At 62.9% G+C, this 48699-nt stretch carries 36 protein-coding genes (1 of these 36 cut by a window edge); 27 read left to right on the top strand and 9 right to left on the bottom strand.

Annotated elements, in window-relative coordinates; translation table 11 throughout:
* Positions 1-484 precede the first annotated feature (484 nt).
* From Q0G75_RS01425 to Q0G75_RS01410, 4 genes are all read left to right on the top strand, one after another.
* Positions 485-928 carry a helix-turn-helix domain-containing protein gene (locus Q0G75_RS01425; protein ID WP_294415857.1) on the top strand — a complete coding sequence of 148 codons (444 nt, stop codon included), beginning with the start codon at positions 485-487 and terminating at the stop codon, positions 926-928.
* A gap of 1 nt (position 929) precedes the next feature.
* Complete coding sequence (locus Q0G75_RS01420; protein ID WP_294415855.1) at positions 930-1118, top strand: DUF4177 domain-containing protein; 189 nt, start codon at positions 930-932, stop codon at positions 1116-1118.
* A 650-nt stretch (positions 1119-1768) separates the two neighbouring features.
* Complete coding sequence (locus Q0G75_RS01415; RefSeq protein WP_294415853.1) at positions 1769-3286, top strand: MFS transporter; 1518 nt, start codon at positions 1769-1771, stop codon at positions 3284-3286.
* Between the two features lie 714 nt (positions 3287-4000).
* Positions 4001-6628 carry a hypothetical protein gene (locus tag Q0G75_RS01410; RefSeq protein WP_294415851.1) on the top strand — a complete coding sequence of 876 codons (2628 nt, stop codon included), beginning with the start codon at positions 4001-4003 and terminating at the stop codon, positions 6626-6628.
* Between the two features lie 176 nt (positions 6629-6804).
* Here the strand turns inward: Q0G75_RS01410 and Q0G75_RS01405 are convergent, their stop codons facing one another.
* From Q0G75_RS01405 to Q0G75_RS01395, 3 genes are all read right to left on the bottom strand, one after another.
* Complete coding sequence (locus tag Q0G75_RS01405) at positions 6805-9519, bottom strand: ABC transporter permease (RefSeq protein ID WP_294415849.1); 2715 nt, start codon at positions 9517-9519, stop codon at positions 6805-6807.
* Positions 9520-9529: 10 nt separating this feature from the next.
* Positions 9530-10414, bottom strand: a complete 885-nt coding sequence (locus tag Q0G75_RS01400; protein ID WP_294415847.1) for an ABC transporter ATP-binding protein — start codon at positions 10412-10414, stop codon at positions 9530-9532.
* Between the two features lie 396 nt (positions 10415-10810).
* Complete coding sequence (locus tag Q0G75_RS01395; RefSeq protein ID WP_294415846.1) at positions 10811-13054, bottom strand: hypothetical protein; 2244 nt, start codon at positions 13052-13054, stop codon at positions 10811-10813.
* Positions 13055-13543: 489 nt separating this feature from the next.
* On the opposite strand from Q0G75_RS01395, the gene Q0G75_RS01390 reads away from it, so the two are divergent.
* From Q0G75_RS01390 to Q0G75_RS01365, 6 genes are all read left to right on the top strand, one after another.
* On the top strand, positions 13544-14269 hold the full coding sequence (locus Q0G75_RS01390; RefSeq protein WP_294415844.1) for a LytTR family DNA-binding domain-containing protein: 726 nt from the start codon (positions 13544-13546) through the stop codon (positions 14267-14269).
* Between the two features lie 12 nt (positions 14270-14281).
* Positions 14282-15301 (top strand): GHKL domain-containing protein, encoded by a 1020-nt coding sequence (locus Q0G75_RS01385; RefSeq protein WP_294415842.1) that lies wholly within the window; start codon positions 14282-14284, stop codon positions 15299-15301.
* Positions 15289-16206 (top strand): hypothetical protein, encoded by a 918-nt coding sequence (locus Q0G75_RS01380; RefSeq protein WP_294415840.1) that lies wholly within the window; start codon positions 15289-15291, stop codon positions 16204-16206. Before Q0G75_RS01385 ends, Q0G75_RS01380 begins: the two co-directional genes overlap by 13 nt.
* A gap of 254 nt (positions 16207-16460) precedes the next feature.
* The gene (locus tag Q0G75_RS01375; RefSeq protein WP_294415837.1) at positions 16461-17735 is read left to right on the top strand and encodes an amidohydrolase; all 1275 of its coding nucleotides are present in this window, start codon (positions 16461-16463) and stop codon (positions 17733-17735) included.
* A 121-nt stretch (positions 17736-17856) separates the two neighbouring features.
* The gene (glp, locus tag Q0G75_RS01370) at positions 17857-19113 is read left to right on the top strand and encodes a gephyrin-like molybdotransferase Glp (RefSeq protein ID WP_294415835.1); all 1257 of its coding nucleotides are present in this window, start codon (positions 17857-17859) and stop codon (positions 19111-19113) included.
* 109 nt (positions 19114-19222) lie between these two features.
* The gene (locus Q0G75_RS01365; protein WP_294415833.1) at positions 19223-19720 is read left to right on the top strand and encodes a MogA/MoaB family molybdenum cofactor biosynthesis protein; all 498 of its coding nucleotides are present in this window, start codon (positions 19223-19225) and stop codon (positions 19718-19720) included.
* 376 nt (positions 19721-20096) lie between these two features.
* On the opposite strand, the gene Q0G75_RS01360 is transcribed toward Q0G75_RS01365, so the two are convergent.
* Positions 20097-20723 carry a zinc-ribbon domain-containing protein gene (locus Q0G75_RS01360; protein ID WP_294415831.1) on the bottom strand — a complete coding sequence of 209 codons (627 nt, stop codon included), beginning with the start codon at positions 20721-20723 and terminating at the stop codon, positions 20097-20099.
* Positions 20724-21105: 382 nt separating this feature from the next.
* Here Q0G75_RS01360 and alr point away from each other — a divergent pair, with 382 nt between their 5' ends.
* Positions 21106-22572: an alanine racemase gene (gene alr / locus Q0G75_RS01355; protein WP_294415830.1), complete on the top strand. Its 1467-nt coding sequence runs from the start codon at positions 21106-21108 to the stop codon at positions 22570-22572.
* Between the two features lie 303 nt (positions 22573-22875).
* Here the strand turns inward: alr and proC are convergent, their stop codons facing one another.
* Entirely contained in the window at positions 22876-23667 is a 792-nt protein-coding gene (gene proC, locus Q0G75_RS01350; protein ID WP_294415828.1) for a pyrroline-5-carboxylate reductase, read from the bottom strand.
* A gap of 538 nt (positions 23668-24205) precedes the next feature.
* Here proC and Q0G75_RS01345 point away from each other — a divergent pair.
* From Q0G75_RS01345 to Q0G75_RS01330, 4 genes are all read left to right on the top strand, one after another.
* The gene (locus Q0G75_RS01345) at positions 24206-24427 is read left to right on the top strand and encodes a hypothetical protein (protein WP_294415827.1); all 222 of its coding nucleotides are present in this window, start codon (positions 24206-24208) and stop codon (positions 24425-24427) included.
* A gap of 202 nt (positions 24428-24629) precedes the next feature.
* Positions 24630-27845, top strand: coding sequence for a molybdopterin-dependent oxidoreductase (locus tag Q0G75_RS01340; RefSeq protein ID WP_294415825.1), 3216 nt, complete (start codon positions 24630-24632; stop codon positions 27843-27845).
* A gap of 15 nt (positions 27846-27860) precedes the next feature.
* A complete protein-coding gene (locus tag Q0G75_RS01335; RefSeq protein WP_294415823.1) occupies positions 27861-28811 on the top strand; it encodes a 4Fe-4S dicluster domain-containing protein in 951 nt (316 codons plus the stop codon).
* Positions 28811-29563, top strand: a complete 753-nt coding sequence (locus Q0G75_RS01330) for a cytochrome b/b6 domain-containing protein (protein ID WP_294415821.1) — start codon at positions 28811-28813, stop codon at positions 29561-29563. The genes Q0G75_RS01335 and Q0G75_RS01330 overlap by 1 nt, the downstream gene beginning before the upstream one ends.
* Positions 29564-29834: 271 nt before the next feature.
* Here the strand turns inward: Q0G75_RS01330 and Q0G75_RS01325 are convergent, their stop codons facing one another.
* Positions 29835-30593 (bottom strand): alpha/beta hydrolase-fold protein, encoded by a 759-nt coding sequence (locus Q0G75_RS01325; protein ID WP_294415819.1) that lies wholly within the window; start codon positions 30591-30593, stop codon positions 29835-29837.
* Between the two features lie 205 nt (positions 30594-30798).
* Positions 30799-31659: a TIGR02452 family protein gene (locus Q0G75_RS01320; RefSeq protein ID WP_294415818.1), complete on the bottom strand. Its 861-nt coding sequence runs from the start codon at positions 31657-31659 to the stop codon at positions 30799-30801.
* 393 nt (positions 31660-32052) lie between these two features.
* On the opposite strand from Q0G75_RS01320, the gene Q0G75_RS01315 reads away from it, so the two are divergent.
* From Q0G75_RS01315 to Q0G75_RS01305, 3 genes are all read left to right on the top strand, one after another.
* Entirely contained in the window at positions 32053-32667 is a 615-nt protein-coding gene (locus Q0G75_RS01315) for a uracil-DNA glycosylase (RefSeq protein ID WP_294415816.1), read from the top strand.
* Between the two features lie 421 nt (positions 32668-33088).
* On the top strand, positions 33089-34471 hold the full coding sequence (locus tag Q0G75_RS01310; protein WP_294417687.1) for a folylpolyglutamate synthase/dihydrofolate synthase family protein: 1383 nt from the start codon (positions 33089-33091) through the stop codon (positions 34469-34471).
* A gap of 244 nt (positions 34472-34715) precedes the next feature.
* On the top strand, positions 34716-34934 hold the full coding sequence (locus tag Q0G75_RS01305; RefSeq protein ID WP_294415812.1) for an acyl carrier protein: 219 nt from the start codon (positions 34716-34718) through the stop codon (positions 34932-34934).
* Between the two features lie 441 nt (positions 34935-35375).
* On the opposite strand, the gene raiA is transcribed toward Q0G75_RS01305, so the two are convergent.
* Positions 35376-35933, bottom strand: a complete 558-nt coding sequence (gene raiA / locus Q0G75_RS01300; RefSeq protein ID WP_042435669.1) for a ribosome-associated translation inhibitor RaiA — start codon at positions 35931-35933, stop codon at positions 35376-35378.
* A gap of 403 nt (positions 35934-36336) precedes the next feature.
* Between raiA and nhaA the strand changes: the two genes are divergently transcribed.
* The 9 genes from nhaA to Q0G75_RS01255 all read left to right on the top strand — a co-directional run bounded on the left by nhaA (position 36337) and on the right by Q0G75_RS01255 (position 46609).
* Positions 36337-37836 (top strand): Na+/H+ antiporter NhaA, encoded by a 1500-nt coding sequence (gene nhaA / locus Q0G75_RS01295; protein WP_294415810.1) that lies wholly within the window; start codon positions 36337-36339, stop codon positions 37834-37836.
* A gap of 397 nt (positions 37837-38233) precedes the next feature.
* Positions 38234-39619, top strand: coding sequence for a bifunctional UDP-N-acetylglucosamine diphosphorylase/glucosamine-1-phosphate N-acetyltransferase GlmU (gene glmU / locus Q0G75_RS01290; protein WP_294415808.1), 1386 nt, complete (start codon positions 38234-38236; stop codon positions 39617-39619).
* Between the two features lie 152 nt (positions 39620-39771).
* Positions 39772-40749 carry a ribose-phosphate pyrophosphokinase gene (locus tag Q0G75_RS01285; RefSeq protein ID WP_181859389.1) on the top strand — a complete coding sequence of 326 codons (978 nt, stop codon included), beginning with the start codon at positions 39772-39774 and terminating at the stop codon, positions 40747-40749.
* A gap of 170 nt (positions 40750-40919) precedes the next feature.
* The gene (gene pth, locus Q0G75_RS01280) at positions 40920-41477 is read left to right on the top strand and encodes an aminoacyl-tRNA hydrolase (RefSeq protein ID WP_294162596.1); all 558 of its coding nucleotides are present in this window, start codon (positions 40920-40922) and stop codon (positions 41475-41477) included.
* A gap of 260 nt (positions 41478-41737) precedes the next feature.
* Positions 41738-43141 carry a DHA2 family efflux MFS transporter permease subunit gene (locus Q0G75_RS01275; RefSeq protein WP_294415806.1) on the top strand — a complete coding sequence of 468 codons (1404 nt, stop codon included), beginning with the start codon at positions 41738-41740 and terminating at the stop codon, positions 43139-43141.
* A gap of 151 nt (positions 43142-43292) precedes the next feature.
* The gene (locus Q0G75_RS01270) at positions 43293-44126 is read left to right on the top strand and encodes a transporter substrate-binding domain-containing protein (protein WP_294415804.1); all 834 of its coding nucleotides are present in this window, start codon (positions 43293-43295) and stop codon (positions 44124-44126) included.
* A gap of 221 nt (positions 44127-44347) precedes the next feature.
* Positions 44348-45001, top strand: a complete 654-nt coding sequence (locus tag Q0G75_RS01265; protein WP_042435683.1) for an amino acid ABC transporter permease — start codon at positions 44348-44350, stop codon at positions 44999-45001.
* The gene (locus Q0G75_RS01260) at positions 44994-45758 is read left to right on the top strand and encodes an amino acid ABC transporter ATP-binding protein (protein ID WP_294415802.1); all 765 of its coding nucleotides are present in this window, start codon (positions 44994-44996) and stop codon (positions 45756-45758) included. Before Q0G75_RS01265 ends, Q0G75_RS01260 begins: the two co-directional genes overlap by 8 nt.
* An 83-nt stretch (positions 45759-45841) precedes the next feature.
* Positions 45842-46609, top strand: coding sequence for a histidine phosphatase family protein (locus Q0G75_RS01255; RefSeq protein WP_294415799.1), 768 nt, complete (start codon positions 45842-45844; stop codon positions 46607-46609).
* Between the two features lie 243 nt (positions 46610-46852).
* Here Q0G75_RS01255 and Q0G75_RS01250 read toward each other — a convergent pair whose 3' ends face one another.
* A protein-coding gene (locus tag Q0G75_RS01250) for a DUF4012 domain-containing protein (RefSeq protein ID WP_294415797.1) crosses the window boundary here: on the bottom strand, positions 46853-48699 show its 3' portion. Its footprint extends 238 nt past the window's final position; the window shows 1847 of its 2085 coding nt (coding positions 239-2085); its start codon lies beyond the right edge, outside the window; it ends in the stop codon at positions 46853-46855.

Below are 48699 nucleotides of genomic sequence, written 5' to 3'. Positions count from 1 at the left end.
TGGCCGCGCTGCCGGTGACCATGACGGTCGCCTGGACGCTCTAGCCGCCCGCGGGGCGGGGCGCCCGGCCCCGCGCCGATCGCGGGGGGGCGGGCCGTCCCTCCCGCCCGGGTCCCTTCCCCTTCGGGGGCGGGCTCCCGGGGCGGGCCCCTTCCCTTGGAGCGGCGGCGTGAAGCCGCCGCCCTCCCTTCCCCAGGCCGCCGCCCGCATCCCCGGGCGGCGGCCCTTTTGCATTTGGGAGGGATTTGCGCGCTGACGCGCCGCCGGCAGCCTCGCGCGATTCGCTCGCCATGGACTTGCCTCGAGCCGCCTGCACGCAATGCGCGTACGGAGACGATCCGGGCTGTTCTTTTTCTCCCTTCCTTGCGCTATATGTCTTGCGCAACATGCCAACCGTTCTTAACATGCGCACCTATCGGATTCCGCGCTTAGTTGGTGGAAAACGTTGCATTTACCTGCGACAATCCAAATCAGGAGGTGTCGCATGATCAGTTCGAATATTCAGATGCTTCGCCGGGCGAAAGGGCTGACGCAAGAGGCTTTGGCGCATCGCGTGGGCGTGTCGCGGCAGACGGTGGCGAAGTGGGAGGCGGGCGAAAGCGTGCCTGATCTGGCAAACGGCAGCGCGCTTGCCGAGGTGGTCGGCGTCACGCTCGATGTCCTGGCGAACTACAAGCCGACCGAGCTCGGGGAGACCCCGCCGCCGCGCGGCAAGCACATCTTCGGCTCGGTGCGCGTTGGCGAGCGCGGACAGATGGTCATCCCAAAGCGCGCCCGTGAGGTGTTCGGCATCGAGCCGGGCGATGAGCTGCTGTTGCTGGGCGACGAGGAACGCGGTCTGGCCTTGGTGAAGTCCAGCGCGTTTTTGGCGAGCATTGAGCACTTCAAGCGCGAAATGAGGGCAGCCGATTTCGAAAGGGGCGAATGACATGGAGTATCGATTCGAGCAGGTAAGCGTGGAACCGTTCACCACGCCGAAATCGTCGAAGCTCAACGGCCATCGCGAGATCATCGCACGATATGCGGAGCAAGGCTTCGAATATGCAGGATGGATTCCCGTCCAACAAGGCCCCAGCGGGAAAATCCTCAAGCTCGACCTGGTGTTTGTACAGAAGTAGGCGCTGGTGGCTCTGCTGTTTAGGTCTGACTTCGCGTTGGGCTTTCGCCCCTTGGACAGCTAGTGCTACGTCCCTAAAACGCCTGACCCAAAGTGCGGGAGCTTCGTAAACCCAAAACCCCACCTGCGTAGTCGGAAATGTTAAGACTCTGTGACGATGGGTGCAGCTTGGGTTGACGTCTTTCGGTGGAGTGCGAATATAAGCCCATCGAATGCAACGGGCGTTCGGGGGAGCGCGTATGCGCTTCGCAAACCGCGTCGTTTCGGCGCACGAGGCAGGGTTTTGCGGTTTCGCCGCAGCCTGCAAACGTTAGGAAATATGATGACCTGCACCAATCTGGATATCCGAATTATCAGCTCCATTATCTAGGGTCCGGGTTGCATTTCAGCTGCCCGAACCCTAAACGGGCAGCTGATGGTTCTTCAAGCCGGAGGCTGTTTGAGAAAAACGGCCTCCGGCTTTTTTGCGTCGCCTTATGCGGCGCCGGCATTTTGCCTGATGTGTTTCGCCTCCCGTCTTATGGGTTCCCACCTGGCCTTTTGCCCAAGCTTTCCGTTTTTCCCAAGCAACGTTCGCTTGCGGGACCGGTCATCGACCACACGTGCCGCGCCGCTAACCGGCAATGCGGCAGGAAAGGAAAGGCAAGGCAAATGAACGATCAGCAACAGCGAAATCCCCTGTTCGGCAAGGGGAAGGCGCAGGGGGCGAACATGCAGATGCGCGGCGCAAAACCCCTGGCAAGCATGCCGCAGTTGGGCATGAAGCCGGCATTGGCCGGCGCTTCGGCGGCCCCCGCGCCCGCATCCGTCAAGCTGGCCGTCGGCCAGGCCCCTGCGACCGCTACCGCCGGCGTGGCGGCCCCGGTAGCAGCAGTTGCCGCAAAGCCGCAGGTTAAACGCGATTCCACTCTTGAGGTTATGGTCGCATCCATGGTCGGCACGGCCATCGAGTTCTACGACAACTACTGCTATTCCATCGCTGCTGCAAGCTACTTCGGCCTCATCTTCTTCACCGACGTCGCCAAGTCCGACTCGGTGCTGGCAACGCTGCTCGCCTTCGTCACCTTTGCGGTGAGCTTTTTGGCCCGCCCGTTCGGCAGCCTGTTGTTCGGCCACTTCGGTGACCGCCTCGGTCGTAAGAAAACCCTGGTCGCAGCCCTGATGCTCATGGGCACCGCAACGTTTTGCGTCGGCCTGCTGCCCGGATACGACGTGCTCGGCCCCGCGGCCGTCGTGCTGCTGTGCGTCTGCCGCGCCTGCCAGGGTCTGGGCCTTGCCGGCGAGTGGTCCGGCGCCGCGCTGGTGGCCACCGAGAACGCACCGGCCGACAAGCGCGCGTTGTTCGGCAGCTTTCCCAACCTCGGCGCGCCCATCGGGTTCTTCTGCGCGTACGGCGTGAACTTGCTGCTCGATACGCTGCTACCCGCTGATGCGATGGTCGCCTGGGGCTGGCGCATCCCGTTCCTGCTGTCGTGCCTGCTCGTGATCGTCGGCCTGGTGGTGCGCATGCGCATGAGCGAGACTCCCGTCTTCCAAAAGGCCGCCGCTGAGAACCGCACCACGAAGACCCCGCTGCGCGACCTGGTCCGTCATTGGCGCCGCCTTGTGCTCGGCACCTGCACGATGAGCATCACCTACACGCTGTTCTATGTGCTGGGCACCTGGTCGCTGTCCTACGGCGTGTCCACGCTGGGCTTCACGCAGCAGCAGTATCTGGGGATGCAGATGGTCTCGGTGTTCTTCTTCGCCGGGTTCATCTTGGTCGGCTGCCTGACCGCCGACAAGCGCGGCCGCAAGCCCGTCTTGGTGGTCGGCAACGTTTGCACCGTGCTGTTCGCTCTGGTGGCGCCCATGCTGCTGGCCGCTCATAGCGTGCTGTCCGTGATGGTGTTCCTGTGCGTCGGCTTCGCCTGCATGGGCACGATCTTCGGCCCTTGCGGCAGCTATCTGCCCGAGCTGTTCCCCGCGAAGGTGCGTTATTCCGGAGCCGGCCTGAGCTACAACCTGGCGGCCATCACCGGCGGCGCGTTCGCCCCGACCATCGCATCGGCCCTGGTCATGAACTTCGGCATCCAGTCGCTCGGCTGGTACCTGGGCGGCATGGCCCTGATCGCCCTGGTCGCGCTGGCCTTCTTCCGCGAAAGCAAGGACGTCGATTTCGAGCAGTAACGCAGCGGCCCGCGGCGCAGCGATACGCGGATAGCGGGAGCGCAAAAGCGCGAAAGCGGTGAATTGCGAGCCCGCAAAACCCTACCAAACGGCGAACGCCCCTGTAGGCTTCTTCGGCCCGCAGGGGCTTTTTGCATGGGGAAGGGATGCTCGGCGCAATCGGTTGGCAGGGCGTCGCTGTTTTCGGGTTCTGGGATGCCTTTGCCGGCAAAGGATTACTTGCTGACGGTAGCAGCGGTATTGCTTGGGTTTGCGTTAAGTATATAAACCGGCATTAATTAGACGCTCAGACGGATTCGGTTTCTTTGGAGTTGAGTGTCTTTTCGCGATTGAGGATTTAGTTAGTTTCGCTGACGGTCTTTAATGCGGCGTGGGAGCAATCGATTTTTGCTTCTTCGATCTTCTGATAGATTTGGCATTTATCGCGTCCAAGGATTTTCGGGTTTCTGCCAGTCTTGGCTAAAGTTTGTTGCCTACCGAAGTGCGAGCTATGCCGTGTGGCTACCTGAACTGATATAGGGGAAGGTTGTTGAAGGGCATCTTGTATTTCGGCAGTGAGTGGATTCCGCTTTGGCGTCTATTGTGCAGTTGTTGCTGTTCAGTCGTTAACTCCGGCCGAGTTTCTCACGGCATTAAACGGCATAAGGGAATGCTAAGCTGTTAAATGTAGCTTTCGAAACACGGATGTTGTTTTACGCGGGCGATAGGGGATATATGGGCGAAGCTGTCGGACTGGTGTCGTGCGCGGATGGAGAAAACGCCATCTTGTCGCTTCGGGATATCAGGGATGCGGAGAGCTGGTCATTTTTGGAGCGCTCCCTTAAGCTTGAGCACCGTTATGTTGATCCCGAAAACCTTGATAATCTTGCAATGTGTCCTGATTTGATAAAGGAGATTCCGAAGTCGGAACAGACCCAAGAACAGGCAGACGCCGTTATTCCGCAAAACGGAGATTTGCTCTGCGAAATTTCTTCAGGGTTGGTTACTGAGTCCCTTGCATGCCAAGCATTAGGGAATTGTCGACACCCCCTTCGAGTATTTGGCTCCATACCGAAGAAAGTCCTTACTGAACAGCTGTGCGTTGTAGCTGCAAACAGGATTGGGACACATGCTTTGCGTTTAAACAAAAAGAAATCCCTGGTTCCTAAAGAGTTCGTTACTGATGCGGTCTTAAAGGCGGGAAATGATGCTGATGAGGTGTTAGGGCAGGAACAAAAACGACGATCGCTGTCTTCGTCTGACCATCAAGATGATTTACCTGCGATTCGAATGCGAGGTGGAGAGCCGAAGGAGGGATGTGGGACTTGCGTTTCCGAAGAAAGTCATATTGAGTATTGCGATTTAGCACGCACGTGTCGGTTGCTTGACCGGCAAATCGTGAAAGAAGAGCAGACGTTAGTTTCTGCTGGCGATGTCGATTTGCTGAGACGTTGTTATGATGCTGGTGGTTGTGAGCATGGCAATAGCGTTCGTTTGTATTACATAAGCGATATGCATATCGAGCATCAGCTGTCTTTCAGGGGTTGCGATAACAATGAGGGTGACTTTGCTCAAGGAATCAATATGCTTGCTAGCGAGCTTGCAAGATCCTTTGATGCTTGTGTTGAATATAGTCGTTCGCTTGAGGAGCAAAAAGGAAATACGACTGGAAGCACCTTTTTGGTATTTGACGGCGACACGTCAGATAGCTTAAGTATCTCGGATTCATTTTTCCGCTCGTTTGTTGAGAGGCAAAGACCTCAGGCGGTGCGAGTGGCAGTGCTGGGTAATCACGAATACCTTGAAGCCGGTCTTGCTGGAATTAGTGGTGATGTGGATGCGATTGCCGCAAGATATAAAGCAATGTTTGAAAAGCACGGAGTGCATCTTCTTCACAATTCGGTATTAGCGGTTTATAAAGACGGGAGACGGCTTATTGAGCTCAGCGAAACGCAATTAACTTCAATGGATGTAGCTGAGTTGACGGCCTTTTTCGCAAAATGCTCTTTCCTTATGCTCGGAGGAACGGGTTTCTCTGGTCGAAATGAAATTCGTAATGCGGAAGCTAATCTTTACGGTGGGGTTATTCCCACGCTCGATGCAGACATTGGCGAGACAAAGCGCTTCCTTGCTGTTCACAACAAAATTGCAGTATGTGCAGGGATTTGCAGCGTTGCCGTTGTTACCCATATGCCGCCTTCTGATTGGTGTCCTCCTGAAGATATTGTTCGAGGATGGACTTACGTAAGCGGGCATACGCATATAAATGGGATTGACCGTCTTCCGAATAACGCAATAAACATTCATGGAAATCAGATTGGCTATCGAAATGCTGGCTACTCGTTCAAATCGGTAGATATTGCTTGCTCGTATGATCCCTTTGAATCGCTTTGCGACGGCATTTATCGAATCAGCAGGCGGCAGTATTTGGACTTTAATACGGGGAGAGGTATCTATGTTGGAGAGACTAAACGAGTGGGTGCAATATATTGTCTCAAGCGTAGAGGTGTGTATATGTTTGTCTCCCAGATTAAAGGGAAGCATCTTTGCTTGTTAGATGGTGGGGCTAGGAAAACGCTTCCGGTGGATGACCTATCATATTATTGGAATCACCTCGAGGAATATGCTGAAAAGGTCGCACCGGTTTTTCGGCCAGTTCGCGAGGCGCTGAATGTACTGTCTAAAGAGGTAAAGGCTTTTGGCGGGTCGGGGCTGATTCATGGGTTCATTGTGGACATTGATTTCTATCGGCATATTCAGCTCGACCCGTTTACCGGAAACATGGATATGTATTGGTCGTCAGGGATGTCGGGACGTTGTATCTGCGATGGGGCGCAGGAGCTATTGGAACTTGAAGGGTTTGGCTTCATTAAGAAAAATGAATTACTGCTTAATCGGTTTAACGAAGCAAAGAATGCTGGCTTGCTTCCTGTTCTTTCGGGAGGAAACCAGTTGGCGCAACTTGATGGCAGATATCAGGTTGATCTAAAAACTGGATATGAGCGGTCGCGAATCATGAAGAAGGTCCAGTATCTTATAGATTACGGAGTCGTTAGGATTTGGAATACACAGGTATTAGAACCTCCGAAGGAGGTTCAGGCTTTAAAACATCCAAAGAAAAATGTGGAGCGCGCTGTTCGGAAAAAGACCCCGGAGCAAAAAGCAAGGGAGCGAGCAGAAGTCTACTGTGATGCGATTTCGAATCTCAGTGAGAACTCAATTGAGGTTAATCCAGACGACTATAGGGGCTCTCGTTATCGAGTGAAGGCAAAGTGCTTGAAATGTGGCAACGAGTGGGAGCTAAGAGCGGATCACCTCAAGGACAGGTGTTGGTGCCCATGCTGCAAGAAAAAGAACAATTAGACATGTTCGGTTCTCTTATATAAAAGCGCTGACGAAAAACGGCGAACGCCCCTGTAGGCCTCTTCGGCCCGCAGGGGCGTTTTGCGCTGGGAAGGGGACGCGCGGACAATCGGCCGCGTGCCTTGACGGCACCGCGCATCTGGCGGCAGCCGCTTCCGCAAAAGTTCCTTCGCCCTCTACTCCTGCACCTTCAGCGCCAGGGCCAGGGGCACGCGCTTGATGCGGCGGATGTGTAGCAGCGCCACCGCCAGGTACGTGGCGAACCCGATGGCGATGACCTGCGCGATCGCGGCCATGGGCACGTAGATCTCGATGTTGCCGTTGTAGGCCAGCAGCATGGCGCGGAAGAGCAGCGTCAGCCCGCCGATGATCAGGGGTTGGCACACCACCAGCGACACCGCCACCGTCAGCGTGATGGAGCGCACATACAGGCGGCTGATCTCGGAATCGCGGTAGCCGAACACCTTCATGTAGCTGATTGCGCGCGCCGATCGGTCGATCACCGATTTCGTCAGCAGGTACATGAACACCAGAAAGATGAACACGGAAAGCCCCACCAGCATGCCGATCATGTCGTCCATCATACCGACGAACTGCTCGCCGATGGCGTCCATGCTCTCGGGCGTCAAGTCGCTGGCAAGGTAGCGTGCGTCCAGGTCAAGCGCCTGATCGGAGGCATAGCCGTTGAAATACCCGGCGTCGTTTCCGAAGAAGCGGTTGAAGTCGTCAAGGCTCATGTACACGGCCATGTCGGACTTCGTGCCCCAGGTGTACGCGTCGCCCTCGTAGGTGACATCGCGCGTTTCGTCCTCGTACTTGTCGTACAAGCTGACGGTTTGCCCGTCGGCGAAACCGAACTTGTCGATCAGCCCGCCGCCGAACACCACGCGCCCGTCGCCCACGGCAAGGTCGTCCCAATAACGCGAATCCTCGGGCACGCCGTACACGGTGATCGACTCCGTGCCCGATCCCTCGCCGCGATCGTAATCCAGCGAATACACGGCATACTTCTCGGCCTGCGCGATTTTATCCGCGCCGTTATCCACCGTGTTCACGGGGTGCACCGTGTCGGAGTCGGCGTCGACGTCGGCGGCCTTGTCAATCATGTCCAGCACGTCGTCGCGCGATCTGCCCAGTTCAGCGGCAATATCGTCAACCTTTTCGTAGAACGAATCCTGGGCTATGGCGAAATCATCCTGCGCACGGGTGAAAGCATCTTGCGCGTTGGTTGCAGCCTGCATGGACTCGATTGACGGGGAAGCCGTCAGCGCAGCTGCCGCATTCTGCAGCGTATCGGCTGCCGCCTGGAGCGTATCTCCCGCGTCCTCCAACGCATCGCCGGCATCTTCCGCAGCGGTCAGCTTGTCGCCTTTCACGCCCTGCAACTCGCTAACGGCCGCCCACGCATCGCGATCTTCCTGCGTGCCTTCGATTTCCAGTGGCGCTTTCAGCGTGTACATGTGCTCGGCGACCACGTTGTTGTGCAGGTTCTCGGCGTAGTGCGTCATGGTCGGCAAAATGGCCAGCGAGAACAGCAGCAGCATGCTGGCGAACCCGATTCCCACGAACAGCGTGGCGAAATTGCCCAGGTTGCGCAAGAACACCCGCATGCGGAAGCGCGCGATGAAGCTCAGGCGCTCGGGCAGGGCAAAACCGCGCTTCACGCCGCCTTTGCTGGTTTCGTGGCGCAAAAACTCCAGCGGGGTGTGACCCATCTTGCGCAAAAGCCCCAATAACGTGATACCCACGAGCGTCGCCACGGGCAGCACGGTGGTTTGCGCGAACACGCCCCAGCTCCAGGTGGCGTAGTAAGGCGGCAGGCTGTAGCTGCCGTAATACAGGTTGCGCATCGGCTCGCTCATCAGGGTGTAGCCGGCCACGTTGCCCACCACGGCCGCCGCGATGCCCACCGCCGCGGGCAGCGCCAGGTAGTGCGTCACCAGCTCGCGGCGACGATATCCGCTGGCCATCAGCGTGCCGATGATGGCGCTTTCCTCCTCGATGGTGCCCGACGTCAGCACCACGAACACGAACGCCATGATGGCGATGATCATGTACAGAAGCACGCTCCACATGGTGGAGTCGCCCGAAACGTCGTCGGCGGCGTAGCCGATTCCCTGGTTGGCGCTCGAGTCGGTCAGGTCGTCCACGGTCGCCCCAGCGTCGGAGAGCGCGCGAACCATATCCTTCTCGGCGTCGGTGCGCTGCGCCACGGTCAAATCGCGGTCGGCGAAACGCACCGAGTACGTGTACGCCGGCTGATGCCCGGTGGCCTCAAGCGCCGCAAAACCGCTTTCGGAAACCTCGGCCACGCCGAACGTCAGCGTGTTCACCGTGAAAGCGGAGTTGTCCTGGAACAGGGCCTGATTGTCCGATGTCGTCATGATGCCGCACACGGTGAAGCGCTGGCCGAACAGCTCCACCTCCTTGCCGACGGTTATGCCGTTGTTGGTGGCGAACACGCGGTCGATTGCCACCTCGTCGGCGGCCTCGGGCACGCGTCCCTCGGCGTATGCTGCCAGGTCGACCTGGGTGCGGTGCTGGTAGACGCGCAGCGTGCGGTCGCGCCCGTCGTCGCCTTGCGCATGGTCGAAGTCGGCGTCGAACGACCAGTTGCGGAAGATGTCCGCGCCGCCCGCTCCGGCGTCGCGCGCCGCGTCGGCGGCGGCGTTCAGCTGCTTGTCGGTGGCTTCGAAGGCGGTGGTGAAGCGCACGTCCTCGATCGAGTACTTCTCGGGCATGTCGTCGATGATGACGCCGATGGAATGCGCTGCCAGCAAAAAGCCCGACGTCAGCGCGATGGTCGCGGACATCAGCAGGAAGATGCCCAGGTATTTCCCCAGATTGTTCTTCAGCTCGCGCGGGAAGCGCTTGCGCAAAGGCGATGCCATGGCGCGCCTCCTACCAGGTCAGGTCGCGCGCGGCCATGCGCTCGACGTTCGCCGTGTCCTCGGCCAGCTTGCCGTCGCGCAGGCGCAGCACGCGGTGCGCCATGTGCTTGATCGCATCGTTGTGCGTGACGATGACCACGGTGCACCCGTAATCGCGGTTCACGTTCTCCATCAGCTCCAGAATCTCCTTCGACGTCTGGTAATCCAGCGCGCCGGTGGGCTCGTCGCACAGCAAAAGCCCGGGATTCTTCACCAGCGCGCGGCCGATGGCGCAACGCTGCTGTTGGCCGCCCGAAACCTGGCGGGGGAACTTCGCGCGATGCTCGTAGAGCCCAAGCGAGCGCAGCAGGTCATCCACGGGAAGGGGGTTTGCGGAAAGATGGGCCGTGACCTCGATGTTCTCGCGGATGGTCAGGTCGGGCACCAGGTTGTAGAACTGGAAGACGAAGCCGAGCTTGTCGCGGCGGTACTCGCCCAGTTGCTTGGACGTCAGGCTGGTCAGCTCCGTGCCGCCCACGTTTATCGAGCCGCTATCGGCCGCCTCCAGGCCGCCTACCAGGTTCAAAAACGTCGATTTGCCGCTGCCCGACGGGCCGAGCAGCACGCAAATCTCGCCTTTGTTCACGGTGGTGGTGACGTCGTGCAGCACCGTGGCGCGCGCCTCGCCTTCGCCATAATGCTTGCACAGGTCGCGAACCTGCAGGTAGGGCGTAGGGGAGGAAGCGGTGCCGGCGGCGCGGCTGGTGGATGCCACCTTGGGGGCGGAGGTGGCGGTGCCGGCTGCGGTAGACGTCGCCCCGTTTGCTTCGGTTGCGTGCGAGTCGATGCCGGCGGTGCCGGCTGCGTGCGAGTCCAGATTGTCGGTGCCGGTTGCGGTTGCGGGGTTCTTTCCCATGTCGCGCTCCTTCGCGGTATGCGGGAGCCCCGCGAGCGCCGATCGCGCCCGCAAGGGACCGCATTATAGTTTGCTAAGGAAAACTATATACCACAAGTTCGCCACAGGTTACAAGACACTTGGGACACTTGGGGACGTAGCACTATCTGTCCGGTTTCCTCGGCCACGACACTTTGGGGACGTAGCGCTAAGTGTCAGGGTTCTGCTCGATTCCCCTGCAATGGGATGAACGGGGGACACGTGCTTCTCTGCTTGCTGTCTCGAGAAGGCAAGCTCCGGGCCCGGACGCCTGGTGCTACGTCCCCGAAGCGTCCGAAAGCGCTTAGGAGGGGAAGAGAAAGGGACTCGCAGAACGATCGTTCTGCGAGTCCCCCAAAGAGCGCGAAATCACGTGGGTTATGCCTTGCTGTCGTCTTCGCCCTCGTCGTCTGATTCCGGCGCTTCGGGCTCGGGCTGCGCGATGCCAACGGTGCCGCCTGCAGTCCATGAGATCGGCGCGGCGTCGTACATCTCGGGAACAAACCGGCGTCCGGGCGCGGAAGCCTGACGGTCGACGTTGCCGGCGGCATTGCGATCGGGCGTCGGATTTCCGGCCGCCGCCTCGCTCGGCACGTTCGCCACTGGCGCTTTGGGCGCGTGGGCCCCGCGCACGGCGGCATCCGTTTGCGGTGCCTGCATCGGCGCGCCAGCCATCTGGGGCATGCCGGCCGCTACCGCCTGCGGCACGCCAGCCGCCTGCGGCATCACGCTCGCACCCGCCCCCGCAACCTGCACGGGCGCCATGGCCCCGGTGCGCGCGGCGCGCGGCATCTCGGCGTCGGGCGCGGCCTTGCCGGTGAGCTTGCGATGCAGGTCCATGCGGATGGACGCGTATTCGCTGACCAGCAGCACCAGCAGGATGCACATGACGATCAGGTATCCGATCACGGCGCCGGGCAGCCCCGTGAAGTTCACCAGCAGCACGGGCACGAACAGGCTGAACCCGAACGTGATCAGGTACAGCTTCGTCACGGCGCGCTGGCGGCGCAGCACGGTGATCACCTGGTACAGAAACTCGATGCCGGCGGTCACGCCGCCCGCCGCCAGCATCACGAAGCACAGCCCGCGGTACTGCTCGAAGTCGATGCCGTACAGGAAGCTCATGACGGCCAGGCCGAACCAGCTCATCGCGCCGGCGACCACCACGGTGATGCCCACGATGATCACGAACATCACCACGATGATCAGGTCGAACTTCTTGCGTTTCGCCGGGTCCGCCCAGGCGTTGGCCATCTTCAGCAGCATGGGCTTGTAGATGAAGCCGCTGGTCAGCAGAATGGCGTGCGCGGGGAAGTACAGCGCGTTGTAATACAGCTGGTTGTCGTAGGACAGTGCGCCTTCCATGACGAACTTCGGCATGTTGTCGATGAGGTTGTACATGAACAGCGCCACGAACAGCGGGAAGCACTGCTTGAGCAGGCCTATCACGCGCTTGGCGTTCGCGCTGCGCGACTTCGGCGTCTCAAGCTGGGCCAGCGGGAACGTGAACACCACGAACGTGATGGCGGCGATGACGGCCATGACGATGCTCGACACTCCCACGTTGCGCGTGATGAGCAGCGCAAGTGAGAATCCGATGAGCGCTGCTGCCGATCTGAAGGCCTGCGAGATGCCGGCAAGGTAGAGCTTGTCAACCTGCTGCAGGCGGCCTTCGTACACGTCGGCCAAAGCGTCGACGGCCTTATAAAGGTACACACCTAGGCTCATGAGCCACATCTGGTCGGCATATCCGCGGAACTTGCAGTACGTGATGCCGGCCACCAGCATGATGACCACGGTGAGCGCGCGGTTGGCCTGGTAATCGGCGAACGAGTACTCCTCGTCAAGGTCGGATGCTTGGAAGTTTCGCACGCCGTAGTTGCCCACGAACATGAGCAGAAGCGCCGTGACGAAGGCCAGCGAGAACATGCCGGCCTGTTCGGCGCCGGCCAGCTGCGTGACCACGATGGTGAGCACGGGGAACACCATGCCCCACAGACCTACGCCTATCGTGTTCCACACGTAGTCGCGTGTGGTGCGGCCGGAGGCATACTCGGCTTCCTGCTCGGCCAGGCCGTCGCCGCTCACGGCGCCCAGCACGCGCGAGCACCAGGCCTCCACCTTGCGGGTGACGAAGCTTTTCTTGCGGGGTTTGCCGTTGCGGGAGCGTTTGCCGTGCTTGCCGCGCGGCATGGTCTCGGTTGCCTGGGCGCCCGGCATGGCGGCGGTGGGCTGTTGACCGGGAATCGCTTGCGTGGGCTGTTGACCGTAAACTGCCTGCGTCTGCCGGGTATCCCACCCGTTGCGCACCTGCTGCGCGTTGCGCGCGCGGCCATGCTTGCCGCGCCGCGCGCCGCCGATGACCTCGGTAGGCTGCTGACCTGGGATGGCCTGCGTGGGTTGCTGGCCCGGGATCGCCTGGGTCGTTGCGGCCGATTGCGCGGCTTGTTCCGCCGCGGCAGCCGCGCGCTGGCGCTGCGCCTGGGCGCGTTGCTCCTCGCGCACGTTGCGCGGGGCTGTGGGGTAAGGGCTTTCGGCGGCATTGAGCTGCACGCGTTCCAAATCGGGACGCTGTGCGGCGTGCTTTCCCGCCGAGGAGCCGGTATGTTCGTAATTGTTCATCCGACATATTATAGTGAGGTCGCTCGAAGCCGGCCGACCCTGCGTTCGATATTCACAGCACAAGCACCCCTCCGATGCCATGCCGTAGCTTGCCGTTCGCCGCTGTTTATGCATCGCTCCCACGTGAACAGGGGACGGAGGTGTGTTCACGGTCGGGAAAACTCGTGTTCCGAGCCGCGAAAGCGAAAAACCTTCTCCTCCGGGCTGGTAGGAGCGGAATCCTCCTGCCGGCGTCGCGACGCTTGAGCCGTTTGCCACCCATCCGCCCCGTTCGCCCAACCGCATCGTGCCGCGTTCGTTTCCAAAATGCCTGCGCTTGCTACTGAAAAACCTGCGTTTGCTCCTTCTACCAGGTGTTTTGTTGCATTTGGACAAAATCTGAGGGGGGGGGTTCTGTCTTATTGTATATAATCTGAGGTGAACAATAGAAACAGCGGGTGACCGCTGTTGCGAATTCGGGAATTTGGGAAATCGGGATCGGGGTGCACGATGGGGACTTTTCACCTTCTTGCATTGGAGGACAACGAGGAGTACCAGAAGGTGCTTCGCAGCATGCTGTCCAAATACCCCGGCAGGTCGCGGCTTGACGTCGACATTATATCCGGGGTCACCACGTTCGAGGCGCTTATGGCCTCGGATGATCGCGTCGACATCTTCCTCACCGACATCGATTTAGGCGAAAGCAACCCCTCGGGTATCGAGTTGGTCAGCCGCTATTTTCCCGCGGGCAGCTCCACCCAGGTCGTCTATATTTCCGGTCATGTCGAGTACTGCACGTCGGTTTATCAGACCGAGCATACGTATTTCCTGCTCAAGCCCATCAACCAATCCGACTTCGACGCCGCGCTCGATAAGGCGCTGTCCAACCTGCAGGACAGCCGCCAGCTTCCCGTGGCCATCCAGCACAACGGCACGGTCACCATGGTCGACCCCGCCGAGGTGGAGTTCGTGGAAAGCGAGCGCTGCAAGGTGCGTCTGCACTCCGTGCGCGGGGAATGCATCGAAACGTACGCCACGCTCGGCCAGATGCTCGATATGCTGCCCGAGTGCTTCGTCCAATGCCATAAAAGCTACCTGGTGAACATGGCGTGCATCGTGGAGCTGCGCCCGGGCAGCGTGCTGCTTCGTTCGGGCAGGGAAGTGCCCGTCAGTCAACGTCAGCGCACGTCGGTCCGCGACTCGTTCTTCCACTACGTGGGCCTCAACGCGCGGTAGGCGTTCGGCAGCATGTCCTCGCTCAAGATCGCCGTCCTTTGCGTTTTGGCGGTGTATCTGATGGTCGTCGCCTTCAACTTCATAACCAAGCTCCGCAGCGCGCGGCTTATGCAGAAGCTGTTGTGCATGCTGTTCCCTTTAAGCCAGATCTGCCTGATCGCCTATCCTCTGGTGTGCTCGGCGAGCTATGAGCTGCCGGCGGCTGCATATGCGTCGCTCATCGTGCTCGGCATCGCATGCGGGCCGGTCGACCTGCTGCTGTTCCGCGCGCTCGACCAGGCGTGCCGGTGGTTCGATTCGTCCAGCAAGGTGAACATGCTCCAAGAGCAGCTGCGGGTCCAAAGCGCCCTGCGGCAGCGTTCCCAGCGCGAGCGCGATCAGGCCGGCGCGTTGTGCGACCAGCTTCGCGAGCGGCTTGAGCAGGCACGCGCCGACTTGTGGGCGGACCAAGCGGGCAAGGTAGGCGAAAGCCTGGAAGACGTCATCTCCCTTATCGGGACGCGGCCTCGGCGATTCTGCCAGCATCCCGCCGTCGACGCGCTGTTGGAGCAGAAGGCCCGCGAGGCGCGCGATTCGGGCGCGTCCTTCCGTGCCGAAATCGACATCCCTGCAGATATCCCGTTGCCCGGCGTGGAGCTGTGCGCCGTGTTCTCCAACCTGCTGGATAACGCGCTGAACGCCTGCGCGAAAACACCTGACGGGGAGTGCCGTATCGAAACCACCGCGCGCATGTGGGGGATGTACCTGGTCATCGATGTGGAGAACAGCTGCCCGGGTTCGCAAGGGCGGGGCCGGGTTGCGGCTGTTGCGGCGTCCGACGATGCCGGCCGCGAACGCACCGGCGGCGCGCCCCACCCGTTCCCCGACCTGTCCGTGCCGCATGGCTGGGGGCAGGGCATCGTGCGCGAGGTGGCGCGACGCCATGACGGCACGTTCGAGGCGGGTCAGGTCGACGGTGTTTACCGCGTACGCGTGATCCTGAAGCAGGATCGGGCCGCGCAGGGTGGAGGTGATGGCGAATGGAGCCGATGATCCTCGGCGTTCCCGCCGCCGCGTTCGTGGTGCTGTCGGTCGTCGCGCCGACGTGGCTGGTATATCTGGGGTTCGAATCCCATATCCTGCATCTGCGGAATCGGTGGGCGTATTGGGTCGTGGGCCTGTCCCTTATGGTGTTCGCCCTATGCGTGAGAGGGTATCTGGCCGAGTTTGCCGATCTTTTGCTCGGCGTCCTCATGGCAGCGGCTCCTTTGCTGTTTGGAAGGGGAACGCTGGTCCGTCGCGTCACCTTATCGGCGTTCGGTCTGGTCATAGTGCTGCCAGGTGATCTGTTTCTCGATATGACGTTCGATATCCTGGCGGGCGCCACCGTTCACGATTACGCAACGGTTGCGGCCAACGCCACGCTGTTCGCATGTGCGACGCTGCTCGAGGTGCTTGTCGAGATGTCGCTGTTCTGGGGGCTTACCGCGTTGGTGCGAAGGTTTTACCCGGAAGAAGGGGCGGATGCCTCCGCGCCGTCGTCGCGTCGTGCGTCGGTCATCGCCTCGTCGTTCGCGCTGTTCTCCGTCGTGCAGGCCCTGCTGTTGGCGTTGTGTTTCAGCGTTGTGGTGGGGCCCTGTGATGCCGATCTGGCGCTGTTGCGCCTGTTCTGCCTGCTCATGCTTTTGTGCTTCGGCGTGGATGCCGCGCTGCTGCTTGCGGTGGGCAGGTTCCGCGGCAAAGTGCGCGACGACGCTCGCGCCGCCGACTTGAGCGGCGAACTCGACCGATATCTGAGCGATTACGAGGTGACGGTGGAAATGGCCCAGCGCTCGGCGCGCCTGCGCCATGACCTGCGCAACCAAGTTCAGGTGGTCAACGCGCTGGCCGAACGCGGCGAGTTCGAGCTTGCCGAGCAGCATATCGACGCCATGCTGAAGGAGTTGGACGGGCGATAGCGTTGCGTTCTCGGCGGGCGTCGGGATGCTCGCTGGTCCTCCTTGTTTCCGGCGGGTTGCCGCGCGGCTTTCCCACGGTTGGCCGGGCGCCCCGCGAGCGGCTGACCGGCTCCTCCGTTCGCCCGCCCGCCTGCGCTTTCATGTGCGGTTTCGGTTGCTTCCTGCCGCTGGCGCGCCGCGTGCCGCGCAGGCCGGCCTCGCGTGTGGTAGGCTAGCGGACCAAAGAGAACGCACTCCTTCGAAAGGGGCCCGTCATGACCGATGCCGCATCCACGCTTCCCGCCGTTTACGCCGCCGCGCAAACCCCGCTGGCAGGTGCCGCAACCGCCGACCTCGTTCGCAGCCTGGGCACCGCCGCGCAGCCCGATATCGTCGCCGCGCGCCGCCTGCTCCATCGCTTTCCCGAGGTGTCCGGTCATGAGGCGAACACGCAGAAGCTGCTGTGCGAACAGCTCGATGAGCTGGGCGTTCCGTACCGAAAGCTCGACAATAACGGCATCATCGCAACCATCGCCGGCACCGCTCCCGGGGCGTACGACGCCGATGGGGTGCCGGCGCGCCGCGTTGCCCTGCGCGCCGACATGGACGCGCTGCCCGTCACCGAGCAGACGGGCCTTCCCTTCGCCTCCGAAAACCCCGGCGTCATGCACGCCTGCGGCCATGATGCGCACATGGCTATGATGCTCGGCGCTGTGCGCATCTTGCGAGATGCCGCCGATTCTCTGGCAGGCGAGGTCCGCATTATCTTCCAGCCCGCCGAGGAGATCTCCATCGGCGCACTTTCCATGATCGAGGCCGGCGCGCTCGACGGAGTGGACGCCATTTACGGTGCGCATATCTGGAGCGAAGTGCCCGCCGGCACCGTGTCCTGCACGCCCGGGCAGCGCATGGCCAACACCGATTGGTTCCGCATCGACATCGACGGCGTCTCGGCGCACGGCTCCATGCCGCACAAGGGCGTGGACGCCGTGGTGGTGGGAGCCGAGATGGTCACCGCGCTTCAGGTCCTGGTCAGCCGTGATGTTTCCCCATTCGAACCTGTGGTGGTCACTGTTGGCGAGTTCCACGGCGGCCAGGCGCGCAACATCATGGCTGGCCACGCGTGGCTCACCGGCACCGTGCGCACGTGGTCCGAGGGCCTGCGTTCCGAGGTTCCCGATCGCCTGGAGCGCATCGTCAGCCGCATCGCCCACGCGTTCGGCGCTAAGGCGCGGTTCACGTTCGAGCCGGGCAACGCCGGGCTTGCCAACGACCCCACGTGCGCCGAGGTGGCGCGCCAGGCGGTGATCGACACGCTGGGCGAGCAGGGCGTCGCCGACTACCGCGGCACGCTGTCGGGTGAGGACTTCAGCGAGTACCTCCGCATCGTGCCGGGCGTGTTCTGCTTCGTAGGCACCAGGAATCCCCAGGTGGGAGCCGATCACCCGCAGCACAGCTGCCACTACACCGTTGACGAGGACGTGCTTGCCAAGGGCAGCATGGTGGCGGCCCAATGGGCTTGCCGCATGCTTTCGGGCGCTAAGGAATAGCGACGCGCGGGCTTGCGCGCTTCTTGTCCTTTGCGATGGCCTTGCCGATATCCGTGTCGTTTTATTCGGTAAGCGGTATAATGCAGTGGTTCAATATCATTCGCAATCGAAAGGACATGCCATGCCGGAGATGATCTCGGTCGAGCAAGCGCGTGACCTGGTTCTATCCCATGTTTCCCAGCTGCCTGAGGAAACGGTTCCCGTGTTGGATGCGGCCGGCCGCGTTGCCGCCGTCGACCTGAAAAGCGATATCGACATCTCGCCGTTCGCCCATGCCGCCATGGACGGGTTCGCCATGCGCGCGGCCCAGTTGCAGTCCGCAAGCCCCGAATCGCCCGTCGAGCTGGACGTCATCGCGGAGGTCGCCGCCGGCGACACCTTCGAGGGCGATATCCCCGAGGGCGCATGCGTGCGCATCATGACCGGCGCGCCGCTGCCCGCGGCCGCCGACGCCGTGGTGAAGTACGAGATCGTGCGCAACGTGGAAGGCGACGGCCGCCCTGGCAGCCGCGTCGCCTTCGAGGCGCCTGCCAAGCTGCGCGGCAACGTGCGCGAAGCGGGCGAGGAAGCGCGCGCCGGCGAGGCCGTTGTGCGCGCCGGCGAGGTCATCAACGCTGCCGGCGTGGGCTTTTTGGCCGGTTGCGGCGTGACCGAGGTTCCCACTCCGCGCCGCCCGCGCGTGGCCATCATCTCCATCGGCAGCGAGCTCGTTCCGCCCACCCAGGTTCCCACTGCCGGCAAGATCCGCAACTCAAACGGCTATGCGCTGGCCGCGGCCGCGCGTGCCGCTGGCGCGCTTCCCACCATGCTGCCCATTGTGGAGGATTCGCTTGAGGCCTTGAAGGTGGCGGTGCTGGAAGCGGTGCGCGAGTACGACTTCGTGGTTACCAGCGGCGGCGCCTCCGACGGCGACTTCGACTTCATCAAGCCCTGCGTCGAGCAAACCGGTGAGCTGCTCATGACCCGCGTGAACATGCGCCCGGGTAAGGCGCAGACGTTCGGCCTGGTCAACGGCACGCCCGTCTTCGGTCTGCCGGGCAATCCGGCCGCGGCGTACTGCGGCTTCGAGATGCTCATCCGTCCGGCGCTGCGCAAGATGCAAGGGTATTCGAACCTGCAGCGCCCACTCGTGAAGGCGCGCCTTTCGCGCGACGCGAAGAAGGGCGACACGCGCCGCATCTACCTGCGCGCCACCATCACGAAGGACGCCGACGGCGCCTACGCCGTCGAGCCGGCGAAGAACCAGAGCTCGGGTCTGTTCGGCGTCATTCAGCGCAGCAACTGCCTGGCGGTTCTGCCCGAGGGCGGGGAAGGCCGCACGGCCGGCAGCCTGGTAGAGTGCATCCTGCTCGACGTCAACGAGGACGTGTGCCTGTAGCCGGCACGCGTTGGTCGATTTGCGAACCGGGCTACGGGCGGGAAGGCCTACAGCCCAGATCGCCGGCATGCGCTTCGCCGGCGCTTAACCTTGGTATAAGGAGGAATCAATGACCGAACACGATCACGCATCCGCGCCCATCACGTTCGCCATCATCACCTGCTCCGACACGCGCGGCATGAAGCAGGACACCGCCGGCGCGGCGCTCGAGCAGCTCATCGCCGACAACGGCTGGGTATGCAAAAACCACGTGGTGGTGAAGGACGAGGTGCCGCAGATCAGCGCCGCCATCATGGAAGCGTGCGACACCATCGACGCCGACGTCGTCCTGACCTGCGGCGGCAGCGGCCTGTCGCTGCGCGACGTCACGCCCGAGGCCACGCAGGCCGTGTGCGACCGCAACGTGCCCGGCATCGCCGAGGCCATGCGTGCCCACAGCCTGGCCATCACGCCGTTCGCCATGCTCTCCCGCGCGCTGTGCATGCAGCGCGGCACGCACCTGGTGGTGAACCTCCCGGGAAGCGAGAAGGCCGCCCGCGAGAACTGGGACGGCATTGTAGCCGCCCTTCCGCACGCCGTGAAGATGATGGCCGGCGGCGGCCATTAGCAGCGGACACTTGGGGACGGAGGCTTATCTGTCCGGATTGGGGGTGTCGGGCTTTCGGCGCTCCGACGCCTGTCGGCGCGCGTTTGCTTTCGGACGGTTAAGAATCCGTCCCCAAGCGTCCGGCGGCGGGCGAAACGACGCCGTCGGTTCATGGCAAGCTGCGAGTTGAAGACGCTGCGTATAACGAGTGATCCCGGTTGAGCGCAGCGTAAAAGTAGCGGGTCCCGCAGCACGGTCTGAGCTGCGGGACCCGCTTTGCGTCCGGGATGTGTGCTGCGTTGCGGCACTGCTTTGCGTTTGGATGTGCGTTATGTTGTGACACCGCCTCGCGTTTCGCGAAATATCGCGTTATTTCGCCTGGTGAAGCGCCTTTTGCCTACTCGTCCTTTTGGGCGACCAGCAGCAGGATGCCGGAAACCATGTTCAGGAACAACAGGGTGCAAACGCCAAGGGCCACGGTATTGGGCTTTTTGCCCTTGTAGACACCCCAGGAGCGAACGGTCATGGGAATGCCCCAGGCCAGGGGAATAAGGCCCAGGCCGAGCGTCGCGATGCCGCCGATCCCGATGACGACCAAGGCCACGATGTTCATGATGAAGGCGATCAGGCGCAGCGTCTGGTTGCTTCCCTCCACGACGTACGTTTGCTCGGGCGCGGGAACGCCGTAAGGCGGCTGCGGCGTAGCGTACGGCTGCTGAGGCGCGGCGCCGTAGGGCGATTGCGGTGCAACCGGCTGCTGGGCGGCAACGTATTGCTGCGGTGCCGCCGTAGGTTGCTGGGCGACAGGCGGGACCGGAGCTGCAGGTGGGACCGGTGCGGCGGTTGCCGCGGGTGCGGCCGGCGGAATCGGCGCGGCGGGCGCCGTCGGGGCTGCGGGAGCCTCGGGAACGGCAGGCGCTTCGGGCGCCTCGGGCTCCGGGGCCGCGGCATTCAGGGGCGTTCCGCAGTTGCCGCAGAATTTCGCATCGGCGACGTTCTCGGTTGCGCAGTTGGGGCATAGCATGGCAGTACTCCATTTCTCTTGTCCCGGGCGGGCTTTGCGAATAGATTGATTGCGAACCGCTGCCAGCCCGTAAACCACTTGGACTTATTGTAACTTATCGGTGCAGTTTTTATGGACGTTACGCTGGAATAGCGTTGCATAATCCCGGAAAACGTGGGGGAGTGAGGTTCGACAGCTAACCCTCCGTCCCCAAGTGTCAGGGGCGTTCGGCCCGCTTGCTGCCGGTATCTGCAGGGTTTGCGCAGAAGCGTCCCCGCATTTCCCCAGTGATATACTTGTCTCCGCTATACGGGAGACCCGTCGCGCGTCACGGCATCGCCGTGCGTCGGCATCGCCGACCTGCGTATTCGGGCAAAGCAAAGGTTTCAAGAGGGTGCAGAACATGGCAGACAATACTCAGCTTCCCAACGGTTTCACCGGTTTCGCGTTCCGCAAGCCGGCGGGCGGTACCAGCGCGGCGGACGCCATCCGCGAGCGCGAAGCCCAGCGTGCGGCCCATGCCGGCCAGCCTGCGCCTGCGCAAACGCCTCGTCGCGGCGGGGTGAACGGCTTCCTGACCGAGCGCGAAGCGGCATCCGATGCTGCCAATGAGGTGCGCGGCGCGTTCCAGTACAACCGCGACCATGAGGAAGCGGCCGCTTATTCCGCAGACGGGGAAACCTCCGAAGGCCGCGTGGAATTCGACCCCGAGAAGCTGGCCACCATCCCCGAGAAGGACCGTCGTTGGGCCTGGTTGGAAATCGACCTGAACGCCATCCGCCACAACGCCTCCGCCGTCAAGAAGATGATCGGCTCGGGCCGCCATATGATGGCCGTCGTGAAGGCCGACGCATACGGCCACGGCGCGGTGCGCGTTGCGAAGACGGCGCTGAACTCCGGCGCCGACTACCTGGGCGTCGCCACGGTCGACGAGGGCATCAAGCTGCGCGAAGGCCTGGTCAACGCGCCTATCCTTATGCTCGCCGAGCCGCCTGCCAGCGCCATCCCGCTGCTGCTCGCCTACAAGATCATGCCGGCGGTCTACTCTTCCGAGTTCGCCATCAAATATGCGGAGGCCGCGGATTCCATGGGTTTGCGCGCGCCGTACCATCTGGCCATCAACACGGGCATGAACCGCATCGGCGTGCGCTGGGACGAAGTGGTGAACTTCATGCACCAGATCGGCTTCCATCGCGCGCTCGAGCTCGAAGGCGTGTTCACGCACTTCGCCACGGCGGACTGCCCGGAAACGCTCGACTTCCACATCCAGGCGAAGCGCTACATCGAGGCCGTCGAGGGCCTGCGCGCGGCGGGCATCAACCCCGGTATCGTGCACTGCGCGAACTCCGCCGCCGCCATCCGCTATCCCGACGTGCGCTTCGACATGGTGCGCCTGGGCATCGGCCTGTACGGTTACCAGCCCTGCCCTGAAACCACGCCGCTCATCGAGCTGCGCCCGGCCATGAGCGTGCACGCGCGCATTACCGACACGCGCCTGGTGCCCATGAGCGAGGGCGTCAGCTACGGGCTGAACTACCGCAGCCCCGGCAGCGTGAAGATCTGCACCGTGCCCGTCGGCTACGGCGACGGCCTGCGTCGCGGGCTGTCAAGCCGCACGGACTTCCTGGTCGACGGCGTGCGCTGCCGCCAGGTGGGCAACATCTGCATGGACCAGTGCATGTTCGAGGTGGATTTGCGCAGCTACGCACGCCGTCGCCGCGTCGATCCCCAGGTGGGCGACGAGGTCCTCATCGTGGGCCAGCAAGGCGACGCCATGGTCACCATCGAGGAGATGTGCGAAACCCTGGGCACCATCCCGCACGAGCTGTGCATCGGCTTCGCCCAGCGCATGCCGCGCTACTACGTGTAGACGGGGAAGCGGGGGCTGCACCGCGCTGGCGAGCCTGACTGGATCCTTTCGCCAAGTCGGTGCACGGCCGAACCCCTAGCGCCTTTTGGCAAGTGAAAGAAAAAGCCTTCCGTTTCCGCAGCGTTGGGAACGGAAGGCTTTCTTGTATGTGTAGGTTTCAGAATCGTGTGAGATGGCGAACGGGGGAAGTTGCTGGCTGCCGCGCTTATCCGCGAACGCCGCGGTAGCGTTGCTTTCCGGGTTTTCCGCGCTTTCGCCTGCGGCCTCCTCGACCGTGCGACGCCTTCGGTCAGCGTCTTCCCGCTACTGCAGCGTGGCATCGACGGCGCTGATGAGCGCGTTGCGCAGGCCGGCGGCCTCGAGCGCGGCCACGCCCTTGATGGTGGTGCCGCCGGGGCTGCACACGGCGTCCTTCATGGCGCCGGGGTGCGTGCCCGTGGCCAGATGCAGCTGCGCGGTGCCGGCCATCATCTGCGCGGCCAGGCGATAAGCGGTGGCGCGGGGCAGGCCGTTCTTCACGCCGCCGTCGGCCAGCGACTCCAGGAACATGGCGGCGAAGGCGGGGCCGCACCCGGCGACGGCGCTGGCGGTCGAGAGCAGGTGGCCCGCAACGGGCTCGATGAGCGCGATGTCGCCGAACAGCCCGGTGAACGTTTCCCATTCATCGGCGCTGAGCGAGTGCTTCTGCTCGCAGGCGATCACGCCGCAGCCCACGGCAATGGGCGTGTTGGGGATGGTGGAAAGGTGGTGGCTGCCGGCTCCCAGCAGGTCCTCGTAGAAGTCGAACAGCAGGCCCGCGGCAACCGACACCACGGCCTTGCCGGCAAGCGCTTCGCGCGCCGGCGCCAGCACGTCGGCCACCATGTAGGGCTTCACGGCCACGATGATCAGGTCGCTTGCCTCGGCGACTTCGGCGGGGGTGTGCACGGCGTTCGCGCCCAGCGGCTTGCAGCTGGCCTCCAGCTTGTCGAAGTGCGCGGCGCAGGCGGTGATGCGGCCGCCATCGAAGCCGGCGTGGTTCACCAGCCCCTTCGCCATGGCCTGAGCCATGTTGCCGAACCCGATGAAGCCGATGCGTGCGGTGCTTGCGTCCATTGCGTCTCCTTTGCCGTGTTGCTCCCGTTGTCCGCGATTCGCGTTGCAGATGATTCTACGCCATCCCCATGTCCAGCGTGTGACGAAGCGCCCAGTGGCGAAGGGGTTGCGCGGCAAGTGGCCCAGCCGGCAAGTGGCCGGATGGCCAGATGGTCAGGTGGTGAAGCGGCTGCGCAGCGCGACAGCCGGCTGACGAAGGGGCTGCGCGGTGCGATGGTTGGGCGGCGAAGCGGCCGCGCGCTGTGGCGATCGCGCGGCGAAGCGGCCGCGTGCGGGCCAGTCGAACGTCCGATGAAGTGACCGCGCAGCGCTGCGGTCGCGCTCCGAAGTGGTTTTGGCAAAACCAACAGAATCTAATATGCGGGTAAACCGAAAAACACGGATTGGGCCAAAAAATATCAATCTGTCCCACTAAATCCCTATTCAATCGTATCGGTATTCCACAGCATTATGCACAAAAACCAAAACATGCCCTATTCTTCGGTAGATATTTCGCATACTTCGCAGGGTACCGCGACCGCTCACCGGGAAAACCCGCATGCTGCAAATCCTCGATGCAGCGTGCGTCTCGTTCAGGCGTATGGTTGTTCTCGAAGGTTCCGGACCTTTCCGAACCCTCATGCAGGCTTCCGTGTTTGCCGTCGGGGCCGATCTGCGCGGCCCCGACGGCAATCAAGGCAACTTCTGCAAGGCGCATGACGAGGCGCCGTGTCTGCTGGGGGATCCCGTTCTGAAAAACGAAATCGCTGATGACGAGTGAAACAGGTTGCGTGCCGCCAGCGCGAAAGCGCGGCGTATCGCGCCCGGCCCCGTGCGCCTTCGCACGCTGGGGCAGGGTGTGCCGTCTCCGCCAAGACCGAGTGCTCCGCATGGGCGCGGCCGATCGGCTGCGCGCCTTCGCACGGCGCCCTTCGCCTTGGTGCGCCCCGGCGCGCGAACCTGTGAGAGGGGATGCGAATCCTATGAATCTATCTCGAAGAGGTTTCCTCAAGGCCACCGGCGGCGCGCTTGCCACCAGCCTGGCTTTCGAGCTGTCCTCGCAAACCACGGCCTTCGCTGCCGAGACCGAAAAGGAATGGAAGCTCGAGGGCACCGAGGAACACACCAACATCTGCTGCTATTGCGCCGGCGGCTGCGGCAGCCTGTGCTCGTCGCGCAACGGCGAGCTGATCAACCTGGAGGGCGACCCGGACCATCCCATCAACGAGGGCGGTCTGTGCCCGAAGGGCGCCACCATGTTCCAGCTGCGCAATATCGTGGATCCGGCCACGCGTCAGGTCGTGAAGAACCCCGATCGCGTGACCAAGCCTATGGTGCGCCGTCCCGGGGCCAGCGATTGGGAAGCAATCACCTGGGACGATGCCGTCAAGGAGATCGCGCGCCACGTGAAGGACACGCGCGATGCGACGTTCGTCGAGCGCCGCGAGGACGGCTTGACGGTGAACTATACGCCCGCCATCGCCAGCCTGGGCGGTTCCCAGGAAAACTCCGAGGAGCAGTACCTCATCACCAAGATGATGCGTTCCCTGGGTATCGTCGCCCTGGACAACCAGGCGCGCGTGTGCCATAGCTCCACGGTGGTGGGCCTGGCCCCCACGTTCGGCCGCGGCTCGATGACCAGCCACTGGACCGACATGGCCAACACCGACTACATCCTGCATTGCGGTTCGAACAGCTGCGAGAGCCACCCGGTGAGCAGCCTGCACCTTGAGCGCGCTCACGAGCGCGGTGCGAAGTGGATCGTCGTCGACCCGCGCTACACCCGCACCGCCGAGCAGGCCGACATCTACTGCCCGCTGCGCAGCGGCACCGACATCGCCTTCTACGGAGGCATGTACAACTACATCATCGAGAACCTCATCGAGCCGGGCTTGGCCGAGTACAACCGCACGGGGCAAAACCCTGCGAACTACAACTTCGAGTACTTCGTCAACTACACCAACGCCAGCTACCTGCTCGACCCCAAATTCGCCTTCGATGCTGCAACGGGCCTGTTCAGCGGTTGGGAAGAGGAGTCCAAGACCTACAACAACCACTCGTGGCATTACCAGACGGAATCCACCGAGGAGTGGGACACGTCGGCTTCGGGCGACTACGCATGGGTCAAGGGCGAAGGCGTGCCCGAGTTCACGCCGCCTGTGTTCACCAAGCCCAAGCGCGATATGACGCTGCAGGACCCCATGTGCGTGTATCAGCAGTTCAAGAAGCATTACGAGCGCTACGACCTTGACACGGTTTGCAGCGTGTGCGGCATGGATCGCGACACGTTGGAGCTCGTGTACAAAACGTACAGCGAATCGGGCGCCCCGGGCAAATCGGGCACCATCCTGTACGCACTCGGCCAGACGCAGCATTCCTACGGCGGTCAGAACACGCGCGCCATGTCCATCCTCCAGCTGCTGCTCAACAACATCGGCATCCCCGGCGGCGGCGTGAACGCGCTGCGCGGCGAGCCCAACGTCCAGGGCGCCACGGACATGGCCATGCTCGTCGACGAGCAGCCCGGCTATCTGAAGTGGGCGAACACCACCGATCGCTCCAGCTTGCGCAAGTGGCTGGAATCCCAAACCTATTCGGCGGGCTACTACACCAACAAGCCGAAGTTCATGGTCAGTGCGTTGAAGGAATGGTTCGGCGAGAACGCCACCGTGGACAACGACTACGGCTTCGACTGGTGGCCGAAGGTGCCTTCGGAGAAGGGCGCGCAGGACTTCACGCACATCTCCACGTTCGAGCTGATGGACAAGGGCATCATGAAGGGCTACTTCAACTGGGGCATGAACCCGTGCCATTCCGCCCCCAACGCCGGCTTCGTACGCCGTTCGATGGCCAAGCTCGATTGGCTCGTGGTGGCAGACCAGGTCGAGACCGAGTCCGCCTGCTTCTGGCGCGCGCCCGACATGAACCCCGCGGACGTGCAGACCGAGGTGTACTTCCTGCCGTGCGCGCTCATCTACGAGAAGCCCGGCATGATCTTGAACTCTGGCCGTTGGATCCAGTACCGCTACCAGGCCGTCGAGCCGTGGGACGAGGCCAAACCCGACTACGAGATGTGCGATCTGATCTGGACCGCCATCTGCGACCTGTACCGCCAGGAGGGCGGTGCCAACCCCGACCCGATCCTCAAAACCAAGTGGGATTACTACGTGGACGGCAAGATGGACCCGCGCCCCGTGGCCTGGGCCCTCAACGGCTATCGCGTGGCCGGCACCGAGTGCAACGCTAGCTCCGCGAACCCGAAGACCGACCTGCTCACGGGCTATTCCGAGCTTGCCGCCGACGGTTCCACCGCATGCGGCATGTGGGTGTATTCCGGTTTCTGGAACAACAACGACGCCCCGCTCGACGCCGCAGAGCAGCCCTGCGCCAGCCGCGACCTGTCCGACCCCACGGGCCTGGGCCTGTACCCGAAGTGGTCCTACGCCTGGCCGAACAACCGCCGCATCCTGTACAACCGTGCCTCGGCAGACACCAAGGGCAAGCCCTGGAACCCCGATCGCGCGCTGTGCGAATGGGATGGCCAGAAGTGGAAGCTCAACGACAACGCCGACTTCGTGGCCGTCAAGGGCGGCAAGCCGGTGGAGCCGAACAACAATGCGTTCTTCATGACGTGGGAGCAGAACGCGCGCCTGATCAGCTACGGCATGGTGGACGCGCCCATGCCCGAGCACTACGAGCCCTTCGAAAGCCCGCTCGAGCGTAACATCATGAACGGCAGCTTGGCGAACCCGTGCATCAAGTTCGCCGGCAACGCCTCCACGGCGCACGCCGACTTCAGGGAGTTCCCGTACGTGGCCACCACATACTCGGTGACCGAGCACTGGCAGACCGGCGGTCAGACGCGCATGTGCCCGGCGCTCATCGAGGCCATGCCCACCCAGTTCATCGAGCTGTCCGAGGAGCTGGCGGCGGAAAAGGGCATCAAGAACGGCGACAAGGTGCACGTGTGGAACAACCGCGGATCGGTGGAGATCCCCGCGGTGGTCACGCGCCGCGTGCAACCGCTCACCGTCAACGGCGAGAAGCGCCACCTGGTGGGCATGACGCACCACTACAGCTGGGCGGGCGTGTTCGGCACGGACGTCAACACGGTGAACGACCTGACGCCCAACGTCGGCGACCCCAACTCGTTCATCCCGGAATACAAAGCGTTCCTCGTGAACATCGAGAAGGCATAAGGAGGAGTGGGAAACATGTCTGAGAAAGCGATTCTGTTCGATTCCTCCAAATGCACCGCCTGCAAAGGCTGCCAGGTGGCGTGCAAATGCTGGAACGAGCTTCCCAGCCCCACGGAGCTCAACGCGTGCGCGGCGAGCTTCACTGGAACGTACCAGAACCCGCCCGATATCAACGGCACCACGCGCCTGATCATCTCGTTCAACGAGACCGAGCCGGCCGCCGCGCTTGCCACCAAGCCCATCGGCTGGGCGTTCGGGCGCCGCAGCTGCCAGCATTGCGACAGCGCGCCCTGCGTGGCCGTGTGCCCGCATGGCGCGCTCACCCAGGACCCGGACACGGGTTTCGTCAACGTTGACCAGGCGCAATGCGTCGGGTGCGGCTATTGCTCGAGCGCGTGCCCGTTCGACGTCCCGCGCTACGTCGGCGGCGAGGGCCCGCTGGCCCAGCTTCGCCTGGAGAAGTGCACGGGTTGTCTGGACCGCGTGAAGCACGGCATGGAGCCGGCGTGCGTGGCCACGTGCCAGCCTGATGCGCTGACGTTCGGCGACCGCGATGAGCTGGTAGCCACCGCCCGCGAGAAGGTCGCATGGCTGCGCGAACGCGGCTACGAGAACGCTTGCGTGGCCGGCGATTCCGATGATTATCCCACGCATGTGCTGCACGTGTTGAAGTACGGTTACGAGGCCCATGGCATGGTCGAGCATCCGCAGGTGCCGGCGACGGTGGAGATGACCCGCGTGATGAAGCCGATCACCGGCGCCCTGTCCGGCCTGACGGTGGTGGGCTTGGCCGCCATGTTCGGCCTTGCCGCAGGGTACAAGCGCGATAAGTTGGCCTACAACCCCGAGACGGGCGACACCATCGACGTCGACAAGGGCGTGGTCGTCAAGCAAGGCGATGGCCAGGATGAGATGAGCGTGATGGAGCACATCACGGAGAACATTGGCCGGAAGGGAGGCCGATAATGGGCAAGAGCGTGAGCGTTTCCCCGCAGGATTGGGCAAGCGATCAGGAGTTCCTGAGGCGCGAGGCCGCGGCGGGAGAGCGGCGCATCAAGCGTCACTCGCGCCAGACGCGCTGGACGCACGGCATCACCATCGTCTGCTGCCTGCTTCTGTGCGTATCGGGCCTGTTCGTGTTCGTGCCGGCGCTGAGTCAGGCCCTTGGCGCGCAGGCGGTGTTCACTATCCGCATGTCGCATCGCGTTATCGGCGCCGTGTTCGTGCTGGTGCCGCTGATCAGCGCCATCATGGCTCCGAAGGGCGTTGCGCATGTGTTCAAGAACCTGTTCGCGAAGTGGAACAGCGATGACAAGAAGTGGATGCTGCTGTTCTTCCCGTACCTGTTCATGGCGAAGTGGATCCACATGCCCGACCAGGACGAGGTGAAGTCCGGTCAGCGCTTCGCCGACGGCATGCTGTGGCTGGCGGGCGCGCTCATGGGCGTCACGGGCGTGCTGCTCGTGCTCAACGGCTGGCTTGTGGATTTCGGCGGTGCTTCTGGCGTTATTCTGTGGCTGCATGACCTGGGATTTCTGTTAATCGCCGTGTTCGGCTTGGCGCATATCTTCCTGGGTGCGGGCATCTTCCAGCCATATCGCGGCACGATCCGCCTGATGTTCGGCGACGGTACCGTCAGCGAGTCCGATGCGCTGTACCACTGGGGCCATTGGGCGCGCAAGGAACTGGAGAGCGGCAAGAATGTGGTCCGCAAGTAGCGGGTTCGCCGCGCTGCGGTTTCGCGCAAAGGAATAACGTTGCAGGGTGCGCCGACCTTCGAGCCGGCGCACCCTGTTTAGTAGTGGGCGGGTTGTGCTGTTGGTGTCGAGTCTGTTCAGCTGGCAGCGAGGGTGATGACGCTCGTGAGGCGCGCTTTTGCGACTTGCAAACCTGCCTAGCCAGTAGTCTGCGGTGCCTCCTAGACGGAAACGTGGCTTTTGCCCGAGCGCAAAAGCCACGTTGTTGCGTCTTCTCCGATGGTCCAAAGGGTTATTTGCTCAATGCCCAAGCGATGCCCTTCGCCATGCGTAGGGCGGGTTCCTTGAAGTGGTTGCCGGGGTTTTGCTCGAATGTGGTGGGCACGCCTCTGGCTTCGAACAGCTCCACGACATCGCGCGTGCCTTGCGCCACGTTGCGCAAAAGCCGGCTGGGCGTGCGCGCCTCCTTGCTGCCAAGCGAGAAATATGCGCAGGCGGGTTTGCGGGCGAACTCGTTCGCGGCGGCATAGCCGGTGAAATCCGGGTACCACAGCGACCCCGATGCGCTTGCAACGCGCCCGAACGCGGCGCTGTTGAAGCAGGCCCACGTGGCGAACAGTCCCGCAAGCGAGTAGCCTGCCAGCAAGCGTTGCTCGGGTTTGCGCGGCGCGTCCCCTTCGACGCGCGGGATGATCTCGCTTTCAAGCAGGCGGAGCTGTTCGGCCGCTTTGCCCGCGAACGGCGCGTCGTCGGCGAACAGCCCGGGGCATTCCCAAGGCGTCAGATCATCGTTCCAGCAACGTGGCAGTATGGCGGTAAGCACGAAATCCCGGCAACCAAGCTCGCGGCAAAGACACCGCACCTCGGACCCATCGCCATCGTGAACATGCAGGTAAACTACCGGAAGGCCGTCCGGGAGGGCCGGGTTCGCTTCGCTGGATCGGCCCTCGCCGGCATCAGGGCGCGCTTCGCCTGCGCAATGCGCCGGCGTGTGCACGGCTACGCGATTCCCGCAAACCGTGAACTCCCTGACTATGTCTTCGCTACCCATGTTTTGCCTCGTGTGCGTTGAAACGCATTTCGCTCTTGATGCTTCGTTTCGTCCTGGATGCGTTCTTTTCTATTTGGGTTCCGCGCCGGGCATGCCGCTGCTGTTTTGCCCCGCGTGCGCGCCCGACAATCATCTCGTGCTTGCGATTCGCTTCGCGTACGCCCTGGCTTTTTGCCAGCTTCGCCTCGCTTCAAGAGCAGATGCGCTAGGAGCGGAACGTGATGCCTTCGGGCAGGTCGTTGGGGTCGAAATCGTCCTCGTCGTTCTCTTCGGTTTCGGCTGGTGCGACAGCGACGGGCTCGGGTTCTCGCGCTTCGCCGAACGCATCCTCGAACGGGGTGAAGACGGCGCGTGGCACGGCGAACGTGATGTGGTCGATGGCCCCGGGGTGCGCGGCGATCCAGGCACGGAACAACTCGATGACCACCTCGGGATCGAAGCCCTGCGGACCGGCGCCGAACGCGCCCACGATCAGCGTTTCGGCCCCGTTGGCTGCAGCGATGCGCAGCAGCGCCTCCACGCGGGCGCGCAACGCCGTCTCGACCTCTCGCTCGGAGCGGTGATTCTCCAACGCATGGATGCGGTTGGGCTCAGGGATGGCCAGCACATCGGCACGGCGGATATCGCCGTCGTGGACGAACGCCACCTGGGGCAGGTACAGCGCGCGGTCGGTGTAAAGCTGGCCGGACGCAAACCCGCGGTTGGCGGCATGATACGTGCTTTTGCAGCCGCACAAAACCGGGTACAGATTGCTCTCCGAGCACAGGATCTGCTCGGGCCCGAAAGCGCCATCCTCGTACGCGCCGCCCGGGCGCATGAACGAGCACGGGTCCACGACCACGGTCTTACCCTTCGCGCTATGCACCGCCTTCACGGTAAAATCGCTGGTCACGCTGGTGGTGGTTGCCGCGCCCTCCTCGACTTCGGGCAGCTCAAGCTCGCGCCCTTCGCCGTCTTCGTAGATGACGGCGGCGTCGATGGTTTCCTGGGTGTCTTTCGCGAACGCCCCGCGCATCAGCGCAAGGTTGCTCGCGGCGGCGGCTTTTCTCTCATCGCGTGTAGGCATGGTCTCTCCTTAAGGCAGATGATTCGACTTACCGTTCATCGTAGCAGCTGGCAAGCCCGCCACAGCCCGATGTTTCCGCGATTTAACGCAACCGTTGGCAACGGCGTCCCACCGCCCGCGGGCGGCGCGCGAACGGTGGTTTAAAACCGTCCAGAACTTGCATTTTGTACCTTCCAGGCTGGGTGGTTCGCCCCATGCGGGCATTGCCGGCCGCTGCTTGCGGATGCGGCAGCCATCCCCTATGGACTTCCAATCATTACCTCGTTTACCGCGCTTTTTTCGCTGTTGTGCTAGGCTGTTGACCAAGGAAAACGTTGCCTGCTTGCGCGGTTCGCAAACCCACCAGCTACGCGATGGGCACGTCACCGTCCGATGCACGGAAAGGGGCAAACCATGCCGAAACCGCATATTCCGCTCGATGAGCTGCGCGTGCAGGTGGAGTCATGTCGCCGCTGCCCGCTGTGCGACGGCCGTACGCAAACGGTGTTCGGCGTGGGCAATCCTCATGCTCGCGTGATGTTCATCGGCGAGGCGCCGGGCAAAAACGAGGACTTGCAAGGCGAGCCGTTCGTCGGCGCCGCCGGGCACTACCTCAACGAGCTGCTCGGGTGCGCCGGTCTGCGCCGTGAGGACGTGTTCATCGCCAACGTGCTGAAGTGCCGCCCTCCCGGAAACCGCGACCCGCGACCGGAGGAGATTCAGACCTGTACGCCCTTCCTGCGCGAGCAAACGCGCACCATCGACCCGGAAGTCCTGGTCACGCTTGGGAAGTTCTCTACGCAGTTCGTCCTGAAGACGCAGGTGGGCATCACGCGCCTGCACGGTCGCGTCCAACGAGCGGGCAAGTTCCTCGTCTTTCCCATCTTCCACCCCGCCGCCGCGCTCTACGACGGCGCAAAGCGCGAAGCCCTGGAAAACGACTTCGTTACCCTAGGCCAGGTGCTCCATCAACTGGACGAGCAAAAGGCAAAAGCCGCGAAAGAGGCGGAGCAACAAAACGGGCAGTAGCCGCAACGGGGGAGAGAGCCGGCGGAAGCGCTTGAAGGGGCAACGAAAATAAAAGGAGCCGGAATCGAGGAGAATACCGGCTAGGCGCCCAAGTCGTGGAGGGCAAACGCGGTTCGGCTGGTTTGCCCGAATATAAAAGCGCAAGCTTCGGGTCGAGTTATCGCGTGGGGCGAGCCGGTCACGCATGTATTGAGGGCTTTATGGCAGATAGCCTCCGTCCCCAAATGTCGGGCAGCAATCGGTGATGTTTGCAAGATGTCGCAGCGACGCGATTGCCGGCTAGCTTGTAGAACCTGCGCACACTCGGGCTTGGGTTGTCATCCCGTGCTAACCTGCTTACGAATAAAAGACGCTCGAGCAAGGTGAATCCCGTATGCCGCAAATAACTCCGCAAAGCGCGCCGCAGCCTGGGGCGCAACATATGCCGCAAAACCCTCCGCAAGACTTCGATCCTATCGCCTATATCAACGCTCCCCGTTGGCAGGCTTCGCGTTTGGGCCTTGACCGCATCCGCGAGCTGCTGAAGCGCCTGGGCGATCCTCAAAACGATCTGCGCATCGTTCATGTTGCGGGCACGAACGGGAAGGGCAGCACGTGTGCTTATATCGCCAACGTGCTGCAGGCCGCTGGCTATCGGGTGGGGTGGTTCTCCAGCCCGTTCATCGAGCGCTTCGAGGAACGGATCCGCGTGGATGGCAAGAACATCGGCATGCCTGACCTTACGCGCGTCACCCTGCAAGTGCGTGAACAGGCTGAGCAAATGTCGGTGGAAACCGGTGACCACCCAACGGAGTTCGAGCTCATGACGGCGGTAGCGCTTCTGCATTTCGTCCAGGTGGGGTGCCAGGTTGCGGTGCTGGAGGTCGGTCTTGGCGGTCGTCTGGACTCCACCAACGTCATCGCGGCCCCTGATGTTGCCGTCATCACGCGCATCGGCCTCGACCATACCGACCTGCTCGGCGACACCATCGGCAAGATCGCCACGGAGAAGGCCGGCATTATCAAGCCGGGAAGCTCCGTGGTGTCGTGGCCGCAGGAGCCTGAGGCCGCAGAAGCCGTGGAAGCGGCGGCGCACGCGGCAGGCTGCACGGTTGCGCAGCCCGATTTCCACGAGCTGGACATCGCGTCTGTTCGCCATCTCGATCCCGAGCGAATCGAATCCGGCAAGCCTGCGGTCATCCGTCCCTTCACCTACAAGGGCAACGCTTACGAAACCACTTTGCTGGGCAGCTATCAACCGCAAAACGCCGCGCTGGCTTTGGAGGCCGTGCTCGCGCTTCAGCGTCGTGGCTGGGATATCCCGCAATCCGCTATCGAACGCGGCGTTGCCGCCACGCGTTGGGCCGGCCGTTTCGAGGTGCTGCCGCACATGCCGGGCAAGCCTACCGTGGTCATAGACGGCGGTCACAATCCGCAGGGCGCCCAGGCGCTCGCCGATTCGCTGGCCGACGTGTTCGCCGGCCGCAAAGCCGTGCTGCTCTCGGGCGTCATGGCGGACAAGGATCATCCCACCATGTTACGCACGGTGCTCCCGCATGCGGCGGCGTTCGTCGCCGTGACGCCTGACAACCCCCGAGCGCTGCCCGCCGCAGATTACGCCGCAGAAGCCGCCCGCATAGCCGCGGAAGTGCCCGCGGTCGACGCAAACCTGCCCATTTGTGCAGCGCAAACCTACGCTGAAGCAGCCCGCAAGGCCGCTGAGCTCGCCGGTCCCGATGGCATTATCTGCGCGTTCGGCAGCCTGTACAGCATCGCGCAAACCAAGCAGGCCCTCCGGGAAGCGGGGTTGCTCGCGGGCGAATAGAGCCCGCTTCCGCCCCCCGCCGCCAGGTTTCGCTCGGAAGCCGATTCGAACGTTCGTCCGCGGGGTCCGAATTAGGGGTAGGGGCAACTCTTAGATTTGCCTGCACCTCAGCCTCCCGCTGCCCGCATGGTTCACCTGCGTAACACGTATGGTTCGTACGTGTGGGACGCGGGGCAAAACCGGGCGCGCGGCGCGGCGTGTGCTACCATACGAACATTGCAATGTTTGAGAAAGGACCGCCATCATGGCTACCATCGACACCGTTAAGGAAGTCCTGGAAGAGAACCTGGACATCAACCCTGAGTCCGTCAACGAAGACTCCACGTTCGACTCCCTGGGCATCGACTCCCTGGACATGGTCGAGCTGATCTGCGACCTGGAGGAGAAGTGCGACGTGGACTTCGGCGAGCCCGAGGGCCTGAAGACCGTCGGCGAGCTGGTCGAGTACATCGACTCCCTGTAAGCCGCAAAGCTTATCGAGCGCGTTAACCCTCGGCTAGCACGCTCGACTGCGCAAACCAAAGCGCAATAATCATAGCCGACTGTCAAGTCTGCTATTGAGGACCGGCCCTGGAATTGCCCGGGGCCGGTCCTTGCTTTTCCGGTTGCTTGTTGCCTTCAGGCTGATAATGGGGAAGCGGGCAACGAAGCGCCCGGGTCGTCTTCGTCTTGTATGGGTGCGAAGGTTCCGATGCGACCTTCGCACCCATTTGCGAGAAAGCTCGATTCGACCGCGCCCTATTCGTGGCTGGCCCGCGCAGTCGGGACTCGAGCTTGCCCGAGCTCGATATGCTTTGCTTGCAACCGCACAGTTGCGCGCACGAAAAGGGGCGGCCCGAAGGCCGCCCCTTTGCAAAATGCGTATGTTCCGCACTGGCGATTCGCCAGATGCGATGCGTTCGCGCTACTCCGTCTGCTTCAGCAGGCCGTAACCGCCGTCGTCGCGACGATACAGCACGTTGACCAGGTTCGTGTCGCGGTCGGTGTAAGCGAAGAAGTCGTGACCCAGCAGGTCGATCTGCACCAGGGCCTCTTCCTCGGTCAGCGGCGCAAACTCGATCTCCTTCACGCGGACGACTTCCTCATCGGCGGTGAACTCCGCCATCAGGCTCTCGGGATCGAACTCGCCGACAGGGGCGACTGCGGCCTCGCGCGGCTTGCGGTCGAGCACGCGGGTCTTGAACTTGCGAAGCTGGCGAAGAACCTTGGCTGCCGCAACGTCGATGGCGGCGTACATGTCCTCTTCGGACTCCTCCACGCGTACGATGTGGCCCTTGGTGCGCAGCGTGACCTCGCAGATAGCGGGGGTGGCGTTGGCGGGGTTCTTCTCCACATGCAGCACGACTTCGGCATCCAGCGGATTGATGTCCATGACCTTCATGGAATTGCCGATTTTGTCTTCGGCGTACTCGCGCAGCGCATCGGTTACAGGCATTTTGCGTCCGGTGACGGTAATGCTCATGTCAATCACCTCTTCTTCGCGGCGGACAAAAAAGACCGACGGTGTTTTTCCTGCTCAGAGCCATAAAAAGCGCTTACAGCATAGGTGGCAGGTTATCCCCTTTCGTCGAATCTGTAGGTACAGCATAGCGCACTTTACGTTGATTTAACCGGCGAATTCCCGGTATTTTCGGGTTCGTTCGTAAACGATTTGAAAACGCCAACGCCACGTTCCCGGGCGTATCTCAGCGCCGCCATGATAGACTGTGCCGAATCCGCGAAGCGGCCTGCAAGACGCTTATCGCGAAAGGCGGAAAGGGGCGTTCCGAACCTCCGCCGGCTCGTTTCGCCACGGAACGGGCCCTATGAAATAGCAAGCTTCGTTTCGCGGGCGGCGTAGGCGCTTCCCGCAAGTTAGGCAGGACATGACCGACAGCCGTATCTATATCAAAGAGGTGCAGGGCCATCAGCATCGCTATCAGAAGCTCATCCAGCTGACGCATTCGTCCACGAAGGCCGCCGGTGCCATGCTGCTCGCCGCCGTGGTGGCGCTCATCGTGGCCAACACCGCCGCGCACGAGCCGTTCCTGGAGTTCTGGCATTCGCATGTGGGCTTCTTCTTCGGCGAATCCGTTGTCGAGATGTCGCTTGCGCACGTGATCAACGACGTGTTCATGGCCGTGTTCTTCCTCTTGGTGGGCTTGGAAGTGAAATACGAGCTCACGGTGGGCGAGTTGACCAACATCCGCCAAGCGCTGCTGCCCATCATGGCGGCCGTCGGCGGCGTTCTGGCCCCCATCGCCATCTATCTGGTGTTCAACGCCGCCGACCCGCAAACCGTAGGCGGCTGGGGCGTTCCCACGGCAACCGACATCGCGTTCGCGCTGGGCATCCTGGCGCTTTTGGGCAACCGTGTGCCGGCCGGCGTGCGCGTGTTCCTGTCCACGCTCGCCGTGGCCGACGACATCATCGCCATCCTGGTCATCGCCATCTTCTACGGTCAAAGCCCTTCGCTGGCGTGGCTGCTCGTCGCGGGCGTGGTGCTTGCCGTGCTCGTTGCCATGAACAGGGGGCATGTGTACTCGCTGCTTCCGTATATGCTGGTGGGCGCCCTGTTGTGGTACTGCGTATATATGTCGGGCGTGCACTCCACCATCGCCGGCGTGCTGTTGGCGTTCGCTATCCCGTCCGGCTCGCGCGTGAACCTGCGCACCTTCGCCACCTGGTCCGATACCAAGGTCCGCGAGGCGAACCGTGCCTTCGATCCTGAGGAGCCCGTGTTGGCTCAGGGTCGTTATATGGAAACCGTCCGGCACTTGTCGCACGTGGCGCGCCAGGTGGTGCCGCCGGCAACGCGCCTTGAGCACAAGCTGTACCCGTGGGTGTATTTCGGCATCCTGCCGCTGTTCGCCCTGACCAACGCCGACGTCAGCTTCGCCGGCATGGACGTGGGGTCGCTGTTCGCCTCCCCGGTGTTCTTCGGCATCTTCTTCGGCCTTCTGGTGGGCAAGCCGCTCGGCATCATGCTCATGAGCTTCCTGGTGGTGAAACTCAAGCTGGCCAGCTTGCCCGAGAACGTCAACTGGCAGCACATGCTGGGCGCATCCATCCTGGGCGGCGTCGGCTTCACCATGGCCATCTTCGTGGCGAACCTGGCCTTCACCGATGCGGTGTTGGTGGCAACGGCGAAGCTGGGCATCCTGCTGGCGTCGCTTGCGGCGGGCGTGTTGGGCTTCACCTTCCTGCTGGTGCAGGCGCGCGGCGCCCAGAAGCAGGGCGTGGCGTTCGTGGACCCGGCCGTCGAAGGCGGCGATGGCAACCTGGAGGCGCTGCCCACCGCGGCGCGTGAGGCCGCGCTCGAGGGCCGCGAGATGCTGCACGACCTGGAGACCGACGAGGAGCTCGACCCGCGCGGCGTGGCATAGGCGCGCGGCGCGCCGCAGGGCGCGCTTGCGAAAAGATTATCGGCCCTGCATCGGCTCGGTCTCTCGCGTTGGCGCTCGGGCTTGTGCAGCTCTTCGGTTTCTGACGCTGCGCCTCGGCTTGGGTGCTGTCCGACCCGCGCGGCGTGGCGTAGGCTTTCCTGCGTTCGCTTCCCGAACGCTGCCGTTTGCGACGGGGCCGCCGCCGCTGTGTGCGCAAGCTGCGCAGGCGCGGCGCGCAAGGGAATCGTTGCGGTATACTTTTTGGCAGTTCAATCGCTTGCAACGCCGATGCGCTCATGCGCGCATCGGCCTATGGCGCCTCGCCGGCAAAACCGGCGTTCGCGCTTGCGGGCGCTGCGTATTCGCGGCGCCCGCGTTTTCGACCAAGGAGGATCGCATGGAAGCTGCCGCTATCGTTTTGGCTGCGGGCGCGGGCACCCGTATGAAGTCCAAAAAGCCCAAGGTGGCCCACGAGGTTTTGGGCAAGCCGCTCGTGCGCTGGGTGGTCGATGCCGCCCACGCCGCCGGCGTCACCCAGGTGGCAACGGTGGTCGGCCATGCCCGCGAGCAGGTCGTCCCGCTGGTCGAAGGCGACACGCAGGTGGTGGTGCAGGAAGTGCAGAACGGCACGGCGGGCGCGGTGCTCGCCTGCGCCGACGCTTTCGCCGGCTTCGACGGGTCGCTCTCGGTGCTCACCGGCGACTGCCCGCTTATCAAGCCTGAGACCATCGCCCGCCTGGCGCAGGTGCGCGACGAGAACAACGCCGCCGTGGTGGTGCTCACCATGAAGTTGGACGACCCCACCGGCTACGGTCGCATCATCCGCGATGCCGACGGCCAGGTCGAGCGCATCGTCGAGCAGAAGGATGCCACGCCCGAGGAGGCGGCGGTCAACGAGTGCAACTCCGGCTTCTATTGCTTCGACGCGCGCGCCCTGTTCGACGCGTTGGCCCAGGTCAGCAACAACAACGCCCAGGGCGAGTTCTACCTCACCGACGTGCTTGAGATCTGCCGCAACGCCGGCCGCCCCGTGCTTGCGCTCGCCACCGACGACGCCACCGAGTGCTTGGGCGTCAACTCCCGCATCCAGCTGGCCCAGGTCACCAAGGTCATGCAGCGTCGCATCAACCACGCGCACATGGCCGCCGGCGTCACCATAGTCGACCCCGACCAGGTGTGGATCGGCCCTGATGTGAAGATCGCCCAAGACGTCGAGCTGCTTCCCCAGGTCATGCTCATGGGCGCCACTGAAATCGGCGAGGACAGCGTCATCGGCCCGAACACGCGCCTGACCGACACCAAGGTCGGCCGCGGCTGCGTCATCGAGGAAACGGTGTCCATCGAGGCTCAGATCGACGACGCCGCAACCGCCGGCCCGCGCGCCTACTTGCGCCCGGGCACGCACCTGTGCGAGGGCGCGAAGGCTGGCACGCACGTGGAGATCAAGAAATCCACCATCGGCCGCGGCAGCAAGGTGCCGCACCTCAGCTACATCGGCGACACCACCATGGGCGAGGGCGTCAACATCGGCGCCGGCTCCATCACCTGCAACTACGACGGCAAGAAGAAGTGGCCCACCACCATCGGCGACAACGTGTTCGTGGGCAGCGACACCATGATGGTGGCCCCGGTGGCCATCGGCGACGGCGCCATCATCGGCGCGGCGTCGTGCATCACCAAGGAGGTGGCGCCCGACGCGCTGGCGCTCACGCGCCCCGAGCAGGTCGAGATCCCCGGCTGGGCCGCCAAGAAGCGCGCTCGTCAGGCCGCGGAAGGCAAGTAAACCGCGTCTGCCATAAGCCTTTCGCAATCCGCAGGGCCGGCTGGCCGTGAAGTCCTCATAGAGGGTTCGCGTGCCAGCTGGCCTTTTCCTTTTCCGCCAGGTAGAATGACTTCCGTATGAACAACTGCGAAGCGATGCGAAGGAGCACGCGCATGACTGCGGAAATGGAAAAGCGTAAGAGGATGGCAGTGTTTTCGGGTTCCTCGAACCTGAAGCTGGCCGACGAGATCGCACAGGAGCTGGGCATCTCCCTGGGCAATGTGAAGCTGGAGAAGTTCGCCAACGGCGAAATCTACGCTCGCTACCAGGAAAGCGTCCGCGGCGCCGATGTGTTCATCGTGCAGTCCGTGTGCTCGAGCCCCAACGGCTTCGACGTCAACGACAACCTCATGGAGCTGCTCATCATGATCGACGCGGCCAAGCGCGCCAGCGCGCACAGCGTCAGCGCCGTCATCACGCATTACGGCTACGCGCGTCAGGACCGCAAGGCCGCTCCGCGCGAGCCCATCACCGCCAAGCTGGTGGCAGACCTGCTCACCGCCGCCGGCGCCGACAACATCATCGCCATCGACCTGCATCAAGACGCCATCCAGGGCTTCTTCGACAAGCCGGTTAACCACATGACGGCCATGCCCATCTTCGTGGACTACTTCGAGCAGAAGGGCTTCAAGTCCGAGGAGCTGTGCGTGGTGTCTCCCGACGTGGGTCGCGCAAAGGCCGCCAAGAAGTTCTCCACGCTGCTTGATTGCGACATCGCCATCATGCACAAGGACCGTCCGAAGCACAACCAGGCCGAGATCACGGCCCTGATCGGCGACGTGAAGGACAAGATCTGCATTCTCAACGACGACATGATCGACACCGCCGGCAGCCTGGTGGCCGCAGCCACCACGCTCAAGGCCAAGGGCGCGAAGAAGATCTACGCCTGCGCAACGCACGGCCTGTTCAGCGGCCCTGCCTACGAGCGTCTTGAGAACTCCTGCATCGAGGAGGTCGTGGTCACCAACGCCGTGCCCGTGCCGCTCGAGCGCCAAACCGGCAAGATCAAGGTGGTCACGCTGGCCCCGCTGTTCGCGCAGACCATCAAGAACGTGTACAACAACGGCTCCGTCGCAAGCCTGTTCGAATAGCCGTATCCGCCGGCGCGCTGCCGGCAGCATATACGACACCGCGGGCGCTTCTGCAGCTTGCCTTCGCCGTATGCCGAAATCAGGGCAAACCCTGTTTTCGGTTCTAGGCGAAAGTGCAGCGCAGAAGCGCCCCTTTCTAACTGTTGCGCATCGGTGATTTGGAAGGACCTATGTTTCTAATCGTTGGCCTGGGGAATCCGGGCGAGGAATACGAGCACACGCGCCACAACGCCGGCTTCGATTCGCTTGATCTGGTGGCGGAAGAAGCGGGCGCGCGCTATTGGAAGACCGAGTGCGGCGCGCTCACGGCCAAGGGCGTGTGGCGCGACCACGATGTGGTGCTGGCAAAACCGCAAAGCTATATGAATACGTCGGGCGGGCCGGTGAAGCAGCTGATGAACGCATATGGCGTGAAGGCGGATCACCTGATCGTCATCCATGACGAGCTGGATATCGACCCGGGCACCATCCGCGTGAAGTTCGGCGGCGGCCACGCCGGCCACAACGGCCTGCGCAGCATCTGCGACAAGCTGGGCACGCGGGATTGGTTCCGCGTGCGCTGCGGCATCGGCCGCCCGCCGGGACGCATGCCGGTGGTCGACTGGGTGCTGGGCCGTCCGAAGAAGGAGCAGGCCGACGATTTCGCCCAGGCAACGCACCTGGCAAGCCAGGCGGCCCTGGGCCTGGTCACCGATGGCCTGGAGAAAACCCAGCAACGCTTCAACTAACGGGCCAGGTGGGTGTGAACGGGGGACGGGGGTGTTTTCGCACTGGGCACCCTGCGTCCCCGAAGGATATTCGTGAACGCACCTCCGCCCCCTGTCCACCTGCGTTTTCGCACGCCCGTTTTGCCGCGCCTGGTCATTGGCTCGGGCGGTGCGTGCAGCGTGAACACACCTCCGTCCCCTGTTCAGCCGCGGCCCCTGTTCACTGGTGCTTCGACATGCCCGTTCTGCCGTGCTCGAGCGGCTTGCGAAAGGAGGGGCTTTTGCCTGCAACCGACAAACGTGCTGCATATGCGCTGTTCGCGCTCGTGGTGCTTGCTGCGGCGTGCGGCAACCTGTCGCAAACCGCCGTGAACGCCATGATGGTGGGCATCGTGGCGGATATGGGCGTTACCGTGGAGCTTGGCCAGTGGCTGAGCACCGGCTATATGCTCATGCTCGGGGTTGCCGTGCCGGCCGTTACCTGGATTTCCAGGCGCTTCAGCGCACGGCAGCATGTCCTGCTTGCCCTGGGCCTGTCGCTTGCGGGCTCGCTGATGTGCCTGGCAGCGCCTGGCTTCTGGGTGCTGCTAGCGGGGCGCGTCCTGCAGGCGGTTTCCACCGGCATCCTTTTGCCGTTCATGACCACCATCGCCATGGTCAGCTTCCCTCCGGGCCGTCAGGCAACGGCCATGGGCATCGCGGGGGTGGCCATGGGCTTCGCGCCCAACATCGGGCCCACCGTGGGCGGCGCCATGGCATCGACGTGGGGCTGGCGAAGCTTCTTCGTCCTGTTGGCTGCGTTGACCTGCGTGCTGACGCTGTGCGCTTTGGCGCTGGTGAAGCCCTCGAAGCCGCATGACGCCTCGGCCCGCTTGGACGCTGGATCGCTGATCCTGTCCACCTTGGGTCTGGGAGGCGTGCTGCTGGGCTTCAGCAACGCATCGTCCTTCGCCTTGGGCAGCCCGTATGTGTGGATTCCGCTTGTTGCGGGCGTGGCCGTGTGTGCGGCGTTCATCGTGCGTCAAAAGCGTCTGGACAGCCCGCTCATCGACCTGGGTGTGTTCCGCTCGCGCCGTTTTAACGCGGGCTTTGCGGCGCAGAATCTGCTGTTCGCCTCCTTCATGGGCGTCACGCTGGTGGTGCCGTTGTATGTGGAAGGCCTGTGCGGCGGCACGGCGCTTCAGGCGGGCATGGTGCTGCTTCCCGGAACCGTCGCCGCGCTCGTGCTCAACCCGCTCGGCGGCGTGCTGACCGACCGCATAGGCGCGCGAAGGGTGTGCCTGGTAGGCGGGCTTTTGCTCTCCGCCGGTGCCGTGCCCATGTGCTTTTTGGACGCCGCCTCGCCGCTGTGGCAGGCCGTCGTGTTCCAGGGCGTGCGCGCATGCGGCGTGTCGCTGCTCATCGGGCCGCTCACCCAGTGGAGCCTGGCCGACCTGCCGCGGCCGCTCGTGCCCCACGGCAGCTCGCTGTCCATCGCGGTGCGCCAAGCCTGCGCCAGCTTCGGCACGTCGGCCATGGTGCTGGCCATCTCGGCGGGGCAGGGGATCGCCGCCCGCGGCGGGCTGGCCGGCGGGCTGCAGGCCGCGCCGGACGCGCTTGCGGCCCTGCCGTACCACCTGGCGTTCGGCTTCTCGGCCGTGCTGTCGCTGTGTTTGTTCGCGGTCATCGCGTGGAAGGTTCGTTAGCGCATCTTGTGCCGTTCGCGGTCGTTTTCGCGCCAGCGGTTGCACGTTCCTGCGCGTCTGGTATACTTCACTTCAGCACTCTACTGTGATAAAGTGATTGCTAAGGAACCAAGCAGCCATGCCTGCGGGCATGCGCGGAAGGGAAGGGAACATGAAGAAGAAGCTCCTCGGCCTGGTGGCATGCGTTGCCGCGCTGGCCCTGTCCGGCGCCCTGCTGGCGGGTTGCTCGGGCTCTGGTGACAAGACCGGCGGCGACTCTGCTGACGGCAAGGAAACCCTTACGGTCGGTTTCGACCAAAGCTATCCGCCGTACGGCTTCGTCGGCGACGACGGCAAGTACACCGGCTTCGACCTGGATCTGGCTCAGGCCGTGTGCGACAAGAACGGCTGGGAGCTGAAGCTGTCCGCCATCGACTGGGATGCCAAGGACGCGCTGCTGGCCCAGGGCAACATCAACTGCATCTGGAACGGCTTCACCATGGAGGGCCGCGAGGACGGTTACACCTTCTCCGACCCCTACATGCTCAATGAGCAGGTCATCGTCGTGAAGGCCGGTAGCGACATCTCCGATTTCGCGGGCCTGTCCGGCAAGACCGTCATGACCCAGGTCGACTCCGCGGCGCTTGACGTGCTCGAGGGTGACCAGGCCGAGGTTGCCGCCACCTTCAAGGGCGGTGCCGCTCAGACCATCGGCGACTATAACAACGCCTTCATGCAGCTTGACTCCGGCATGATCGACGCCGTCGCCTGCGACCTGTCCATCGCCCAGTACCAGATCGCCGCGAACCCCGACAAGTACGTGCAGCTGTCCACCCCGCTGTCCACCGAGCACTACGCCGTGGGCTTCAAGAAGGGTGACACCGAGCTGGCCCAGAAGGTCACCGAGACCCTGAAGCAGCTCGACGCCGACGGCACCGTCAAGGAGCTGTGCGAGAAGTACGCAAGCTACGGCATCAGCTACGACAACTGGGTGCTCGGCAAGTAATGCCCCCGCTTGCCCCCGGCAAGCAGCTTGATAGCGTATCCTATTAGGGCCGGAGATGCGAACCCTTGCCCCTATGCACGATGCGACGCTAATCCAACAGCGTTCGCGTGCATGGCGGGCCGGGGAAGCATCCCCGGCCTTCCGGCTGATGTACCCCGCCAACCTGCGAAGGTTGGCGTTCGGCGTGTTAAGACAAGAGCGTTTCTCTTGGAAGGAGACCAATGGAATTCGGAACCATGATGGGGCTGCTGCTCTCCGGCCTGCAGTTCACCGCCATCATCTTCGTGATCACGCTTGTGGGCGCGTTGCCCCTTGGCGTGCTGGTGGCGCTTGGCCGCATGAGCAAGTTCAAGCCGCTGTCGCTTTTGGTGCAGTTCTATATATCGGTCATGCGCGGCACGCCGCTTATGCTGCAGCTGATGATGTGGATGTTCGGTCCGTTCTACCTGTTCGGTGCCTCTATGGGCCCGGATTGGAAGTACTTCGCGTGCTGCATCGGCTTCATCCTGAACTACGCGGCCTACTTCGGCGAGATCTACCGCAGCGGTATCCAGTCCATACCGCGCGGCCAGTACGAGGCCGCCGAGGTGCTCGGCTACACGCGCACGCAGACCTTCATGAAGATCATCCTGCCGCAGGTGTTCAAGCGCATCCTTCCCGCCATGGGCAATGAGGTCATCACGCTGGTCAAGGACACGTCGCTGGCGTTCGTGCTCGGCATCATGGAGATGTTCACGCAGGCCAAGGCTATCGCCGCCGCTCAAACCAGCATGATGCCCTACGTCATCGCCGGTCTGATCTACTGGGTGTTCAACTTCGTGGTGGTCATGGTGCTCAACCGCGTCGAGAAAAGGATGAACTACTATCATGACTAACCCCCTTGTTTCCCTTTCGCACGCACGTAAAAGCTTCGGTAAGACCGAGGTGCTCAAAGATATCTCCCTGTCGGTGGAGCAGGGTCAGGTCGTCGCCATCATCGGCCCTTCCGGCGGCGGCAAATCCACGCTCCTGCGCTGCATGACGCTGCTGGAAACCCTTGACGGCGGCAGCCTGTCCTACGGCGATCTTGCCGTGGCAACCGACGGCGGTTCCGGCTCGGTGTACGGCGGAAAGGCCGTGCTCTCGCAGGCGAAAACGCGCTTCGGCCTGGTATTCCAGAACTTCAACCTGTTCCCGCACTACACGGTGCTGAAGAACATCACCGACGCGCCGTTGTCCGTGCAAAAGCGCCCGAAGGACCAGGTCGTGGCCCAGGCGCACGAGCTTCTGGTGAAAATGGGGCTGGAGGGCAAGGAGAACATGGTTCCCTGCGAGCTCTCCGGCGGCCAGCAGCAGCGTGTGGCCATCGCGCGCGCCTTGGCCTTGAACCCCGACGTGCTGTTTTTCGACGAGCCCACCAGCGCCCTTGACCCCGAACTCACCAAGGGCGTGCTCAAGGTCATCCGCGACCTTGCCGACGAGCATATGACCATGGTCATCGTCACGCATGAGATGAGCTTCGCCCGCGATGTCGCCGACCATATCATCTTTATGGACGGCGGCTACATCGTGGAGGAGGGTCCTGCCGAGCAGGTGATCAACAACCCGCAGCAGGAGCGCACGAAGCTGTTCCTGGCGAACTACGGGGATTAACGAAACGGTTTGCGGTGCGCAAAACGCGCTGCAAGGGAAAGCGCCCGGGCATCCGGGCGCTTTTGCATGGGAAAGGCGGAAACTTGGAAGAGAAGGATCTTCAGGCGCCGTTGGCCTCGGGCAACGGCGCGGTGACGTTCTATATCACGCGGCACGGGCAGACGGTCTACAACGTCGCAAGCCGCGTGCAGGGTTGGTGCGACTCGCAGCTTACCGACGAGGGCATCCGCGTGGCTCGCCTGCTGGGCCGGGGCCTGGCGGAGGTCCCGTTCGCGCAGGCCTACTGCAGTGATGCCGGCCGCGCCGTGCAAACGCTCAATGCCGTGCTTGCCGCCAGGGCCGAGGAGAACCCGCAGGCTGAGTTGCCGTTCATCCACGTTCCCGATCCGCGCCTTCGCGAATGGTGCTATGGCAACTTGGAAGCGGGGCCGGGAACCGAGCTGCATGACGTGCTCGCCCGCGGTTTCGGAGAGGATTTGCCCTTCGATGAGCTGAACCGTCGCCTGCCCCAAGTTGCCGAGGTGCTGGCCGATCAGGACGACACCGGGCGCGCGGAGCGCTTCGATCAGGTGAAGGCGCGCCTAGAGAGCTTCTTTAGCGAAGCCGGGAAGCAGGCGCTTGCCGCAGGCGGCGGCAACGTGCTGGTGGTCACCCACTCGTTCGTGGTGCGATCGGTCATGTACCTGCTGGATCCTTCGCGCGTGAACGATCCGCTCAAGATCAAGAATGCTAGCGTTACCCAGGTGACCTACGATGGCGAAACCTTCACGCTGGGAGAAACGGCATCTACCCGCTGGCTAGGCGAGATGCCGCCGGAGGCCAACGCCATCCCCTTCGGGTTCCGTATGTAGAAGGGTTGCGGGAAACCGGTGTCCTTTCACGCGTTTAGTGCATCGGCTGGGTGGCAAGCTAGTTTCGCTCTCCATGGGTTTCGCATGTGAAGGGACCGGACGCATAGTGCTACGTCCCCAAGTGTCAGATGCCGCAGGAGGCGAACGCCATCCCATTCGGATTCCATATGTAGACAAGCGAACGCAAAAGACCCGGGGAAGTGTCCCCGGGTCTTTTCTCATGGCGTATAAGCCGCGTTGCTTCTACTGGTGGTACTTCGTCAGCGTCGGCGTGGTGGCCAGCTGCAGGTCGCCCTCGACGCCTGCCGGCAGGGTGACCGTGTAGCTGTAGGTCACGGTGGACTCCACAGGCAGCGGGTTGTTCGGCTTGGGCAGCACCGAGAAGTCGCCCACCTGGCAGGTGAAGGTGACGTCGAGACCCTGATAGGTGGCTTTGCCGAGCGTGGCGCCGTTCGATGCCGTCACGTCGGAGATCGTGCCGCCCGCAGGAGCGTAGAAGTAGATGAAGGGGTTGGCGTCGCCTAGGCTCTTGTCGTTGTCCGAGACGATGTAGCTGCCGCCTTGCTTCGCTTCCTGCGCGGTCATGAAGTTCGTCAGCGTGGTGGTCACGTGATAGGTGCGGGACCCGTCGTTGCCCGTGACGGGACTGGAGACCTGGGTGTCCATACCTAGCCACCAGCCAAGCTTGCTGCCAGCCCAGAAGTTGACGAACACGCCAAGGGTGGGCTGCTGCTCGGAAGCGGCGGTCATGGAGCCCGAATAGCCCATGTCCTCGATGTAGCTCTGCTCAGAGGCGTCGGCCAGCCAGATCATGACGCGGCGATCCTCAAGGCCGCCCATCATGGTGGAGACCAGTTTCATGAGCGACGAGGCGTTCATGTTCTCCAAAGCCGAATCGAACGCGTATTCCGCGGCCTCGGCGAACAGGGCGTCGCACAGGTCGTTGCCTTCGGACATGTTCGAGCCGCTGGACAGGTACTTCCAGTACAGGTCGTGCTGCAGCACCTTTGTGGCGTTCGTGCCGTCGATGGTGGTGCCGTCCGAAAGCGTGAAGCTGTCGCCCGTGGCGGCCAGCAGGTCCTGGACCATGGTCGGGGTGATGGAGATGACGCCGTCGACGGACTGCTCGCTCTTCTCCTGATAGGCCGCCGCCCAGATGCCGGCGACGCGCGGGTAGTCGGGGTTGAAGCTGTTGTCCCAGGAGTACTGCGTGTACCAGGGGTAGAACAGCGCATTCTCCTCGTCGGTGATGGCGCACTGCGCGGGCGTCTCCTCGGCCATCATGTCGTAGACCTTGGTGAAATCGCCCAGCTCGATGGCGCCGTTGTCAATGGAGACGGTGCCCATGGAACCGGGGAAGCCGCCCGAGGCGCGGATCTCGGCGGTGTTCTGGGCGGCCAGCAGGTACGTGCGGTTGCCGTTCGCGCCGAGCATGGAGCCGATGATGGGCGCGAAGGTGTTCGCCTCCTGGAAGACGTCGTTGATGCCTGTGATCTTCTCCTGGGCGGGCCCCACCAGCTTCTGCAGCTTCTCGATATGGAAGGCGGGAAGCGAGGTCAGCTCGTCGGTGCAGCGCTGCATGGCCGGTGCACCGTTTTGGATAGCGCCGAGCAGCGTGGTGATGGCGGCGATGTTCAGATTGCCGTTGGCGTCGATGCACGCCGACGGCGGCGTGGTGGACAGGCTGGTGGTCAGCGGCACGATGGCGTTGTCGGATGCGTCGGCTAGGGCGGAGGCGATGGTCTGCACGCCCTTCACGTCGCTGCCCACGACGGGCAGCATAGCGGCCACGTTCCAAACGGGGGAGGAGAGCTCCTCGTTCATGGCCTGAGCCGAGGACTGTAGGTTGGAGGCGCTCTTCGCCGCCGTTGCGAAGTCCTGCCCGGCGATGGCGGTTTGGATGCCGTTGACATTGGAAAGCGCGGTCTCTGCCTGGGCTTTCACGTCCTTGGCGGACAGCGCCAGCGCCGCGCCGTAGCCGCACGTGCCCACCAGCAGGCACGCGATGACGACGATGCAGACGATTAGCTTGGTGTGCTTCTTGCGGCGCTTCTTCTTCACGCGGATCATGCCGTCGTGCTCATGGTTGT

Source organism: uncultured Senegalimassilia sp. (genome assembly GCF_934636665.1).
Classification (GTDB): Bacteria; Actinomycetota; Coriobacteriia; order Coriobacteriales; family Eggerthellaceae; genus Senegalimassilia.
The sequence above is the reverse complement of the archived record's forward strand: the minus strand, read 5'-3'. Positions and strand labels throughout refer to the sequence as shown.

What these genes read in the sequence shown, in the direction of transcription:
- Q0G75_RS01425 (WP_294415857.1), top strand. Translation starts at nt 485, where the DNA reads ATGATCAGTTCGAATATTCAGATGCTTCGCCGGGCGAAAGGGCTGACG.
- Q0G75_RS01420 (WP_294415855.1), top strand. Translation starts at nt 930, where the DNA reads ATGGAGTATCGATTCGAGCAGGTAAGCGTGGAACCGTTCACCACGCCG.
- Q0G75_RS01415 (WP_294415853.1), top strand. Translation starts at nt 1,769, where the DNA reads ATGAACGATCAGCAACAGCGAAATCCCCTGTTCGGCAAGGGGAAGGCG.
- Q0G75_RS01410 (WP_294415851.1), top strand. Translation starts at nt 4,001, where the DNA reads ATGGGCGAAGCTGTCGGACTGGTGTCGTGCGCGGATGGAGAAAACGCC.
- Q0G75_RS01405 (WP_294415849.1), bottom strand. Translation starts at nt 9,519, where the DNA reads ATGGCATCGCCTTTGCGCAAGCGCTTCCCGCGCGAGCTGAAGAACAAT.
- Q0G75_RS01400 (WP_294415847.1), bottom strand. Translation starts at nt 10,414, where the DNA reads ATGGGAAAGAACCCCGCAACCGCAACCGGCACCGACAATCTGGACTCG.
- Q0G75_RS01395 (WP_294415846.1), bottom strand. Translation starts at nt 13,054, where the DNA reads ATGAACAATTACGAACATACCGGCTCCTCGGCGGGAAAGCACGCCGCA.
- Q0G75_RS01390 (WP_294415844.1), top strand. Translation starts at nt 13,544, where the DNA reads ATGGGGACTTTTCACCTTCTTGCATTGGAGGACAACGAGGAGTACCAG.
- Q0G75_RS01385 (WP_294415842.1), top strand. Translation starts at nt 14,282, where the DNA reads ATGTCCTCGCTCAAGATCGCCGTCCTTTGCGTTTTGGCGGTGTATCTG.
- Q0G75_RS01380 (WP_294415840.1), top strand. Translation starts at nt 15,289, where the DNA reads ATGGAGCCGATGATCCTCGGCGTTCCCGCCGCCGCGTTCGTGGTGCTG.
- Q0G75_RS01375 (WP_294415837.1), top strand. Translation starts at nt 16,461, where the DNA reads ATGACCGATGCCGCATCCACGCTTCCCGCCGTTTACGCCGCCGCGCAA.
- glp (WP_294415835.1), top strand. Translation starts at nt 17,857, where the DNA reads ATGCCGGAGATGATCTCGGTCGAGCAAGCGCGTGACCTGGTTCTATCC.
- Q0G75_RS01365 (WP_294415833.1), top strand. Translation starts at nt 19,223, where the DNA reads ATGACCGAACACGATCACGCATCCGCGCCCATCACGTTCGCCATCATC.
- Q0G75_RS01360 (WP_294415831.1), bottom strand. Translation starts at nt 20,723, where the DNA reads ATGCTATGCCCCAACTGCGCAACCGAGAACGTCGCCGATGCGAAATTC.
- alr (WP_294415830.1), top strand. Translation starts at nt 21,106, where the DNA reads ATGGCAGACAATACTCAGCTTCCCAACGGTTTCACCGGTTTCGCGTTC.
- proC (WP_294415828.1), bottom strand. Translation starts at nt 23,667, where the DNA reads ATGGACGCAAGCACCGCACGCATCGGCTTCATCGGGTTCGGCAACATG.
- Q0G75_RS01345 (WP_294415827.1), top strand. Translation starts at nt 24,206, where the DNA reads ATGCTGCAAATCCTCGATGCAGCGTGCGTCTCGTTCAGGCGTATGGTT.
- Q0G75_RS01340 (WP_294415825.1), top strand. Translation starts at nt 24,630, where the DNA reads ATGAATCTATCTCGAAGAGGTTTCCTCAAGGCCACCGGCGGCGCGCTT.
- Q0G75_RS01335 (WP_294415823.1), top strand. Translation starts at nt 27,861, where the DNA reads ATGTCTGAGAAAGCGATTCTGTTCGATTCCTCCAAATGCACCGCCTGC.
- Q0G75_RS01330 (WP_294415821.1), top strand. Translation starts at nt 28,811, where the DNA reads ATGGGCAAGAGCGTGAGCGTTTCCCCGCAGGATTGGGCAAGCGATCAG.
- Q0G75_RS01325 (WP_294415819.1), bottom strand. Translation starts at nt 30,593, where the DNA reads ATGGGTAGCGAAGACATAGTCAGGGAGTTCACGGTTTGCGGGAATCGC.
- Q0G75_RS01320 (WP_294415818.1), bottom strand. Translation starts at nt 31,659, where the DNA reads ATGCCTACACGCGATGAGAGAAAAGCCGCCGCCGCGAGCAACCTTGCG.
- Q0G75_RS01315 (WP_294415816.1), top strand. Translation starts at nt 32,053, where the DNA reads ATGCCGAAACCGCATATTCCGCTCGATGAGCTGCGCGTGCAGGTGGAG.
- Q0G75_RS01310 (WP_294417687.1), top strand. Translation starts at nt 33,089, where the DNA reads ATGCCGCAAAACCCTCCGCAAGACTTCGATCCTATCGCCTATATCAAC.
- Q0G75_RS01305 (WP_294415812.1), top strand. Translation starts at nt 34,716, where the DNA reads ATGGCTACCATCGACACCGTTAAGGAAGTCCTGGAAGAGAACCTGGAC.
- raiA (WP_042435669.1), bottom strand. Translation starts at nt 35,933, where the DNA reads ATGAGCATTACCGTCACCGGACGCAAAATGCCTGTAACCGATGCGCTG.
- nhaA (WP_294415810.1), top strand. Translation starts at nt 36,337, where the DNA reads ATGACCGACAGCCGTATCTATATCAAAGAGGTGCAGGGCCATCAGCAT.
- glmU (WP_294415808.1), top strand. Translation starts at nt 38,234, where the DNA reads ATGGAAGCTGCCGCTATCGTTTTGGCTGCGGGCGCGGGCACCCGTATG.
- Q0G75_RS01285 (WP_181859389.1), top strand. Translation starts at nt 39,772, where the DNA reads ATGACTGCGGAAATGGAAAAGCGTAAGAGGATGGCAGTGTTTTCGGGT.
- pth (WP_294162596.1), top strand. Translation starts at nt 40,920, where the DNA reads ATGTTTCTAATCGTTGGCCTGGGGAATCCGGGCGAGGAATACGAGCAC.
- Q0G75_RS01270 (WP_294415804.1), top strand. Translation starts at nt 43,293, where the DNA reads ATGAAGAAGAAGCTCCTCGGCCTGGTGGCATGCGTTGCCGCGCTGGCC.
- Q0G75_RS01265 (WP_042435683.1), top strand. Translation starts at nt 44,348, where the DNA reads ATGGAATTCGGAACCATGATGGGGCTGCTGCTCTCCGGCCTGCAGTTC.
- Q0G75_RS01260 (WP_294415802.1), top strand. Translation starts at nt 44,994, where the DNA reads ATGACTAACCCCCTTGTTTCCCTTTCGCACGCACGTAAAAGCTTCGGT.